The sequence below is a fragment of the Mesorhizobium kamtschaticum genome, from assembly GCF_056174585.1.
Genome location: NZ_CM149691.1, coordinates 1,635,435 through 1,690,748, shown reverse-complemented (window position 1 = coordinate 1,690,748; position 55,314 = coordinate 1,635,435). Strand labels below are relative to the sequence as shown.

At 63.0% G+C, this 55,314-nt stretch carries 55 protein-coding genes, 2 pseudogenes and 1 riboswitch (1 of these 58 cut by a window edge); of the genes and pseudogenes, 20 read left to right on the top strand and 37 right to left on the bottom strand.

The window, feature by feature from the left end:
• On the bottom strand, positions 1-82 hold the 5' end (the start) of the coding sequence (locus tag AC0V7N_RS08260; protein ID WP_027041978.1) for an amino acid ABC transporter permease. It extends 599 nt beyond the left edge of the window; the window shows 82 of its 681 coding nt (coding positions 1-82); its start codon is at positions 80-82; its stop codon lies beyond the left edge, outside the window.
• A 137-nt stretch (positions 83-219) separates the two neighbouring features.
• The gene (locus tag AC0V7N_RS08255) at positions 220-993 is read right to left on the bottom strand and encodes an amino acid ABC transporter substrate-binding protein (RefSeq protein WP_475456354.1); all 774 of its coding nucleotides are present in this window, start codon (positions 991-993) and stop codon (positions 220-222) included.
• Between the two features lie 324 nt (positions 994-1,317).
• Here AC0V7N_RS08255 and AC0V7N_RS08250 point away from each other — a divergent pair, with 324 nt between their 5' ends.
• Together AC0V7N_RS08250 and AC0V7N_RS08245 are read left to right on the top strand one after the other, a co-directional pair.
• The gene (locus AC0V7N_RS08250; protein WP_496627785.1) at positions 1,318-2,181 is read left to right on the top strand and encodes an RNA polymerase factor sigma-32; all 864 of its coding nucleotides are present in this window, start codon (positions 1,318-1,320) and stop codon (positions 2,179-2,181) included.
• A 173-nt stretch (positions 2,182-2,354) separates the two neighbouring features.
• Positions 2,355-4,301 carry a caspase family protein gene (locus AC0V7N_RS08245; protein WP_475456352.1) on the top strand — a complete coding sequence of 649 codons (1,947 nt, stop codon included), beginning with the start codon at positions 2,355-2,357 and terminating at the stop codon, positions 4,299-4,301.
• A 91-nt stretch (positions 4,302-4,392) separates the two neighbouring features.
• On the opposite strand, the gene AC0V7N_RS08240 is transcribed toward AC0V7N_RS08245, so the two are convergent.
• The 4 genes from AC0V7N_RS08240 to thiB form a co-directional block, all read right to left on the bottom strand.
• Positions 4,393-5,862, bottom strand: a complete 1,470-nt coding sequence (locus AC0V7N_RS08240) for a M48 family metalloprotease (protein WP_475456350.1) — start codon at positions 5,860-5,862, stop codon at positions 4,393-4,395.
• 259 nt (positions 5,863-6,121) lie between these two features.
• Complete coding sequence (thiQ, locus tag AC0V7N_RS08235) at positions 6,122-6,898, bottom strand: thiamine ABC transporter ATP-binding protein (RefSeq protein WP_475456348.1); 777 nt, start codon at positions 6,896-6,898, stop codon at positions 6,122-6,124.
• Positions 6,891-8,507: a thiamine/thiamine pyrophosphate ABC transporter permease gene (gene thiP / locus AC0V7N_RS08230; protein ID WP_475456346.1), complete on the bottom strand. Its 1,617-nt coding sequence runs from the start codon at positions 8,505-8,507 to the stop codon at positions 6,891-6,893. Before thiP ends, thiQ begins: the two co-directional genes overlap by 8 nt.
• 238 nt (positions 8,508-8,745) lie before the next feature.
• Positions 8,746-9,744, bottom strand: a complete 999-nt coding sequence (thiB, locus tag AC0V7N_RS08225) for a thiamine ABC transporter substrate binding subunit (RefSeq protein ID WP_475456344.1) — start codon at positions 9,742-9,744, stop codon at positions 8,746-8,748.
• 43 nt (positions 9,745-9,787) lie between these two features.
• Positions 9,788-9,902, bottom strand: a riboswitch (TPP riboswitch).
• Between the two features lie 88 nt (positions 9,903-9,990).
• On the opposite strand from thiB, the gene AC0V7N_RS08220 reads away from it, so the two are divergent.
• From AC0V7N_RS08220 to AC0V7N_RS08205, 4 genes are all read left to right on the top strand, one after another.
• Entirely contained in the window at positions 9,991-10,650 is a 660-nt protein-coding gene (locus AC0V7N_RS08220; protein ID WP_475456342.1) for a thiamine diphosphokinase, read from the top strand.
• Between the two features lies 1 nt (position 10,651).
• Entirely contained in the window at positions 10,652-12,472 is a 1,821-nt protein-coding gene (locus tag AC0V7N_RS08215; protein WP_475456340.1) for an ABC-F family ATP-binding cassette domain-containing protein, read from the top strand.
• A gap of 235 nt (positions 12,473-12,707) precedes the next feature.
• Positions 12,708-12,950, top strand: coding sequence for a type II toxin-antitoxin system CcdA family antitoxin (locus tag AC0V7N_RS08210; RefSeq protein WP_056576468.1), 243 nt, complete (start codon positions 12,708-12,710; stop codon positions 12,948-12,950).
• The gene (locus AC0V7N_RS08205; RefSeq protein WP_475456339.1) at positions 12,950-13,249 is read left to right on the top strand and encodes a CcdB family protein; all 300 of its coding nucleotides are present in this window, start codon (positions 12,950-12,952) and stop codon (positions 13,247-13,249) included. Before AC0V7N_RS08210 ends, AC0V7N_RS08205 begins: the two co-directional genes overlap by 1 nt.
• A gap of 26 nt (positions 13,250-13,275) precedes the next feature.
• On the opposite strand, the gene AC0V7N_RS08200 is transcribed toward AC0V7N_RS08205, so the two are convergent.
• Both AC0V7N_RS08200 and AC0V7N_RS08195 read right to left on the bottom strand, forming a co-directional pair.
• Positions 13,276-14,979 carry a hypothetical protein gene (locus tag AC0V7N_RS08200; protein ID WP_475456337.1) on the bottom strand — a complete coding sequence of 568 codons (1,704 nt, stop codon included), beginning with the start codon at positions 14,977-14,979 and terminating at the stop codon, positions 13,276-13,278.
• A 76-nt stretch (positions 14,980-15,055) separates the two neighbouring features.
• A pseudogene (locus AC0V7N_RS08195) lies at positions 15,056-16,353 on the bottom strand (adenylosuccinate synthase).
• A gap of 213 nt (positions 16,354-16,566) precedes the next feature.
• Between AC0V7N_RS08195 and AC0V7N_RS08190 the strand changes: the two are divergent.
• A complete protein-coding gene (locus AC0V7N_RS08190; protein ID WP_475456333.1) occupies positions 16,567-17,478 on the top strand; it encodes a DMT family transporter in 912 nt (303 codons plus the stop codon).
• 156 nt (positions 17,479-17,634) lie between these two features.
• On the opposite strand, the gene serA is transcribed toward AC0V7N_RS08190, so the two are convergent.
• The 5 genes from serA to glmM form a co-directional block, all read right to left on the bottom strand.
• Positions 17,635-19,236, bottom strand: coding sequence for a phosphoglycerate dehydrogenase (gene serA, locus AC0V7N_RS08185; protein ID WP_475456331.1), 1,602 nt, complete (start codon positions 19,234-19,236; stop codon positions 17,635-17,637).
• 61 nt (positions 19,237-19,297) lie between these two features.
• Positions 19,298-20,473 (bottom strand): phosphoserine transaminase, encoded by a 1,176-nt coding sequence (locus AC0V7N_RS08180; protein WP_475456330.1) that lies wholly within the window; start codon positions 20,471-20,473, stop codon positions 19,298-19,300.
• A gap of 201 nt (positions 20,474-20,674) precedes the next feature.
• Positions 20,675-21,457, bottom strand: coding sequence for an outer membrane protein (locus tag AC0V7N_RS08175; protein ID WP_475456329.1), 783 nt, complete (start codon positions 21,455-21,457; stop codon positions 20,675-20,677).
• 343 nt (positions 21,458-21,800) lie between these two features.
• Entirely contained in the window at positions 21,801-22,637 is an 837-nt protein-coding gene (locus tag AC0V7N_RS08170; RefSeq protein ID WP_475456327.1) for an outer membrane protein, read from the bottom strand.
• 252 nt (positions 22,638-22,889) lie between these two features.
• A complete protein-coding gene (gene glmM / locus AC0V7N_RS08165; protein WP_023777672.1) occupies positions 22,890-24,242 on the bottom strand; it encodes a phosphoglucosamine mutase in 1,353 nt (450 codons plus the stop codon).
• Positions 24,243-24,609: 367 nt separating this feature from the next.
• Here glmM and AC0V7N_RS08160 point away from each other — a divergent pair, with 367 nt between their 5' ends.
• From AC0V7N_RS08160 to AC0V7N_RS08150, 3 genes are all read left to right on the top strand, one after another.
• Positions 24,610-25,452: a hypothetical protein gene (locus AC0V7N_RS08160; RefSeq protein WP_496627784.1), complete on the top strand. Its 843-nt coding sequence runs from the start codon at positions 24,610-24,612 to the stop codon at positions 25,450-25,452.
• A 147-nt stretch (positions 25,453-25,599) separates the two neighbouring features.
• Entirely contained in the window at positions 25,600-25,758 is a 159-nt protein-coding gene (locus AC0V7N_RS08155) for a hypothetical protein (RefSeq protein WP_475456324.1), read from the top strand.
• Complete coding sequence (locus AC0V7N_RS08150) at positions 25,755-26,135, top strand: hypothetical protein (RefSeq protein WP_475456323.1); 381 nt, start codon at positions 25,755-25,757, stop codon at positions 26,133-26,135. Before AC0V7N_RS08155 ends, AC0V7N_RS08150 begins: the two co-directional genes overlap by 4 nt.
• Positions 26,136-26,501: 366 nt before the next feature.
• On the opposite strand, the pseudogene ftsH reads toward AC0V7N_RS08150, so the two are convergent.
• The 12 genes and pseudogenes from ftsH to ybgC form a co-directional block, all read right to left on the bottom strand.
• Positions 26,502-28,426 (bottom strand): annotated as a pseudogene (ftsH, locus tag AC0V7N_RS08145) (ATP-dependent zinc metalloprotease FtsH).
• 123 nt (positions 28,427-28,549) lie between these two features.
• Complete coding sequence (gene tilS / locus AC0V7N_RS08140) at positions 28,550-29,968, bottom strand: tRNA lysidine(34) synthetase TilS (RefSeq protein ID WP_475456319.1); 1,419 nt, start codon at positions 29,966-29,968, stop codon at positions 28,550-28,552.
• A complete protein-coding gene (gene ybgF / locus AC0V7N_RS08135) occupies positions 29,968-31,083 on the bottom strand; it encodes a tol-pal system protein YbgF (protein ID WP_496627783.1) in 1,116 nt (371 codons plus the stop codon). The genes tilS and ybgF overlap by 1 nt, the downstream gene beginning before the upstream one ends.
• A gap of 224 nt (positions 31,084-31,307) precedes the next feature.
• Positions 31,308-31,814 (bottom strand): peptidoglycan-associated lipoprotein Pal, encoded by a 507-nt coding sequence (gene pal, locus AC0V7N_RS08130; protein ID WP_475456317.1) that lies wholly within the window; start codon positions 31,812-31,814, stop codon positions 31,308-31,310.
• 245 nt (positions 31,815-32,059) lie between these two features.
• Entirely contained in the window at positions 32,060-32,437 is a 378-nt protein-coding gene (locus AC0V7N_RS08125; RefSeq protein WP_475456315.1) for a four helix bundle protein, read from the bottom strand.
• Between the two features lie 38 nt (positions 32,438-32,475).
• Positions 32,476-33,786: a Tol-Pal system beta propeller repeat protein TolB gene (tolB, locus tag AC0V7N_RS08120; protein WP_475456314.1), complete on the bottom strand. Its 1,311-nt coding sequence runs from the start codon at positions 33,784-33,786 to the stop codon at positions 32,476-32,478.
• 39 nt (positions 33,787-33,825) lie between these two features.
• On the bottom strand, positions 33,826-34,983 hold the full coding sequence (tolA, locus tag AC0V7N_RS08115; RefSeq protein WP_475456312.1) for a cell envelope integrity protein TolA: 1,158 nt from the start codon (positions 34,981-34,983) through the stop codon (positions 33,826-33,828).
• Positions 34,984-34,990: 7 nt separating this feature from the next.
• Positions 34,991-35,443 (bottom strand): protein TolR, encoded by a 453-nt coding sequence (gene tolR, locus AC0V7N_RS08110; RefSeq protein ID WP_475456310.1) that lies wholly within the window; start codon positions 35,441-35,443, stop codon positions 34,991-34,993.
• Positions 35,444-35,454: 11 nt separating this feature from the next.
• Positions 35,455-36,165, bottom strand: a complete 711-nt coding sequence (tolQ, locus tag AC0V7N_RS08105) for a protein TolQ (RefSeq protein WP_475456308.1) — start codon at positions 36,163-36,165, stop codon at positions 35,455-35,457.
• A 257-nt stretch (positions 36,166-36,422) separates the two neighbouring features.
• Entirely contained in the window at positions 36,423-36,734 is a 312-nt protein-coding gene (locus tag AC0V7N_RS08100) for a type II toxin-antitoxin system RelE/ParE family toxin (RefSeq protein WP_475456307.1), read from the bottom strand.
• Complete coding sequence (locus AC0V7N_RS08095) at positions 36,724-36,999, bottom strand: type II toxin-antitoxin system ParD family antitoxin (protein ID WP_475456305.1); 276 nt, start codon at positions 36,997-36,999, stop codon at positions 36,724-36,726. The genes AC0V7N_RS08100 and AC0V7N_RS08095 overlap by 11 nt, the downstream gene beginning before the upstream one ends.
• A gap of 56 nt (positions 37,000-37,055) precedes the next feature.
• On the bottom strand, positions 37,056-37,538 hold the full coding sequence (gene ybgC / locus AC0V7N_RS08090) for a tol-pal system-associated acyl-CoA thioesterase (RefSeq protein WP_475456303.1): 483 nt from the start codon (positions 37,536-37,538) through the stop codon (positions 37,056-37,058).
• 57 nt (positions 37,539-37,595) lie between these two features.
• Here ybgC and AC0V7N_RS08085 point away from each other — a divergent pair, with 57 nt between their 5' ends.
• Positions 37,596-38,846, top strand: a complete 1,251-nt coding sequence (locus AC0V7N_RS08085) for a glycoside hydrolase family 5 protein (RefSeq protein ID WP_475456301.1) — start codon at positions 37,596-37,598, stop codon at positions 38,844-38,846.
• A 15-nt stretch (positions 38,847-38,861) separates the two neighbouring features.
• On the opposite strand, the gene AC0V7N_RS08080 is transcribed toward AC0V7N_RS08085, so the two are convergent.
• The 8 genes from AC0V7N_RS08080 to AC0V7N_RS08045 all read right to left on the bottom strand — a co-directional run bounded on the left by AC0V7N_RS08080 (position 38,862) and on the right by AC0V7N_RS08045 (position 44,244).
• A complete protein-coding gene (locus AC0V7N_RS08080) occupies positions 38,862-39,758 on the bottom strand; it encodes a metallophosphoesterase (RefSeq protein WP_475456299.1) in 897 nt (298 codons plus the stop codon).
• Between the two features lie 160 nt (positions 39,759-39,918).
• Complete coding sequence (ruvB, locus tag AC0V7N_RS08075; protein WP_127261675.1) at positions 39,919-40,956, bottom strand: Holliday junction branch migration DNA helicase RuvB; 1,038 nt, start codon at positions 40,954-40,956, stop codon at positions 39,919-39,921.
• On the bottom strand, positions 40,953-41,357 hold the full coding sequence (locus AC0V7N_RS08070; RefSeq protein ID WP_475456297.1) for a type II toxin-antitoxin system VapC family toxin: 405 nt from the start codon (positions 41,355-41,357) through the stop codon (positions 40,953-40,955). The genes ruvB and AC0V7N_RS08070 overlap by 4 nt, the downstream gene beginning before the upstream one ends.
• Positions 41,354-41,638 (bottom strand): AbrB/MazE/SpoVT family DNA-binding domain-containing protein, encoded by a 285-nt coding sequence (locus tag AC0V7N_RS08065; protein WP_475456295.1) that lies wholly within the window; start codon positions 41,636-41,638, stop codon positions 41,354-41,356. Before AC0V7N_RS08065 ends, AC0V7N_RS08070 begins: the two co-directional genes overlap by 4 nt.
• 68 nt (positions 41,639-41,706) lie before the next feature.
• Positions 41,707-42,327 (bottom strand): Holliday junction branch migration protein RuvA, encoded by a 621-nt coding sequence (gene ruvA, locus AC0V7N_RS08060; RefSeq protein WP_475456293.1) that lies wholly within the window; start codon positions 42,325-42,327, stop codon positions 41,707-41,709.
• A gap of 13 nt (positions 42,328-42,340) precedes the next feature.
• Positions 42,341-42,853 (bottom strand): crossover junction endodeoxyribonuclease RuvC, encoded by a 513-nt coding sequence (gene ruvC / locus AC0V7N_RS08055; RefSeq protein ID WP_475456291.1) that lies wholly within the window; start codon positions 42,851-42,853, stop codon positions 42,341-42,343.
• A gap of 96 nt (positions 42,854-42,949) precedes the next feature.
• Positions 42,950-43,483, bottom strand: coding sequence for a protease adaptor protein RcdA (gene rcdA / locus AC0V7N_RS08050; RefSeq protein ID WP_096451211.1), 534 nt, complete (start codon positions 43,481-43,483; stop codon positions 42,950-42,952).
• 380 nt (positions 43,484-43,863) lie between these two features.
• On the bottom strand, positions 43,864-44,244 hold the full coding sequence (locus AC0V7N_RS08045; protein WP_475456289.1) for a hypothetical protein: 381 nt from the start codon (positions 44,242-44,244) through the stop codon (positions 43,864-43,866).
• A 328-nt stretch (positions 44,245-44,572) separates the two neighbouring features.
• On the opposite strand from AC0V7N_RS08045, the gene AC0V7N_RS08040 reads away from it, so the two are divergent.
• Positions 44,573-45,124 (top strand): DUF2269 family protein, encoded by a 552-nt coding sequence (locus AC0V7N_RS08040; protein WP_475456287.1) that lies wholly within the window; start codon positions 44,573-44,575, stop codon positions 45,122-45,124.
• 31 nt (positions 45,125-45,155) lie between these two features.
• Here AC0V7N_RS08040 and AC0V7N_RS08035 read toward each other — a convergent pair whose 3' ends face one another.
• The 3 genes from AC0V7N_RS08035 to AC0V7N_RS08025 all read right to left on the bottom strand — a co-directional run bounded on the left by AC0V7N_RS08035 (position 45,156) and on the right by AC0V7N_RS08025 (position 47,295).
• Positions 45,156-45,926 carry a TSUP family transporter gene (locus tag AC0V7N_RS08035; protein ID WP_496627782.1) on the bottom strand — a complete coding sequence of 257 codons (771 nt, stop codon included), beginning with the start codon at positions 45,924-45,926 and terminating at the stop codon, positions 45,156-45,158.
• A gap of 114 nt (positions 45,927-46,040) precedes the next feature.
• Complete coding sequence (locus AC0V7N_RS08030) at positions 46,041-46,769, bottom strand: class I SAM-dependent methyltransferase (RefSeq protein ID WP_475456285.1); 729 nt, start codon at positions 46,767-46,769, stop codon at positions 46,041-46,043.
• A gap of 67 nt (positions 46,770-46,836) precedes the next feature.
• A complete protein-coding gene (locus AC0V7N_RS08025) occupies positions 46,837-47,295 on the bottom strand; it encodes an Lrp/AsnC family transcriptional regulator (protein ID WP_475456283.1) in 459 nt (152 codons plus the stop codon).
• A gap of 131 nt (positions 47,296-47,426) precedes the next feature.
• Between AC0V7N_RS08025 and AC0V7N_RS08020 the strand changes: the two genes are divergently transcribed.
• From AC0V7N_RS08020 to AC0V7N_RS08005, 4 genes are all read left to right on the top strand, one after another.
• Positions 47,427-48,311 carry a DMT family transporter gene (locus AC0V7N_RS08020; RefSeq protein WP_475456281.1) on the top strand — a complete coding sequence of 295 codons (885 nt, stop codon included), beginning with the start codon at positions 47,427-47,429 and terminating at the stop codon, positions 48,309-48,311.
• Between the two features lie 135 nt (positions 48,312-48,446).
• Positions 48,447-49,028: a PH domain-containing protein gene (locus tag AC0V7N_RS08015; protein WP_475456279.1), complete on the top strand. Its 582-nt coding sequence runs from the start codon at positions 48,447-48,449 to the stop codon at positions 49,026-49,028.
• Positions 49,029-49,129: 101 nt separating this feature from the next.
• Entirely contained in the window at positions 49,130-49,777 is a 648-nt protein-coding gene (locus tag AC0V7N_RS08010) for a thiamine phosphate synthase (protein ID WP_475456277.1), read from the top strand.
• Between the two features lie 46 nt (positions 49,778-49,823).
• A complete protein-coding gene (locus AC0V7N_RS08005) occupies positions 49,824-50,819 on the top strand; it encodes a tetratricopeptide repeat protein (protein WP_475456275.1) in 996 nt (331 codons plus the stop codon).
• Positions 50,820-50,834: 15 nt separating this feature from the next.
• Here the strand turns inward: AC0V7N_RS08005 and AC0V7N_RS08000 are convergent, their stop codons facing one another.
• The gene (locus AC0V7N_RS08000; RefSeq protein ID WP_496627781.1) at positions 50,835-51,851 is read right to left on the bottom strand and encodes a zinc-binding dehydrogenase; all 1,017 of its coding nucleotides are present in this window, start codon (positions 51,849-51,851) and stop codon (positions 50,835-50,837) included.
• A 106-nt stretch (positions 51,852-51,957) separates the two neighbouring features.
• Here AC0V7N_RS08000 and AC0V7N_RS07995 point away from each other — a divergent pair, with 106 nt between their 5' ends.
• The 4 genes from AC0V7N_RS07995 to trhA all read left to right on the top strand — a co-directional run bounded on the left by AC0V7N_RS07995 (position 51,958) and on the right by trhA (position 55,211).
• On the top strand, positions 51,958-52,824 hold the full coding sequence (locus AC0V7N_RS07995) for a LysR family transcriptional regulator (RefSeq protein WP_475456269.1): 867 nt from the start codon (positions 51,958-51,960) through the stop codon (positions 52,822-52,824).
• 116 nt (positions 52,825-52,940) lie between these two features.
• A complete protein-coding gene (gene efp / locus AC0V7N_RS07990; protein WP_027031631.1) occupies positions 52,941-53,507 on the top strand; it encodes an elongation factor P in 567 nt (188 codons plus the stop codon).
• 121 nt (positions 53,508-53,628) lie between these two features.
• Positions 53,629-54,429 carry an inositol monophosphatase family protein gene (locus AC0V7N_RS07985; protein ID WP_172222784.1) on the top strand — a complete coding sequence of 267 codons (801 nt, stop codon included), beginning with the start codon at positions 53,629-53,631 and terminating at the stop codon, positions 54,427-54,429.
• Between the two features lie 98 nt (positions 54,430-54,527).
• Positions 54,528-55,211: a PAQR family membrane homeostasis protein TrhA gene (gene trhA, locus AC0V7N_RS07980; protein ID WP_496627780.1), complete on the top strand. Its 684-nt coding sequence runs from the start codon at positions 54,528-54,530 to the stop codon at positions 55,209-55,211.
• Positions 55,212-55,314: the final 103 nt, after the last annotated feature.

Below are 55,314 nucleotides of genomic sequence, written 5' to 3'. Positions count from 1 at the left end.
GCGTCAACGGCACGGTGAAGATCAGGGCGGCCCAGAGCAGCGAAGGCAGCGACTCCAGCATCAGTTGCAGCCAGTGCGGCACGAAGGACCCTCCGGAATGGTCGAGATGGCGTCATCGAAGTGCGAATGTGTCAGCCATATCACGACAGAAGCGGCGAGCCGTCAAAGACGCTCGCCGCTGAGTGCTTCGCGGGACCGTAGCCGGCCCCACTCAAAAAGTTACTTCGAAACGTCCTGGCCGAAATAGGTGTCGGCGATCTTCTTGTAGGTACCGTCGGCCTTGATATCGGCCAACGCCTTGTTGATGGCGGCAACCAGTTCCGGATCGCCCTTGCGCACGATGACGCCGGAATAGTCGGCGTTTTCCTCTTGCGCGGCGATCTTCACATTGGCGTCGGGCTTGTGCTTCTTGAAATCGAGGAACGACAGGCTGTCATTGATGGTGGCGTCGGCGCGGCCGGTCAAAAGCAGCTGGATCGACTGGTCGAAGCCGTCGGTGCCGACGAGTTCGGCGCCGTTCGTCTCGGCCAGCTTGCCGAAGTTCGAGGTCAGCGACTGCGCCGACTTCTTGCCCTTGAGGTCGGCGAAGGTCTTGATGTCGGTGTTGTCGCCGCGCACGATCAGCACCGCCTTGGAGGCGATGTAGGGGTCGGAAAAGTCGTACTTGGCCTTGCGGGCATCGGTGATTCCGACTTCGTTGATGACGGCGTCATAGCGGCTGACGTCGAGGCCGGCGATCAACCCGTCCCATTTGCCTTCGAGGAACTCGACCTTGACGCCAAGCTTGTCGCCGATCGCCTTGGCGATCTCGACATCGAAGCCGACCAGCGCACCGGAAGCGTCATGATAGGTGAAGGGTGCGTAGGTGCCCTCGGTGCCGACCTTGAGGGTGCCCGCCTGCTTGATCTGATCGAGATTCGCGCCGGCATGGCCTGATGTGACCGCAAGGGCCTGCAGCGTTCCGGCGACGATAAGCGATTTGAGCCATTTCATTTTTTTGTGATCCCGTCCTTGGCCTACGTCAGGCCTGTTGTGAGGGCTGGAAAATGACAGATGCGGGCCGAAAGAATAAGGAACCAGATTTCAAAAACTTGGAATTTCTGAAACCGAATTCTCTAAAAGGGATTCCTTGCAACGCTAGAAGCCCCGGGGAACGATTTCAAAATCGCCCGGACAGCATCCTTCGCCGCCGCGCGCCAGCGGAACCTTTCTCGCGCATGGCAGTTTTGGCTGTTCTAGGGCGCGACGCCGCGATTTCAACCGGTGCCCTGCCAAGTTCGTAACGTCAGTCATATCGCCTGAGCCAGGGAGCGCCTCATGATGGAAGACACGGCAGGACGGATCATGGTCCGCGCGGCGATGAAGGCGCCCTACCTCGAACGGGACGAGGAACACCGGCTGGCCTTACTCTGGAAGGAAGACAACGACCAGAACGCGCTGCACTGCATCACCGTCGCCCATATGCGGCTGGTTATTTCCATGGCCTCCAAATTCCGTCACTATGGCCTGCCGCTCGGCGACCTGATCCAGGAAGGCCATGTCGGCCTGCTCGAGGCCGCCGCCCGCTTCGAGCCCGAGCGCGAAGTGCGGTTTTCGACCTATGCGACGTGGTGGATCCGCGCCTCGATGCAGGATTACATCCTGCGCAACTGGTCGATCGTGCGCGGCGGCACCAGCTCGGCGCAGAAAGCCCTGTTCTTCAATCTGCGACGCTTGCGTGCGCGGCTGGCGAACGGCGCGGAGCCGCTTTCCAACGCAACCCTCTACCGCGAGGTGTCGGTTGCGCTTGGCGTCTCCGAGGCTGACGTGGCGATGATGGATTCACGGCTGTCGGCGCCTGACTCCTCACTCAACATGCCGCTTGGCGACGATGCCGGCGCCACCGAGCGGATGGACTTCCTGGTCTCGGACGACCCCCTGCCCGATGAGATTGTCGGCGACAAGATCGATGTCGCACGTCGCTCGCTGTGGCTGAAAGAGGCCCTTCACGCGCTCAACGCGCGGGAACTCAGGATCATCGAGGACCGCCGGCTGAACGACGAGGGCGCAACGCTCGAAGCGCTCGGCGAGACGCTCGGCATTTCCAAGGAACGCGTCCGCCAGATCGAGGCCCGCGCCATGGAAAAGCTCAAGGTCGCGCTGGTGAAACAGAACCCGGAATTTCTGGCGACAGCAGCTTGACGCCGATACAGAGATTCGAAACATAAAATATAAGATTTATCTAAAATAAGATGCGCCGCTATCGTGGGAGACTCTATTCTTTTTGAGCCTGCGGATTGTGATTTCTCTAACAGACCAAAGCATGGCAAAAAGCCTCTCTAGGCTACCAGACCGTAACAAGGATGGGTTTTGCCATGCTGAAACGCTACGCGTTCCTTGCTGCCTTGATCCTCATGAGCCTCTCGACATTCGACGCTCGCGCCGATCGAAGGGTTGCGCTCGTAATCGGCAATTCGCAGTACCGGGAAATCCCGGCGCTCAAGAATCCGGACAAGGATGCTGAGGACGTTTCGAACACGTTCCGGCAGGCCGGCTTCGACGTGTTCGTCGCCAAGGACGTGACCAAGCTCCAATTCGAAGAGAAGTTCCGCAACTATCTGGCCGCCGCCGACGGCGCCGATCTCGCCGTCGTCTATTATTCCGGCCACGGCTTTCAGATCGGGGGCCAGAATTTCCTGATCCCGGTCGATGCGTCGTTGAAGGATGCGGCCGACATGGAGGTCCAGACAATCAGGCTTGACGACGTACAGCAGCAATTGCGGCCGAAGTCGAAGATCCAGGTGATCATCCTCGATGCCTGCCGCAACAATCCGTTCCCGCGCAAGGACTATTGGCTGCGCGACCAATTGATCGTCTCCGACGGCACCGGGCTCGCGCAGGTAACAGGCTCGCAGAATGCGCTGATTGCCTTTGCCACCGGGCCTGGCGCTGTCGCTTATGACGGGTCCGGCGATCTTAGCCCCTTCTCATCCGCCTTTGCCCGCCGCGCATTGGCGCCGAACCAGGAAATCCGCGCCGTCATGGCCGCCGTGCGCCGGGATGTGGTCAAGGCGACCAATGGCAGGCAGGTTCCGTGGGAGAATTCCTCGCTGATCGACGATGTCGTGCTGATGCGCGCGGCGGGGCAACCGGCGCTGCCGGCGCCCGACGCCCAGCAAAACCAGCAGGTGGCGGAGCGCGGAATCCAGGTCGCCACTGCCGCCGAAGCTATCGAAAATCGCGACATCAGCGTCCCGGTCGGCGTCGGTCCGGTTGCGCTGAAGCTGGATTTTCCGGCCAAGGATGTCTCGATCAGCCTCAAACTCGCAGGCTATCCGGCAGCTGGAACGCTGTCCCTGCCGGATCGTGTTCTGTCGCCGCAGTCGAGCCTGATGGCCGCTGAAGTCGACCAATTGCGCTACGAGCCGCAGATCGGCTCGGCGGCTCCCGTTGAGATCGACTTCCAGATCCGCGCCGGCAACGCGTCGAAACGGGCGACGATGAAGCTGTCGCCGAGCGTCGACCCCTGCGACCAGGCGGCCGGCGAGCCGCTCGACCTGCAAGGCGTCGTTCCCGGCCGGTTACCGAACGAGATCGCAGACGGCGCGGTCGAGGCTTGCGAGGCGGCGGTGAAGGCCTATCCCGATGCCGCCCGTTTCCGTTACGAACTCGGGCGGGCGCTGCTGGTCGCCGGCAACATCGACGAGGCCAGGAAGGCCATCCAGGAAGCGTCCGACAAGGGACACGTCCGCGCCGTCTACGAGCTCGGCTACCTCGCCTCCTCGGGAATAGGGATGCCCGTGGATGCCACGCAAGGGAATGGTTTCTATTCGCAAGCGTCCGACAGGGGCGACCCCTACGCCATGAGCGCGTGGGGCCGCACCCTGTTCAATGGCGTCGGCGTCCAGCGCGATACCGGCAAAGGGCTTGACCTCATGCTCAAGGCAGCAGCGATGGGGCATATCAACGCCATGAATGATCTTGCGATGATCTTCAAGGAAGGCCGCAATGGCGTGCCCGCCGATGCGGCCCGTGCCTTGGCTTTCCTCAAGGCCGGCCTCGAACGGCAAGAGGCTTATTCGATGGGCATTCTCGGTCTTCCGCCCAGGCGAAGCACGCTGACGGTCGCGGCGTGCACCCCAAAGGTGGTGACGAGAGTCATCACGAAGATAAAGGTGGTCCGTATACCTGTGCCAAAAGCGCCGCCGCCGAAGATCGTTAAGCCAAGGGCCCCGACGGTGCCAGGCGAAACCGGACCAGTGCTTTGGATCGGCAATGGCGGCGACCACCCTGACCACTCCACCAGCAGTAGCGCCCAGTGACTGATGGCGGACTGCGACGCCATGGCCGCACCGTCCGAACGGGCCGTGTCGAAACTGATTATTCCGCAGCAGCCTGAACGCTGACACCGACTTACTTATCGGTGACGATCTTGACCTTGTCGCCGGCCGAAACCGCGGCACCCGGCGACAGCGCATTGAGCACACGGAACAGGTCGAGCTTGCGGTCGACGCCAACCATCTGCGCGGCCAGCGTGCCCATGGTCTGGCCCGGCTGCACGGTGAGCACGCGGATATGCAGCGGCTTCAAAGCCGCTTTTTCGGCGGGACTGAGGATACGGAACGAGCCGCTGACCGAGCGCGCCACCGTCTCCAGCGAGGTGCTCGCCGAGGGTGCTGCGGTCAGCAGCCGGTAGACCTGGCCGCCGGCGCGGATCACCGCGATGTCGAACTGCCAGCCTTCGGCACGGGCATGCGCGGTTGCGGCCTCATTGCCGTTGATGGTTTCCTGCTTGACCGTGCTGTCGTCGAGCCCAGCCACCCAGCCGCTCCTGATGTAGTCGGTCAAGGCGCGGTTCTTGTCGATCGAAACGCCGTCGAAGCGGATCGCTATGTCGCCCGGCCCGGTCGCCGTCACCGCTGCCGCCGAATTGTCGATGATGAAACCGTCCGGCACCGTGAACGACACGCCGAGGCCAGGATGCAGGAAGGTCTCGCCGCGCACATAGCCTTCCTCAGGCGTGTCGCCGTAGAGCAGGCCGTCTATGCCGGCAAGGAAGGAATCGCGGTCGCGCGTGCCGAAGCCGGGCGCGCCGAACTGGCGGGCATGGCGCTGCGCCAGATCAATGCGCTGCGGCGTGTTGGGGTGCGTCGCCAGGAAGTCGAGGCTGGCGTCGGTGGCGCCGCTGATCGAACGGAAATCGGTATAGGCCGACATCGACTGCAGGAAGCGCCCTGCAGCATAAGGATCGTAGCCGGCTTCGCCGATCGACTTGATGCCGATGGCATCTGCCTCCAGTTCTTGGTTGCGCGAGAACTGCGCCAGCCGGAGCTTGCCGCGGATCAGCGCCGCCTTGGCGGTCGGGCTGTCGCCCAGCACATCCGAAACCACCTTGGTCGCCAGGCCTTCCTCGGCCTCCAACTGCTGGCGCTGCAGGCCGTGATTGGCGGTGACGTGGCCCATCTCATGCGCGATGACGGCGGCGAGTTCGGACGAATCATTGGCCAGCGCCAGCAGGCCGCGCGTGATGTAGAGATAGCCGCCCGGCAGCGCGAAGGCGTTGACGTTGGGCGAATTGAGAATGGTGATGCGATAGGTCTGGGTCGGGTTCGCCGAAACCACGGTCAGGTTGCCGACGACCTTGGCGACCATGCGCTCGAGCTTGGGATCGGAATACTCCCCGCCATAGGTGGCCAGGATGCGCGGATGCTGCGCCTTGGCGAGCTCCGCGAGCTTGTTGTTGGCGCCGACATTGTCGACCGTAATCGGCTTGTCAGAGGGCTGGAAACCGGATTCCTGCACTTCCGGAGGCGTGAACATCTGGCAGCTGGCCAGGGCCACGGCAAAGCCGGCCAGCGCCAGAAAGCGCGCCAGCGGATTCATTTTGAGCCTGTCAACGCCGATCGCCAGAACGGCTTCCTTTCGGGTCCCGGCGCATGACGACGACGATCGGGGGCGATCTTCGAAGAGTGTCACGCGCTACTTCAAACTGCTACAGCATCCGTCGCACGTCCCCAGGGCGGACGGCGGATGCTGTAGGCAAATCACGGCGTGTGCCGGACCGGTATTGAGCGGACCTAGCCACACTACTCCAGTCATGGCAAGCAAGCGCCATATCGCCTCGAACCGGTTTGGGCGTAAATTATGTCCGCTTCCGGGCAATATCTCGTGATCCAGCCGTCTGGATGCTTGTGCCAACATAGCGCCGGAACGCCTCCGGACCAGCCCCGGTAAAGAAATCGTCCGCCGTCCCGATGGCAGCGACCGCGCCATTGTCCAGAAACACCACATTCTGGCCGATGCGGCGGGCATCCTCCGGCTGGTGCGTGACGAACAGCACCGTCATGCCGCGCTCGACATGGAGGCCGGCAACCAGATCGAGCATGTCGTCGCGCAAAGCGGGTCCGAGCGAAGCAAAGGGTTCGTCGAGCAGAAGCACCGGGCGATCACGCACTTGCACGCGCGCCAGGGCAACGCGCTGGCGCTCGCCGCCGGACAGTTCGCGCGGCAGGCGTTTTTCCTTGCCGGCAAGACCGGTGCGCGCCAGCGCCTCGGCGATGGCGATTCGATCGATCTCGGTCAGCCGCAGCGATGGCGAGCGGCCGAGGCCGACATTCTGCTCGACGGAAAGATGGGCGAAAAGGTTGTTTTCCTGGAACACCATCGACACCGGCCGCGTGGCCGGCGGCTCGGCATCGACATCGGCCCCGCCGATCAGCACGCGGCCGGACACCGGTGTCTCGAAGCCGGCAACCAGGTTGAGCAATGTCGACTTGCCCGACCCGCTCGGCCCCATGATGGCGGTGATTTCCGCTGCGGCGAAGTCGACATCAAAGACGAACGATGCCTCGCCATAGCTGAACGAGACCTTGTCCAGCCGCACCGAAATACCCTTCTTGGCCATCGCCCCGTCAGACATTGCGGACCTTTTCTCTTCCGAGCCAGTCCGCTGCCAGCACCAAGGCGAGGCAGACCAGCCCAAGCAGCAGCGCCAGGCCGGCGGCGTCCTCGGTGCGATAGCTGCCCATGCGCGAAAGCAGAAGGTAGGGCAAGGTCTGCACGGAATCACTACCGAACAGCGCGATGACGCCGAGATCGCCAAGCGAAAGCGCCATGGCGAAGGCGAAGGCGGTGGCGAGCGGACGGCGCAGAGATGGCCAGTCGACCAGCCGCAGCCTGGCCCAGCCGGAGATACCCAGTTGCGCGCAGAGCCGTTCATGACGTTCGCTCGCCGCGTCATAGGCGGGGCGGACGGCGCGCAGCGCGAACGGCATCGCCATGACCGCATTGACGGTGACGACCATGACCGGGGCGATGGCAAAGACGTCGCCGACGTGGCGCAGCAGGAGGAACCAGCCGGCGCCGATGACGATGGGCGGTACGACCAGGACAAAGCCTGCGCCGGTATCGGTGGCATGTTCGAGCAGTGTCCTTGGGCCAGCGCGGCGGCCCAACGCCAGCGCCCGGCGGGCCATGGTCAGCGCCAGCGACAGCATCACCGAAAGCAGCGCCGACAGGAAGGCCAGCACCGCACTGGTCAGTGTCGCCTGTCGCACGGCCGCCTCGCCGGCGAGCCGGCCGAGATCGGCCCCTAACCCGGCGATCACCGTGGCCGCCATCGGTCCGACAACGAACAGCAGCGCCAGCACGATGAGCGCGGCGTTGAACACGGTTTCGGTCCCAACGACCGAGAGATAGCGGCGCGGCGCCACCGGCAGATTGGTGTCGCCAACGGCATTGACGCCGAGCCGCGTCAGCGCCAGCACCACCAGAAAGGTCAAGGCGATCTGCAGCAATGTCAGCATCACCGCGCGCGCGGGATCGAGGTCGAAGCGCAGTGCCTGATAGATGCCGACCTCCAGCGTCGTTGCGGCCGGTCCGCCGCCAAGCGTCAAAACGATGGTGAAGGAGGTGATGCAGAGCATGAAAACCAGCCCGGCGACACCTGGCAGAGCGGCGCGCAGCGTCGGCCACTCAATCAGCCGGAACGCCGGCCGCGCCCCCATGCCGAGCTGGCTCGCCAGCCGCCATTGGTCGGCGGGAATGGTCTGCAGCGCCTCGAGGAACAACCGGACGCTGAGCGGCAGGTTGAAGAAGATGTGGGCGACGAGAATGCCGGACAGGCCGTAAATGCCTGGCCAGCCCTGACCGCCAACCGCGCTGAACAGGCCGGCTAAATAGCCGGCGCGGCCGTAGAGCGCCAGGATACCAAGCGCCGCGACGATCGCCGGCAGCGCCAGCGGCACCGCGAAGAGCCGCAGGATGAAGGCGCGGCCAAAAAAGCGCGGATGCCGCGACAGGGCACGCGCAACGAACAGTGCCGGACCGACCGAAAGCAGCGTCGAAAGGATTGCCTGCCAGAGCGTGAAGCGCACGACCCGCAGGAGATAGGGATCGAAGGCTGCCCAGGCGCCCGAGAGGTCATGAGCGCCTTCGACAAGCAGCCCGGCAAACGCGCCGCCGATCAGCAATGTGATCGCGGTAAGCGCCACAATGCCTGGGGTGACGCGGGGATCAGCGCGTTGCACGCTGGACCACCCAGAAGGCCTTTAGCGAGCGTCGCGTTCCTTCGCGCCCCCCTCTGTCCTGCCGGACATCTCCCCCACTTGGGGGGAGATTGGCTGCTCCAGCGCCTCGCTCATACCTGCAGTGTTGGCGATTGGCGAAATCACCGACGACATTCGATCTCCCCCCTTGTGGGGGAGATGTCCGGCAGGACAGAGGGGGGCGCCGTAGAGCAATCATCTTCGATCGGTTTGCCTCAACCTACTTGCTCATCACCGCCAGCCATTCATCCACCCAGGCCTTGCGATTGGCGGCAACCTCCTCCGGGCTGAACAGCAAGGTCTTGGTCGGCTTGACCAGTTTGTCGAAGGCCGGGTTGAGCGGCTTGTCGGTCTTGCCTGCCGGGAACATCCAATTGGTCTCCGGGATGGCGTCCTGGAATTTCGGGCCGGTCATGAAGGCGATGAACTTTGCCGCCAGCGGGTTTTTCGCTCCGGTTGTGGTGATGCCGGCGACCTCGATCTGCAGATACTCGCCTTCTTCGAAGGACGCCGCCTGGTAGCGCTCGGTATTCTCGGCGACCATGTGATAGGCCGGCGACGTGGTGTAGGACAGCACCATCGGCGCCTCACCCTTGGTGAACAGGCCGTAGGCCTCGCTCCAGCCCGGCGTCACGGTGAGCACCTTTGTCTTGAGCTTGGCCCAGGCCTCCGGCGCCTTGTCGCCATAGACCGACTTCACCCACAACAGCAGGCCGAGGCCGGGCGTCGAGGTGCGCGGATCCTGGATGACGATCTTGTCGTCGGCACTGCCTTCGACCAGATCCTTCAGGCTCTTGGGCGGCGTCTTCAGCTTCTGCGTGTCATAGACGACGGCGAAATAGCCGTAGTCGAAGGGAACAAAAGTGTCGTCGCTCCAGCCGCCCGGCACGTTGACATCGGAGACCGCGCCATGCGGGGCAAACAACCCGCTAGCCTTGGCATCGGCGGTAAGATTGGTGTCAAGGCCGAGCACGATATCGGCCTTGGTCGACGCGCCTTCGAGCTTGACGCGGTTGAGCAAGGCGACACCATCGGCGACCGAGACGAACTCGACGTCGCAGCCGCATTCGGCCTCGAATTCCTTCTTCACCACCGGGCCTGGCCCCCAGTCGGCGGTGAAGCTCTCATAGGTGTAGACGGTGAGCTTGTCCTTGGCCAAGGCCGGCCCGGACAGCGCCACGACCAGTGCTGAGACAAGTGCGTATAAAAGCGTGCGCATCGGCGCCTCCTTCGTTCGAATTGAAAGGAATTGAGGCGTCGGACTGTCCGAAACGTCTAATCCCTCCGCCGGTACAAACCGGATCAGGTTCAGCGGGTTGGCGAGATTGCCTCTCAGCCGGTCCGCGAAGATCGCAGCCGGCACCCCGTTAGAGCGTTTCGACACATAGGCCCGGCCGAGGAACCGCGCAAGTGGCAGTTTGCCGGCCTTCCGTTTCCGCTGCCGGGCTGGTACAGGCCACCAGATATGAGCACATTCACCATCCTGCTTGGCGGCGATCTCATCCGCACGCCCCGGCTCGACCGCCAGGTCGAAGGCTCGCGCGTCATCGCCGCCGACGCCGGCATCGGCCATGCCCGGCTGCTCGGCCTTGTCCCTGAACTGTGGGTGGGCGATTTCGATTCGGTTCCGGCCGATTTGCCCGCCGACCTCGCCGCTGTGCCCCGCCAGACCTTCCCGGCGGAGAAGGACAAGACCGACGGCGAACTGGCGATCGCGGCGGCACTCGAGCGCGGCGCGACCCGCCTTGTGCTGGCGGGCGCTTTCGGCGGCAAGCGCGCCGACCACGCCTTCCTGCATCTGGCGCTCGCCCTGCGGCTGGCCGAGGCCGGAACGGACGTGCTGCTGACCAGCGGCGCCCAGGAAGGTGTCCCCTTGCTGTTGGGAAAGGCCGGCTTCGACTATGCCGACGGCACGCTGTTTTCGATCCTCGGCTTTTCCGATCTCGTCGGCCTGACCGTCACCGGCGCCAAATGGCCGCTGAACCAGGTCGAGGTCGCCTTCGGCTCGTCGCTGACCATCTCCAACGAGGTCAAGTTCGACAAGACCGGGGGCCGCCTCGACATCGCGCTCGGCCACGGCCGCGCACTGCTGCTCGCTCATCCCTATCCCTTGCCCGAAAGCTGACATGGCCCCGCCCCTTCTCAATCTCGACGGGATAAAACTGACCTTCGGCGGCACGCCGCTGCTCGACGGCGCAGCCCTGACGGCTTCGGCCGGTGACAAGATCGCGCTGGTCGGCCGCAACGGGTCGGGCAAGTCGACGTTGCTCAAGATCGCCGCCGGCCTGATCGAACCGCAGGACGGCGAGGTCTTCCGCCAGCCCTCGGCGACCGTCCGCTATCTGCCTCAGATGCCCGACATGGAGGGTTTTGCCACTGTGCGCGCCTATGTCGAGGCAGGGCTGGGGCCCGCCGACGATCCCTACCGCGCCAGCTATCTGATGGAGCATCTCGGCCTCTCGGGCGAGGAGCGGCCGAACGATCTATCCGGCGGCGAGGCCAGGCGGGCCGCCCTGGCCCGAGTCATGGCGCCGGAGCCGGACATTCTGCTTCTTGATGAGCCGACTAACCATCTTGACCTGTCGGTCATCGAATGGCTGGAAGAGGAGCTCGTCCGCACCTCCTCGGCGCTCATCGTCATCTCGCACGACCGCCGCTTTCTCGAGCGCGTGTCGCGCGCCACCGTCTGGCTCGATCGCGGCCAGACCCGCAGGCTGGACAAGGGCTTTGGCCATTTCGAGGAATGGCGCGACCTCGTGCTGGAAGAAGAAGAGCGCGAGCAGCACAAGCTCGGGCGCCAGATCGTGCGTGAGGAGCACTGGCTGCGTTACGGCGTGACCGCACGACGCAAGCGCAACATGCGCCGGCTCGGCGAATTGCAGACCATGCGCAAGAATTTTCGCGGTCATCGCGGCGCCGAAGGCAACGCTACCATGGTGGCGAGCGACGCCGCCGAATCCGGCAAGCTGGTGATCGAGGCGAAAAACATCGAGAAGAGCTTTGGCGATCTCACCGTGGTCAAGGGTTTCTCGACCCGCATCCAGCGCGGCGATCGCGTCGGTCTCGTCGGCCCGAACGGCGTCGGCAAGACGACGCTGTTGAAGATGCTGACCGGCGAGATGAGGCCGGATGCCGGCTCGGTGCGGCTCGGCACCAATCTGGAGATCGCCACGCTCGACCAGAAGCGCGAGGCCGTCGACCCGCAAGAGACACTGGCGCAATATCTGACCGACGGGCGCGGTGAGAACCTCGTCATCAACGGCGAGCAACGCCATGTCGTCTCCTACATGAAGGATTTCCTGTTCAAGCCGGAACAGGCGCGCACACCGGTGCGCGAGCTGTCCGGCGGCGAGCGGGCGCGGCTGATCCTGGCGCGCGTGCTGGCGCGGCCGGCGAACCTTCTGGTGCTCGATGAGCCGACCAACGATCTCGACATGGAGACGCTGGAACTTTTGCAGGAACTGGTCGCCGGTTTTGCCGGCACCGTTATCCTGGTCAGCCACGATCGTGACTTTCTCGACCGCACGGTGACCAGCCTGATCGCGCCGGACGGCGACGGGCGCTGGATCGAATATGCCGGCGGCTATTCCGACATGCTGGCGCAGCGCGGCGGCACCCGGCTCGACGACCGAAAGGCGCGCGCCAAGACTGAGGCCGGCGATGCGCCGGCGCCGGGCAAGAGCGAGCCGGCAGCGCCAAAAGGGCCAGCGAAGAAACTGTCGTTCAAGCAGAAATTCGCGCTGGAGTCGTTGCCGAAGAAGATCGAGGCGGTGATGGCGTCGATCTCGCGGCTGGAGAACAACATCGCCGACCCGGCCTATTACGAGCGCGATCCGGCCTCGTTCCAGAAGACCATCGCCGCCCTCGACAAGGAGCGTGCGACGCTGGCCGCACTCGAGGAAGAGTGGCTGGAGTTGGAGATGCTGCGGGAAGAGATGGAAGGGTGAGGAGCGCTCGGCCGTAAGGCCAATCAATCGACAACGATTTGTCGATTGAAGCGACGAACGGTGAAAGCCCGATTCGCCTTCGGGCGAAGGGAAAGGTCCAGTGGACCTTTCTAAGGGATTGAACGCCCGAAGGCTGGGAGCCATAGCGGAGGGCCGGGCGCCTCACCCATATTCGCTCGATTATTGCTTCTGTACGAGAGTGCGCATACATTATGCGCATGTTACGGAGGCTATTATGCGTAAGATTGCCTTGAATGCGATCCGTCAGCCAGCCAATCTGTCGATCGATTCCAACCTCATGAGGGAAGCCAAGGGGCTAGACGTGAATGTCTCACGCGCCGCGGAAGCTGGCATCGCGGAAGCCGTGGCGGCTGAAAAAACGCGGCTGTGGAAGCTTGAGAACCGGGCCACGATGGATGCGTGGAACGACTATGTCGAAAAGAACGGTATTCCGCTGGAAGAATATCGGCAGTTCTGATGGCGCGCTACGACGTCTTCGCCAGTGGCATCGAAGGCAATTATCTGCTCGACGTTCAATCCGACCTGCTCGACAATTTCAAGACACGGGTGATCGTTCCGCTTCTTCCGGTCGCAGCGGTGCCGCCGCCGATGCGAAAGCTTCATCCGATTTTCGAGATCAATGGCCGGAAGCTGGTCATGGCGACACACCTGATTGCCACCGTCCCAGTGAGTGAATTGGGCGAAAGTCGGCTAAACCTCACGAAGCACCATGACGACATCGTCGCCGCGCTCGACATGCTATTCCAAGGCTTCTGAAAGAAGGCGACCGTTACGCCGCCCTATCAGCCCGCCGTCTTCGCCTGCCAGGCCTTGATCGCCTCGTCGAACACCTTCTCGCCGGGAATGCCCTTTTCCATGGTCAGCAGCGCCCGCCGGCCGGTCTTGTAGACAACCGGCACGTCGATCCAGTCCTGGCCGCGCAGCAAGGTCATGTTGGCGTCCTCGTCGGCCTTGGTGTCGTTGAGCGCGACGAGGAAGAAGCCGTCGGCGATCTTGGCCGGAATGCCGATCAGCGGGCTGCCGGCATCCTGTTCCGAGCTCTTCATGGCGACACGCAATATGTTGTCGACACCGCCGCCCTCAAAACCGTCGGGCGTCAGGAAGATCATCTCGATGATGTGGCTGGCCGGCAACGTCTGGTCGGTGTTGCGTCGGATGGTCATGCGCAACTGGATGTCCTTGCCGGGGATGGTTGCTTCGGCGCGGATCGCCGGCTCTGGCGGCAGGTCGCCGCCGGGCGATTCCTGCACCAGCGACCAGACGATGCTGCCGGGCTCGGCCGAACCCTGCGCGGTGCTGGTGCGCTCCTCATAGAAGATCGCCTTCTGGCCGACCGCCACCGAGGTCGCCGTCGCTGGAGCGGCCGCTGGCGCTGCGGGCGTGGCGGCTGCAGGCGGTGTAACGGTTGCCGGAGCGGGCGGCGGCGTGGCGGCGGCATCGGCCGGCGCCGCGGGTGCGGTTCCGTTGGCAGGCGGGGTCGCGGCGGGCGCGGTGCCTGCCGCGGGTGCGGTCGCAGCAGGTGCCGCAGCAGCAGGTGTCGCCGCGGCGGGCGCGGCTGCAGCCGGGGGCGCCGCGACCGGCGCATTCGTAGCGGTAGGCGGCGTCGTCAGCGCGGCGACGGATTCACCCTCGCCTATGCCGGTTTGTCCACCGGCAGGGCCGGGGTCGGTTTCGCCACCTTCAGGCGTCAGTCGTTGCGTGAATTTCGTCCCTTCGGCACCTGCCGCGGGCGCCGGCGGCGTCGCCGGCTTGGCCGGCGCCGGTTTCACCGGTTCGGTCTTGGCGACAACCTTGCTGCTGCCGTCTAGGCCCAGCATCTTGCTGAAGGCGTCCTTGTTCAGCCAGATGCCATAGCCACCGCCGGCAATGACCAGCAGGGCGACGACAGCGGCAATCAGCCCACCATAGCTGCGCTTGCGCTCGGCCGGACGCAGGCGTGGGAAAGCGTCAGCTTCCGCGACCGGCTCGTCGTCGTTCGGGAAGACGTCATCCTGGTCATCGTCGCGATCCGCAGGCATGCCCGGCAGCGGCTGGTCCGCCGGCTTCGGGGCAGGCTGCGCCGGTGCGGGCTGCCAGCTCGGCTCGACTTTCGCGGCGGGCGGCGGCGCGGGCCGATAGGGTTCCGGCTTGTAGGGTTCCGGCTTGGCGGCTGGCGGCGCCGGCCACGCCGGCTCCGCCTTCACCGGCTGGCGCGTGTGGCTCGGCTGGTTCTTGTTGCGGTCGATCGAGGAAAAGATGTGTTCCAGCTCGGCGAGCGGATCGGTTTCCGGCACGCTCCTGGCATAGTCGCGCTCGACGCTCGCAATGGCGTCTTCCAGGGAACGCTTCTGCTTGGCCACGACGTCGGCCGACAGCGGCGGCGAAAATTCCGCAAGCTTCTTGACCAGCGCGGAACGCGCGCCGTCATAGGTCCGCGTGCGCGTCTCGGGCGTCGGCTCGCCATACTTGTCGAGCGCCTTTTTCAGAACAGCAACAAAATCTGCCATGCTTCAGTCGACCTGTATTTTTGCTTCCGCGCCGGCCCCCGCAAATCAGCCGCGATGCCCGGAAAGGCTTCAGAAACTAGTCTTGAAACGGATCGGTCACAAGTATCGTGTCGTCCGTTCCGGGCTGGTGGAGAGGAGCGCTACCGGCGCGCCGATCAACTCTTCAATGTATCGGACATATTTGACGGCCTGGGCCGGAAGATCGTTCCAGCTGCGCGCCCCGGCAGTGGTGCCTTTCCACCCCTCCAGCGTCTCGTAGACCGGTTCGACACGGGCCTGCGCGCCCTGGCTCGCCGGCAGATAGTCGATCATCTCGCCGTCAAGGCGATAGCCGGTGCAGACCTTGATCTCGTCCAACCCGTCGAGCACGTCGAGCTTGGTCAGTGCGATGCCCTTGATGCCGTTGACGGCGACAGCCTGGCGCACCAGCACCGCATCGAACCAGCCGCAACGGCGCTTGCGCCCGGTGACGACGCCGAATTCATGGCCACGCGTGCCGAGGAATTCGCCGATCTCGTTCTTCTGTTCGGTCGGGAACGGACCTTCGCCGACGCGCGTCGTATAGGCCTTGGTGATGCCCAGGACATAGCCGATGGCGCCCGGGCCGACGCCCGAGCCGGCCGCAGCCTGCCCGGCGACCGTGTTGGACGAGGTGACGAACGGATAGGTGCCGTGGTCGATGTCGAGCAGCGTGCCTTGCGCGCCCTCGAACAGGATGCGCTCGCCGGCACGGCGCTTGTCGTCGAGGATCTTCCAGACACGGTCCATATAGGGCAGGATTTCGTCGGCGACGGAGGTCAGCTCACTCATGATCGCGTCATGCGTGACTTCGGCATGGCCAAGCCCACGGCGCAGCGCATTGTGGTGCGTCAGCAGCCTGTCGATCTTCAAGGGCAGTGTTTCCAAATCCGCCAGATCCATCACCCGCACCGCGCGCCGACCCACCTTGTCCTCATAGGCCGGACCAATGCCCCGGCGGGTCGTCCCAATCTTCGTCCCGGAATTTGAGGCGGCGTCCTCGCGGAATCCGTCCAGCTCCCGGTGCAGCGACAGGATAAGCGCTGTGTTTTCGGCTATTTTCAGGCGATCCGGCGTCACTTCGACGCCCTGCGCCTTGAGTTTCGCCACTTCCGCCACGAAAGCATGCGGGTCGAAGACCACGCCATTGCCGATGATGGACAGCTTGCCCTGCCGCACGACACCGGACGGCAACAGCGACAGCTTGTAGACCTTGCCGTCGACGACCAGCGTGTGGCCGGCATTGTGGCCGCCCTGGAAACGCACCACGACGTCGGCGCGCTCCGACAGCCAGTCGACGATCTTGCCCTTGCCTTCGTCGCCCCACTGCGAGCCGACGACCACCACATTGGCCATGTTTCTTTTCCCTTGAGACGCCGCCAAGCGGCTTGGATATGGTTCGAAACGACAGGCCTCTATAGCGTCAAGACCTCGCGAGTGCGACCTTTCTTTGCCGCCGAAAATGCCCTGAGGCACAACAATTTTCGGCTTTGACATCATTTACTTGGGCTGACGGGGGCAATAGGCCGGCAAACACCGCAACGCATCCGTCGCGGCCGGAATCCCGCGATGCACCGAAGCGCCTATTTATTCCTGCTGCTCACCACCTTGTTGTGGGGCGGCAATTCGGTGGCCGGCAAGCTTGCTGTCGATCACGTCTCGCCGATGACGCTGGTCTTCCTGCGCTGGGTGCTGGCGGTGGCGATCCTGCTGCCGATCGGCTGGCGCACGATCCAGGAGGACTGGCCCGTGTTGCGCCGGCACTGGTTCGTCCTGGCTGCACTCGGCGCCAGCGGCTTCACCCTGTTCAACACTATCTTCTACACGGCGCTTAACTACACGACCGCGATCAACGTCTCGATCGAACAGGCGGCGATGCCGATCCTGATCATGACAGCCAATTTCATCTTCTTCCGCCTGCGCGTGAACTGGGCGCAGATTGCAGGCGTCGTGCTGACCATTGCCGGCGTCATCCTGACCGCTTGCCACGGCGACCCGCGCCGGCTGTTGACGCTGGAGCTCAATTTCGGCGACGCCATCATGCTGGTGGCGGTCATCCTTTACAGTGGCTATTCGGTCGGCTTGCGGCTGAAGCCGGCGATGCATTGGCAGAGCCTGATGCTGGCCATGTCGATCGCAGCGCTCATCACCTCGCTGCCTTTCTTGCTGTGGGAGGTCGCCGCCGGCAAGATGATCGTGCCCGATGCGCGCGGCTGGACGGTCATCGTCTACACCGCAATTGGCGCCTCGGTCGTTTCGCAGATAACCTACATCAGGGGCAACGAGCTGATCGGCGCCAACCGCGCCGGCCTGTTCATCAATCTGGTGCCGATCTTCGGCACGCTGCTTTCGGTGCTGATCGTCGGCGAGACGTTCCAGCTCTATCAGGCGCTGGCACTGGTCCTCGTGCTGGGCGGCATCGCGCTCGCCGAATACAGCGGGCGCAAGAGGGCGATGCTGGACCGCTCCAGGACGCGCTGAGCAGCAAGAAGGCGCGACCAGGGCCGCGCCTTCCGATCTCTAGAGCAGTTCACCGTTTCACGGAAACGGCGAACTGCTCTAACTCTTGTTTTGACGCAATTCCGGACGGAAAACCGTTTCACACTTTTCCTGGAATTGCTCTTGGAAAGGCCGGGATCAGATCCCACCCACGTCGAACTGCAGCCGCTTGGCCGAGTCGATCGACTTGTGCGCGCGCACCTGCTCCAGCACCTTTTCCGGGAACGGTGCATCGAGATAGAGCAGCGCGATGGCGTCGCCGCCCGGCCGGTTGCGGCCAAGCTGGAAGTTGGCAATGTTGACGCCGTTCTCGCCGCACACCGTGCCGAGCAGGCCGATGATGCCGGGCGCATCGGCATTGGTGGTGTAGAGCATGTGCTGGCCGACCTCGGCGTCGAGATTGATGCCCTTGATCTGGATGAAGCGCGGCTTGCCGTCGGAGAAGCAGGTGCCGGCGATCGAGCGTGTCCTGTGCTCGGTCTTGACGGTCAGCTTGATGTAGCCGTCGAACACGCCAGACTTGTCGCGTTTGACTTCGGCGACGATGACGCCGCGCTCCTTCACCATGATCGGCGCCGACACCATGTTGACGTCGGCGACCTGCGGCCGGATCAGCCCTGCAAGTGCCGCACTGATCAGCGCGCGCGTGTTCATCGTCGCGGTCGAGCCGTCGAACAGGATCTCGACCTCCTTGATCGGATCCTCGGTGACCTGGCCGACAAAGGCGCCGAGCACTTCGGCGAGCTTGACGAAGGGCTTCAGCCGCGGCGCTTCTTCCGCCGTGATCGACGGCATGTTGATAGCGTTGGAGACGGCGCCCTTGATCAGATAGTCCGACATCTGCTCGGCGACCTGCAGCGCGACATTCTCCTGCGCTTCCGCCGTCGAGGCGCCGAGATGCGGTGTCGCCACCACGTTCTCCATGCCGAACAGCGCGTTCTGTTCGGCCGGCTCGACCTCGAACACGTCGATGCCGGCGCCCGCCACCTTGCCGCTCTTCAGCGCCGCGATCAGATCAGCCTCGACCACCAGCCCGCCGCGCGCACAATTGATGATGCGCACGCCCTTCTTCATCTTGGCGATTGCCGCTGCATCGATGATGTTGCGTGTCTTGTCGGTCAGCGGCGTGTGCAGCGTGATGAAGTCCGCGCGCGCGAACAGTTCGTCGAGTTCGACCTTGTCGACGCCTAGCTCCTCGGCGCGCTTGTCCGACAGAAACGGGTCGAAGGCGATGACATGCATCTTCAGGCCAACGCCGCGTGTGGCGACGATCGAGCCGATATTGCCGCAGCCGATGACGCCCAGCGTCTTGCCGGTGATCTCGACACCCATGAAGCGGTTCTTCTCCCATTTACCGGCATGGGTCGAGGCATTGGCCTCCGGGATCTGGCGCGCCAGCGCGAAGATCATCGCCACGGCATGTTCGGCTGTCGTGATCGAGTTGCCGAAGGGCGTGTTCATCACGATGATACCCTTGCGGCTCGCCGCCGGTATATCGACATTGTCGACGCCGATGCCGGCGCGGCCGATGACCTTGAGCTTGGTGGCGGCGCTGATCAGCTTCTCGGTGACCTTGGTCGCCGAGCGGATGGCGAGGCCGTCATACTGGCTGATCACTTCGAGCAGCTTTTCCTTGTCCTTGCCGAGGTCGGGCAGATAGTCGACCTCGACGCCGCGATCCTTGAATATCTGCACGGCGGTGGGAGAGAGTTTGTCAGAAACGAGAACGCGGGGCGCCATGGCGGCCTCCTTGAAAATGGGATTGTCGGGGAAATGGCGGCCCGCAGGCCGCCATGAAATCTCAGGCTGCCGCTTTCAGCGACGCCTTCTGCGCGGCGAAGGCCCAGTCGAGCCAGGGCAGCAGCGCTTCGATATCTGAGGTCTCGACCGTCGCACCACACCAGATCCGCAGGCCGGGAGGCGCGTCGCGATAAGAGCCGATGTCATAGGCGACGCCTTCCTTGTCGAGCGCCGAAACCAGCCCCTTGGCGAAAGCCGCCTGTCCGTCAGCGTCGAGCGCCGCGATATCCGGATCGGTGAAGGACAGGCATACGGAGGTGTTCGACCGCGTCGCAGGCTCGACGGCAAGATGGCCGAGCCATGATGATTTGCCGACAAAGCCATCGAGGGCAGCCGCATTGGCATCCGCCCTGGCAACCAGCGCATCGAGGCCGCCGATCGACTTCGCCCAGAGGAGCGCGTCGAGATAGTCCTCGACGCACAGCATCGACGGCGTGTTGATGGTCTCGCCCTTGAAGATGCCCTCGATCAGCTTGCCGCCCGAAGTCAGGCGGAAGATTTTCGGCAGCGGCCATGCAGGCTTGTAGCTCTCCAGCCGCGCGACGGCGCGGGGCGACAGGATCAGCATGCCATGCGCACCCTCGCCGCCCAGCACTTTCTGCCAGGAGAAGGTGACGACATCGAGCTTTTCGAAATCAAGCCTTTGCGCGAAGGCGGCTGAAGTCGCGTCGCAAATGGTCAGGCCCTTGCGGTCGGCGGGGATGAAATCGCCGTTCGGCACACGCACGCCCGACGTCGTGCCGTTCCAGGTGAAGACGACGTCGCGGTCGAAATCGATCTTGGCCAGGTCCGGCAGATCGCCATAGCCGGCCTCGAGCTTGCGAACATCGGCGAGCTTCAACTGCTTGACCACGTCGGTGACCCAGCCGGAGCCGAAGCTTTCCCAGGCGACCATGTCGACACCGCGCTCGCCGAGCAGCGACCACAGCGCCATCTCGACAGCACCTGTATCCGACGCCGGCACGATGCCGATGCGGTAGTCTGCCGGGACCTGCAGGACCTCGCGCGTCAGCTCGATCGCCTGTTCGAGCTTGGTCTTGCCGATCTTGGCGCGATGGGAACGGCCGAGCGCGGCATTCTTCAGCGCCTCGACCGACCAGCCGGGACGTTTTGCGCAGGGACCTGAGGAGAAATGGGGGTTTGCCGGACGGAGTCCGGGCTTCGTATGCGTCGTCATCGTGGTCTATCCTTCCAGATAGTGGCCCCTCGTTGGGGAGGGGTGGCCCACTGACGGCGATATGCGTTCAGGCTTCGGGCGTCAAGAGGAAAGTTTATGTCGCTGCCGGGATACCGGCGATCCGCGATCAGGATCGCGTGATTTCAAACGCAAACGACGGACCGCAGGGATCCGCCGCCAAAATGCTGATCTATCCCGGGCCTACCAGAGATCGTAGCGCAGCCCGACCTTGACCTGGTGATTGCTGATTCCCTTTTTGACCGGAAAGGACGTCAGGCTTTCGGCCGTCACATACTCCGCGCTCGGGGCGGAAAAATACTGATAGCCCAGGTCGACGGAAACATTCTTCGTCACCTGGTAGGCAAGGCCCGCATTCAGCGTATAGGCGAGGGAGTATTGTGTCGCGTTGTCCTGCAGGCTGAAACTGTTGGCGGGGACATTGTTGTCGGTGTAAGTCGCCGAAAGCTTCCGCGAACTGCGGACAAAACCGATGCCGGCGCCAACATAAGGCGTGATTCCGACATATGTGCCGAGATCGACATAGCCATTGAGTATCCCCGAGAAGGCATAGTTCTTCAGCGATCCAGATCCCTGGGTCGGCAATGTCGGCAGTGCTACGACCGCTGAATCGTCATAGCCGAAGCTGGCCTTGTTACCCGGCAAATAGCCGAGGTTGAGATCGGCACGGAGGTAATCGTTGAAATGATAGCCGAAACCGATGCTCGCGAAGGCCGCGTTGTCGCTCTCGCTAAAGTTTTCGTTGTTGATCGCCGACGGGAAGGTAAAATCCCCATTTTTGAAGCTCTTCTGCACCAGATAGGAGACGTCGCCGCGCAGATACCAGCCCGAGCCGACCTCGACCGGCACATAGTCGGGCGCCTGGTCGGCATAGACCGGCGGATCGTAGTCGGCGGCGAATGCGGGGGCCAGCGGCAAGACGCCAAGTCCGGCAAGCGCCAGCACAATACGCGATGTGAGTGTCATGGTCCCGACTCCCGAATTTGGCGACACCTGCAATGAACGCGGCAGCCATCGTTTCAGGGAGCATTGTTAACCATAGTGGTTAAGTCGCAGTTAAGGCTAACAGAGCGTTAGCGAATTCATTTCAGCTAATCCATGGAGCCCTGAATTGACCTTCCTTTCTAATGCATGTCGCCCAAAAGTGACCTCGGTTTTGGGAAAACGACATGCATAAAAACAAAGACCTGAAGCACGTCGCATGAATCCGTTTCCACGCGACGCGCTTTAGGCACCTCATTGGCACAGCTCAAACGAAAACCGCCCGGTCAAGCCGGGCGGTTCGCGTATATTCTGGGCAGTGAAGTTCTTACTTGGTGTAGACCGGCTCAGGTTCGGGCTGGTAGGCAACCACCGGTGCACTGCACCCATTGTTGCCGCCGAACTGATAGCGCAGGCCGCCGCGCACCTCGTGGGTGTTGATGCCACGGTCGAAGCCAGGACCGGCGCTGCTCGCATCCCATTCGAACATGCGACCGCCCTGGATATGGGAGAAGCGATAGCCCGCATCGAGGATGATCTTGTCGGTCAGGCAGTAGGAGGCACCGGCCATCAAAGCGTAAGCGAAGCGCCAGTTGGATGCTCCCGGGTTGGTCTCGGCGGTGTTCGGATCGTAGACGGTATCCCACTTCACCCGCGCGCCACCGATACCGGCGCCGACATAAGGCGTGATGCCATGCCAGGTGCCGATATCGACATAGGCGTTGGCGAGCAGCAACAGGGCGCTCATCTTCGACACTTCGGTCGAGGTCGAGACGAGATCCGAGGTACCGCCGTTGAAGTTCGACTTGAACCAGTAGTCGGCGGTCACGTCAGCGCGCAGATGATCGCTGATCTTGTAGCCGACGCCGCCGCCGAGCGAGAAGCCGCCCTTGAGCTTGGCATAATCGAAGCTTTTGCCACCAACCAGGATATTACCGCAGTTGCAGGGATCGAGGCTGTAGGTCGAATAGTCGATGCCGCGAACATCGGACTTGTGGTAATCGATGTCGCCACGGATATACCAGCCACCGATGTCAGCCGGCTGCTCGTAAACCGGCGGCGGTGCCTCTTCGACCTGCGGCTCGGGCAGGTCGGCTGCGAAAACTGGCCAGGCCAAGCCCGCGAACAGCAACGCGAACAGGGCCTTTCTTGCTGTATTGAACATGCTTGTCACCCCTAGGAACCCTCGGAACGGCGATCGTGTCCGAATGAGATTGGCTTTCAGGCGTGGATAATGAATTGGAAAAGTTAAAAGGCGTTTAACCCTGTCGATTAACCACGAATCTCTAAAATTCGAAGGATTCGGGGATGATTTCGACAGTTAAGGGCCGGTTCCCGGTCAACAAAAAGCCCGCCGGAAGGGCGGGCTTGGATGCAACCGGGGCGGCGGCGTGACGCCTTTTGGGCGCGCCGGAGATCAGGCGGCGCTGCGGGTCTCCGAGATGACCTCGACGATGTCGTTGACGACGGCCTCGACCAGCTGCGGATCGTCGCCCTCGGCCATGACACGGATCAGCGGCTCGGTGCCCGAAGGACGGATGACCAGCCGCCCGGCCTTTCCCAGACGGTGGCGTGCATCCTCGATGGCGGCCTTGACCGGCGCTTCCTCGAGCGGCTTGCCGCCGGCTATACGGACGTTCTTCAGGAGCTGCGGCACCGGCTCGAACTTCTTCGACAGTTCGCTGACAGGCCGGCCCTGCCGTTTGATGCAGGCCAGCACCTGCAGCGCTGACACCAGACCATCGCCGGTGGTCGAGAAATCCGACAGCACGATGTGGCCCGACTGTTCGCCGCCTACATTGAGACCATGCGCGCGCATATGCTCCACGACATAGCGGTCGCCGACCTTGGTGCGGTGCAATTGCAGCTTCATGTCGCCGAGGAAGCGTTCGAGGCCGAGATTCGACATGACCGTGGAAACCACGCCGCCGCCGGCAAGCCGGCCGCTCTGGTGCCAGGACTCGGCGATCAACGCCATGATCTGGTCGCCATCGACGATCGCGCCATTCTCGTCGACGATGACGACGCGGTCGGCATCGCCATCGAGCGCGATGCCGATATCGGCGCGCACTTCGTGCACTTTCTTCTGCAGGCCGGCCGGATGGGTCGAGCCGCATTCCTTGTTGATGTTGAAGCCGTTGGGCTCGACATTGATGGCCACGACTTCGGCGCCGAGCTCCCACAGCGCCTCGGGCGCCACCTTGTAGGCCGCGCCATTGGCGCAATCGACGACGATCCTGAGGCCCGAGAGCGACATCGAGCGCGGCAAGGTGCGCTTGGCGAATTCGATGTAGCGGTCATGCACGCCGTCGACGCGCTTGGCACGGCCAAGCCCGTCGGAATCGGCGAGCGCCAGTTCGATATCCTTGTCGAGCATGCTCTCGATGCGCTCTTCGATCTCGTCGGAGAGCTTGTAGCCGTCCGGACCGAACAGCTTGATGCCATTGTCGTAATAGGGGTTGTGCGAAGCCGAGATCATGACGCCGATATCGGCGCGCAATGAACGCACCAGCATGGCAACGGCCGGCGTCGGGATCGGCCCGAGCAGGAACACATCCATGCCGGCGGCGCAAAGACCGGCCACCATCGCATTCTCGATCATGTAGCCGGAAAGCCTGGTGTCCTTGCCGAGAACGACACGATGGCGGTGGCTGCCACGCTGGAACGAAAGCCCTGCGGCCATACCGACCCGCATAGCGATTTCAGCGGTCATCGGAAACTTGTTGGCGCGCCCGCGGATGCCGTCGGTGCCGAAGTAATTTCCTGCCATGCTAGTTAGAGTCCCTGACGGTTCTTTGCCGGCATCTCATGCCACAATTGGCCGGTGCGCCATGATCACATTGTGTGATTATATGTTACCAATCCTTAGAAAATCATTGTTGTGCACCGCACACGACAAAGCCGCACTCCAACATGACGGCATGTGGCACTGCAATATACCAGTTCTGCGAGCTATTCGGCGCAGATGCACGCGGAAAATCTTGTTTTTAACCCAGTAAGGGACAATGATTTCATCACCTTATCGGGAGGATCGAGCTTCCGGCGATATATACCTCACTTAGCATCTGGCGCAACCGACCGTTGAGCGTTATTGATTCGCAGGGACGTACAATGGGCTGCTGCAACGGAGAAACGCTATGCTCATCCACCGACTTGCCACTTTGACCGGCCTTGCCGTAGCGACGTCGTTCCTGGCCGCGCCAGCCAACGCGTTGACGATGGCCGAGTGCAGCACGAAGTATAACGCCGCCAAGGACGCGGGGACACTTGCCGGGGCGACCTGGAACCAGTTCCGCAAGGCACAGTGCGGCACCGATGCCGCTGCCACCACGGACACCAAACCGGCCGACACGAAGAAGGCTGCCGAGACCAAGCCTGCCAAGACCACCAAGCCTGCGGCCGCTGCGGCTGGCACCACGGCCAAGGGCCTGACGGCCAAGGAATGCAGCGCCAAGTACCAGGCGGCCAAGGCCGCCGGCACGCTGAACGGCATGAAGTGGAACGACTTCCGCAAGGCCGAATGCGCCGCCGGCGCGTCCGCCGCCGCCGACACCACCAAGCCGGCAACCACCAAGGCCGCCGCGGCTGCTGCCGATGGCGGCAAGGGTCTGACCATGGCCGAGTGCAGCGCCAAGTACCAGGCGGCCAAGACGGCCAACACGCTGAAGGGCCAGAAGTGGAACGACTTCCGCAAGGCCGAATGCGGCGCCGCTGCCTCGGATGACGACAGCGTGCCTGCTCCGAGCGAAGCAAGCTACACCAAGGAGCCGGCGAAGCCGACGACGGTTGCGCCCAAGGGCGTCACCTTCCCGTCCGCGATCTCGGCGAAATATGCCAGCGAGACCCCCGGAAAGGGCCGCATGCACACCTGCCTCGACCAGTACTATGTCCTCAAGGACGCCAACGCGCTTGGCGGCCTGAAGTGGATCCAGAAGGGCGGCGGCTTCTACAGCCTGTGCAATGCCAAGCTGAAGGGCTGACAGCATTTGAAAGCAGAAAGCCCGCGAGCCGCAAGGTTCGCGGGCTTTTCGTTGCGTTGAAAAGCTCAATGGTCCTGCTTCCGCTACCGCGAAAGCCGATAGCGTGGTCGCCCCACGCCCGGCAGCCGGGTGCGGGAGGTCTTCTAGGTGAGGCAGAAGATTCTAGTTGAACATAAGAAGAACAAAACGTATACAAAAGATGTTCAATCTGTACTCGATATGGAGGGTTTGATGTCTGGCTTGAAATTGACGGCGCTGGCTGCAACGACTTTTATTGCCTGGGTGCCATCCCGGGAAACGCAATGACGATGAAGGAGTGCGGCGAGACCTATCGGACCGCCAAGGAAAGCGGTGCCCTGAACGGCATGGACTGGAACGCTTTCCGCAAGGATAAATGCGCAACGTCCGCTACGGGAAGTGCCGAGGCGAACACGGCCAAAGCGACACAACAGCCGAAGAAGGAAGCCAGCGCGGCGACCGCACCAACCGTAGCGCCGGCTGGCGTGACGTTCCCGACCACGCTCGCGGCCGAATTTCAGGCCGAAAAACCCGCCAAGGCGCGAATGAAGACCTGCCTCCAAGGCTACCATAGCAACAAGGATGCCGGAACGTTGAGCGGCCTCAAGTGGATCCAGAAGGGTGGCGGCTATTACAGCCTGTGCAATGCCAAGCTGAAGACCTGATCGGCAGCAATAGCTCAACGAAGAAAGGCCCACGAGCCGGTTCGCGGCTTTCTTTGCCGAGCGATCTACACGCGTTTGCGCTGCCCCTCACCTGCCTGCCGGCATCCTCTCCCCGTATAGTGACGGGGAGAGGGGCGCTCTCATCTATAGTTTCGCCAATCACTAACGTCGCAAAAAAAGCGCCGACGTTGCGGTAAGCTACTTTCTCCCGTCACTATACGGGAGAAATGCCCGGCAGGGCAATGAGTGGCGGCGCCGACTTCAACAATTGGCCGGCCCTTGGCTGGGCGAACCACCTGCGATGCCGCCACAAACAAAAACGCTGCGGACAAAGCCGCAGCGTTTGTTGCACTCTATCATGTCTGCTCAGCTTGACGGCTGAGGCTCCATGCCGCCTTCGGGCTCGGGGCCCTTCTTGCGCCGTCCGGACTTCGGCACGGCCGAGCCGCGGCTCGGCGGTGTGTCGTCGCCGAGGTCGCGCGAGGGCTTGTTGCCCGCGATCAGCTGCTTGATCTCTTCACCCGACAGCGTCTCGTATTCGAGCAGGCCTTGCGCCAGCGTGATCCATTCCTTCTTCTTCTTGGTCAGGATGGATTTGGCCGAGACATAGGCCTCGTCGATCAGGCGGCGCACTTCGGCGTCGATGATCTGCGCGGTCTCTTCCGAGATGTTCTGCGTGCGCGCCACCGAATGGCCAAGGAACACCTCTTCCTGATTGTCGCCATAGGCGACATGGCCGAGCTTGTCGGAGAAGCCCCAGCGCGTGACCATGGCGCGCGCCAGCTTGGTCGCCTGCTCGATGTCGGAGGAAGCACCCGAGGTGATGTTCTCCTTGCCGAACTTGAATTCCTCGGCGACGCGGCCTCCCATCATGATGGCGAGGCGCGAGATCATGTATTTGTAGCTCATCGAATAGCGGTCGCCTTCCGGCAACTGCATGACCATGCCGAGCGCGCGGCCACGCGGGATGATGGTGGCCTTGTGCAGCGGATCCGCCGACGGCACGTTGAGCGCCAGGATGGCGTGGCCGGCCTCGTGATAGGCGGTCAGCTCCTTCTCGGCCTGGGTCATCGCCGACGAGCGGCGCTCGGCGCCCATCATGATCTTGTCCTTGGCGTCCTCGAACTCGGCCATGGTGACGAGGCGCTTGTTGCGCCGCGCCGCCATCAGCGCCGATTCGTTGACCAGGTTCATCAGGTCGGCGCCGGAAAAGCCCGGCGTGCCGCGTGCAACGACCTTGAGATCGACATTGGGCGCCAGCGGCACGTTGCGCACATGCACCTTGAGGATCTTCTCGCGGCCGACGATGTCGGGGTTCGGCACCACCACCTGGCGGTCGAACCGGCCGGACGCAACAGCGCCGGGTCGAGCACGTCGGGACGGTTGGTGGCGGCGATCAGGATGATGCTTTCGTTGGATTCGAAGCCATCCATCTCGACCAGCAGCTGGTTCAGCGTCTGCTCGCGCTCGTCATTGCCGCCGCCGAGGCCGGCGCCGCGATGGCGGCCGACGGCGTCGATTTCGTCGATGAAGATGATGCAGGGCGCATTCTTCTTGGCCTGGTCGAACATGTCACGCACACGGGACGCGCCGACGCCGACGAACATCTCGACGAAGTCCGAACCAGAAATGGTGAAGAACGGCACGTTGGCTTCGCCGGCGACCGAGCGGGCGAGCAGCGTCTTGCCGGTGCCGGGAGGGCCGACCAGCAGCACGCCGCGCGGAATCTTGCCGCCGAGGCGCTGGAACTTCTGCGGGTCGCGCAGGAACTCGACGATCTCTTCCAGGTCTTCCTTGGCCTCATCGACGCCGGCGACGTCCTGGAAGGTGACGCGGCCATGCGCCTCCGTCAGAAGCTTGGCCTTCGACTTGCCGAAACCCATGGCGCGCCCAGACCCGGACTGCATCTGGCGCATGAAGAATATCCAGACGCCGAGGATGAGGATCATCGGCAGCCACGAGATCAGGTAGCCGAACAGCGAATTGGAACCGTCGGTTTCAGGCCGCGCATTGATGGTGACGTTCTTGTCCTGCAGCCGCGAGACCAGCTGGGGATCGCCGGGCGAATAGGTCTGGAAGCCGGTGGAATTGTCGGTGTAGGTGCCGGTGATGCGGGCACCCGCTATGGTCACCGTCTTGACCCGACCGCCCGCGACTTCCTGCAGGAACTGCGAATAAGGCACATCGCTCGAGGCCCCACGCGTCTGCGGCGTCTGGAACAGATTGAAAAGAGCGATGAGCAGGACCGCTATGATCGCCCAGAGCGCGAGGTTGCGATAGTTCGGATTCATCAATTGTCCCGTTGGCGTCCGCGGACGGACAGCATCATGAGAGGAAACTTGGGCCTAACATAGGGAGAGCGCCTCCCCTTGCCAAGCAGAACAGCGCGTCTGGGTTAAGCTTTCGACCAACCATCAATCGGCACTGTGGCCGCGCAATGGCGGAGGGGGAAGCGGCGACGCGCCGATCACCCCCCCGACGGCCCGCGCCGGCGCCAGATCGAAGGACGGCAGGAAGCGGGCAAAAGGCGACACGACCGGCCGCACCACGAACCCTGGCGACCCTGGCTCGCCCTGCGGCGAACCAGGGTTTTCAAAAGCCTGCTGGGGTGTCGGTTCCGCAGCCAATGCGGCACGTGTCAGGCTTGCCGGGGTTTCTCCGTCATCGATCGCCAGGCGCCTCGCTGCGTTCGCACCCAGCGGGGCGATCAACAATGCGTCTGAGCTGTCGTTCAATGTGATGTGGCGACGGCCATCCCAGATGGTGTTGTCGACAGCAGCAGTGGCGAGCGGCAAACCCCGTGCCTCGCGGCGCAGGAAGATGCCGGCGCGCCGGAAATCAACCACGGTCCGCGACAATGTGGCGCAAAGAAATCCGCCCTTCAGCCGATCGAACAATGCCTCGCTGCGCGCCTGGTCCGGAAGAAAGGCAGCGCCTCCGGCGGTGGCCAGCAAAATACGCAACGCGTAGATGGCCGCCTGATCGTCGCCGGCCGAAAGCAGGCGCGGGTCGAGGCGGATGAGACCCGTGGTCGGCTGGCTGGCGAAACGATGGATCAGATCGGCGGCGGCGGCGCCAAGCAGCCTGCGCTCCACCGCGGCCTGACCGGCGAGCAGCAGCGTGCGCTCCATGGACTCGACGCTCTCGCCGGCAAGCGCGGCGCGCATGCGCGGCCGCTCGAAGGCCAGGTCGATATTGGTCGGATCATCGGCCCAGCGGACATTTTCACGCCGCAGGAAATCGCGAAGTGCTGCGCGCCGCGTACCCAGAAGCGGGCGAGCAATCCACTCGCGCCAATCATAGAGGGTGGCCGGTGCCATGCCGGCAAGCCCGCGGCCTGCCATTTCGGCAAGCCCGCGGCTTGCCATTTCGGCAAACTCTCGGCCCTCATCCCGCGCCTGCCGCATCAGCACCGTCTCGGCCTGATCGTCGGCGGTATGGCCGGTGACGATGAGGCCGATGCCTTCCGCGCGCGCCGCTTCGGCCAGCAGCCGGTAGCGCGCTTCCCGCGCCGCCGCCGCCAGTCCGGTCGATGGCTTGCTTCCGGCCCAGGCCAGGGTGCGGTGGGCAATGCCGCGCTCAGCGCAAAGCTTCGCCACGGTCCGCGCCTCGGCCGCCGAACCTTGCCGCAGGCGATGGTCAACCGTCACGGCCAGCAGCTTCGCTGACGGCGCGGTTCGGTCGAGATGCAGTTTGAGAAGGAGAAGCAGGGCGGTCGAGTCGCTGCCGCCGGACACGGCCGCAACGGCGCCGTGGGTAAAATCGATATGCGAAAAAATACTCTTCGTATGCGAAAGAAGGTTGGTCGAAAGATCCGGCTCAGTCGCGAGCATCAGCAGGCAGCCAGAGCCTTCTCCTGCTTGACGCGTTCCTTGAGTGCATTGGAGATATCGGGGTAGCGCTTGCCGACCTCGCTGAAGGTGGCGCAGGCGACATCGTGTTGCTTGAGGCCTACCAGTGACACGCCAAGCTTCAAGAGCATGTCGGGTGCCTTCTTGGCCTTCGGGTAGTCCTTGCTGGCGGCGAGGAAGACTTCGGCCGCGTCGCGGTATTTCTGCTGGCCAAGCAGCGATTCACCCAGCCAGTAGTGCGCATCCGCCGTCTTGGCATCTTTGGGGAAGCGCGAGATATGATCGCGAAAACCCTGTTCGGCGGTGCTGTAATCGCCCGACAGGATGAACTGATAGGAATTGCGGTAAAGTTCTTCCGGATCCTTGGTGGAAGGCAGCGCCGCGACGATCGTGCCATTGGACTTGCCGGCCTTGGCCGGAGCGCCGGTGGCCGGGGCAGCGTCTTGCGCCGGCGCGGTTGCCTGGGTGTTGCCGTTGGCATCGATCACATTGCCGTTCTTGTCGACGGTGATCGAGCCAAAGGTCTTTTCCGGCGCTCCCGTGCCGGGGATCACCTTGCCGGGATCGCCATCGGGTGATTCGACGATGACATCCTCAACCGTCTTGCCGCCGCTCGACTGATCGCTGCCGGTAGCGGCGCCGGCATCAGCCGGCGCCTGGGTTGCCGGGGCCGCGGCCACGTCGGTGTTGGTATCGGTGGTTGCGTCGGACTTCTTCTTCGGTGCCGCCGGTGCCTGTCCGCCCTGCGAGCCGCCTTCCAGCTGCTGGAAGCGGAACTCGTTGTCTTCCTGCTGCTTGCGGATCTGCTCCTGCATCTGCAGGACCTGGAAATTGAGTTCCTCGATCTTGCCGTTCATCTGCCGCAGCTGGTCTTCCAGGCTGGTGACGGCAGTCGGATCGGACTGCACCATCTGGACCTGATCCGGCTTCTTCTTTTCACCGAAAAGGCTGGGCAGCTCGATGCTGGGGAGATGGAAGGAAAAGCCGCTGTCGGTTGATTGCCCTGTGCCGCTGGCCCCCAAGCCACTAGCCGGGGCGGTGACGCCTGATAGGAGCAGCAGCGCAAGCGTGCCGCTCAGAACCGATCTCAAATGCATGTGCCTCTCGCCGTGTGTCGTTAGTCTGTTTCGCGCCTTCCAACCAGAGTGGGACCAGCCAAGCGCCCTCGGCTCATAGCAGGGCGCGAGACTTCGGCCAAATTTTGTTTCAGGTGTCCGGATATGAAAAAGGCGGCCCGAGGGCCGCCTTTCGCAAAGCTGTGTTGCATTTCTGCCGCTACACCGCCACGCCTTTTTCCAACGCGTCGGGCAGCCTGAGGTGCTCAGGAACCTGCGCCGCTGAGCGTGGTGACAGCGCGGCGGTTCTGCGACCAGCAGGAGATGTCGTCGCAGACCGCGACCGGACGCTCCTTGCCGTAGGAAATGGTCTTCAGGCGGCTGGAAGCGACGCCCTTGGAGACCAGGAAGTCGCGGGTAGCAGCGGCGCGGCGGGCGCCAAGCGCCAGATTGTATTCGCGCGTGCCGCGCTCGTCGGCATGGCCTTCGACGACGATGGCATACTGCTTGTACTGGTTCAGCCATTGCGCCTGGCGCGCAAGCGTCTGCTGTGCGTCAGCCCGGATCGAAGTAGAGTCCGTATCGAAGAAGATGCGGTCGCCGATATTGACGGTGAAGTCCTGCGCCGAGCCGGGCGTAGCAGCACCGGCACCATTGAGGCCAAGGTCAGCGGCGTTGTTCGGCGTCTTCTTCGAGGCGCAACCGGTGATGGCGAGCATCGCCACCAGCGCGATCATGACCGGGTTTCTGGTAAGTGCTGCGATACGGCCCATGCCGCCTCTCCTTCGTATTTCGAGTGATCGTATTCGAGTGATTTCGTTGATCACCCAGTAACCACGTTTGGGTTAACCCGCATTCAAGAAACACGGTTAATATTTGGTTTAGCTGCCCGTCCGCAGCTGTTAGGCTTGAGGCCACAGTTGGCGCGGACCCTAGGCGGAAATGCGGCCAAAACGCGACCAATGCGTGGAAAATGAGGAATTGAAGAGCTGGCGAATTGAAGAATTGAAGGGTCAAATCACTTCAGCTTCTCTCTCAGATTCACCAGCATCCCGTAGATTTGGGCATAGGATTGCAGCCATTCATCCAGCTGCGCCTGTGGGATGTACCCAAGGTCAAATGCGTAGGAAATCCACGTCTCGACCTCGCTGCATGACCCCAGGGCCATCGAAATGAACCGCGCGAATTCGGCTTTGGAGTGGGTCTGCTTGGCAAAGCCCTCCGCCAAATTGGCGCAGATACCCTTGCTGGAGCGACGCAGTTGGTCGGCTAGAGCGTATTGCTCCATTTTCGGAAAAGTAAGTGTGGCTCTGTGGACCTCAAGAGAAACCGCATAAGCACGCTTGTAGACCTCTAAATCCCTCGCGCGCCTAATGTAGCTGCCTGCCTTCTCCATTCTTCAGTTCTTCAATTCCCCAGTTCCCCAATTCCCTCTCATTCCAACAACGGCGACCAAGCCGGGTCCGAGGCGAAGTTCGCGGTCGGGATCGGCTGCTCGTTGCGGCCAGTAAGGTCGACCGACACAAGCTTGGGTCCGCCAGCCGAATCGCGGAAGAACATCAGCACACGGCCGTTCGGCGCCCAGGTCGGACCTTCCTGCTGGAAGCCGGACGACAGGATCCGCTCGCCCGAGCCGTCGGTCTTCATGACGCCGATCTGGAATTCGCCGCCGGTCTGCTTGGTGAAGGCAATGAGATCGCCGCGCGGCGACCACACCGGCGTCGAATAGACGCCGTCGCCGAAGGAGATGCGGGTCTGGCCCGAGCCGTCGGCGCCCATGACATAGATCTGCGCACGGCCGCCGCGGTCGGAGGTGAACACCACCTTGCTGCCGTCGGGCGAATAGGAGGGCGAGGTGTCGATGGCGGTCGAGTTGGTCAGCCGCGTCGTCGAGCGGCTGCGCAGGTCCATGGCAAAGATGTTGGAATTGCCGTCGTCGCGCAGCAGGCTCATGATGACCTTCTGGCCGTCGGGCGAGAAGCGCGGCGCAAACGTCATGCCGGGGAAATTGCCGACCAGTTCGCGCTGCCCGGTCTCGATCTGCAAGAGATAGACGCGCGGCTGGCCGCTTTCATAGGACATGTAGGTGATTTCCTGCCGGTTCGGCGAGAAACGCGGCGTCAGCACGATCGACTTGCCGTCCGAGAGATAGCGGACGTTGGCGCCGTCCTGGTCCATGATGGCGAGCCGCTTCTTACGCGCGTTCTTGGCGCCGGACTCGTCGATGAACACGACACGCGTGTCGAAATAGCCCTTCTCGCCGGTCAACCGCTCATAGATCGCGTCGGCGATGATGTGGGCAACGCGGCGCTGATTGGCGTCGTTGGCGAAGAACTGCTCGCCCGCCATCTGCTGTCCGGCGAAAGTATCCCAAAGCCGGTACTGCGCGCGGATGCGCCCATCGGCCTCCTTGCTGACGCTGCCGGTGACCAGCGCCTGGGCATTGATCACCTTCCAGTCATCGAAGCGAGGGGCGGCGTCCGGGTTCGTTATCTTTTCGATGAAGGCGCTCTTGTCGATCGGCGCGAACAGCCCGGAGCGCTTCAGATCAGCGGTGACGATCTGGGAAATCTGGGCGCCAAGCGCATCGCCGCCCTGGAAATCCGTGATGGCGATCGGCAGTGGCTCGACATTGCCCTTGTTGACGTTGAGCTCGACGAGCGCCAGCGCCGGCAGCGTGCCGGCAGCGGTCATGCCCATCGCCATGGCTGCGATCATCAGGAGCGGCTTGAGGATTGATTTCATGTCTTCTCGCTTCTCATACTGATTTTCGGATGTCAGGACCTAGAGGCCCAGCATCTCCCTTGGATCGAAGGTGACCCGGATGTCGTTCCAGATGTCCTGCTTGCCGGCAGGAACCTGCAGGCCGGCCACATCGCATTTCTGAACCGCGCGCACCGCGCTTTCATCGAACTGCCTGTTGCCGCTCGACTTTTCGACGGACGGGCGACCATCGAGCTTGCCGGAGTTGTCCAGGTTGAAGCGCACGACGACGACGAAATTCTCTGAACCTTCCAGCCCGACCGGCAAGGTCCAGCAACCGCCCAACTGGCTCTCCAGCGCGCCCTGCTCCGACTTCGAAAGCTTCTGGCCCTGGTCCTTGTCGCCACCAAGCGAGGCCTGCTGCGTCGAGCGCTTGGCGCCGCCGCCGGATGGCTTCTGCTTGTCGAGGAGAGCGGAAATCTCGTTGGCATTGAACTGCTTGTCGTCGGACTTCGGCTTCGACGAAGCGTCCTTGACCGGCTTGTCGGCATCCTTGCGTTCCGGCGCCTTGGCGCTTTCGGCCGGTGCCGGCTGCGGCTTCGGCCGCGCTTCAGGTGCTGGCGCCGAACTCGGCAACTGGGTCTCTTCGGTCGGCGGATCCTTCGCTATCGCCTCGGCGACGGCATCCGGCTTGACCTCGGGCGTCGGATCAATGGCGGCGGTCTTGTCCTGCGGTGGCGGGGTCGGCGCCGGCTTGGCCGGCGTCGGCTTGGGCTCGGTCTGCTTGACCGGCTCGGGCTTGACCTCTTCCTTGGGCGTCGGCGCCGGCGCCACTTCCGTCGCCGGAATGGGCTTGGGCTTTTCCTGCGGCTTCGGCACGTCCTCGGGCTTCGGTGTCTCTTTGGGGGTCGGGGCGGGCGGCGGAGCCGATGTGGTGTCGACCGGCTTCGGCTTGGCTTCAGGCGTTATCGGCTTGTCGGTGTCGACGCTGTTTTCGCCGACCTTCTGCGCAACCGGCACGATATCGGGACGCTGCGTCGGCAGCGGCGCCGGCTTCTCATGCATCACCGCCTTCTTGTCGCCCTGCAGCGTCTGCGCAATGGCTTCCATCGGTACGATATCGACCGACACCGATTCCACATCGGCGGCCTGCATGGCAGGCGGCGACGACAGCGTGAACAACCCGAAGGCCAACGCCACCGTATGCAAGATCACCGATGAGGTAAGACCGGTGCGCATTTGGCCTCTATTGATCCTGTTCCTGCAGCGAGATCAGGCCGATATTCTTGTAGCCGGCAGCCTGGATCAGGCCCATCACCTTCAGCGCAGTGCCATAATTGGTCGCTTTGTCGCCGCGGATGTAGATGCGCTCGTCATAGCCGGTCTTGGAAATCGCCTGCAACTTGGCGACCAACTCCTCCTCTGGGATTTCGGTCTCCTGCAGGTGAATCTTGCCAGCGGCGTCGATCGAGATTTGGATCGGCTGCGTATCGGCATTCATCGCCTTGGCCTTCGTCTCCGGCAGATCGATCGGCACGCCGACCGTCAGCATCGGCGCCGCGACCATGAAGATGATCAACAGCACGAGCATCACGTCGACCATCGGCGTGACGTTGATTTCCGACATCAATGCATGGTGACGGCCGCGCCGCCGGTGGCCGCGCCCGCCGCGTCCTCCCATGCCTACGGACATACCCATCTCGTTACTCCTCAGGCCTTAGGCGCGACTTTTTCATCGATTTGGCGCGAGAGTATGGCGGAGAACTCGTCGGAGAACCCTTCCATGCGCACAGCGATCTTGCTCGCATCCGATGACAGCTTGTTATAGGCGATGACGGCCGGGATGGCGGCGAGCAGGCCGATGGCCGTCGCCAGCAGCGCTTCGGCGATGCCGGGCGCAACCACAGCAAGGCTGGTGTTCTTGGAGCCGGCAATGGCCTGGAACGAGGTCATGATGCCGATGACCGTGCCAAACAGGCCGATGAAGGGGGCGGCCGAGCCGGTGGTGGCGAGGAAGCCGAGGCGCCCCTCCAGCTTCTCCATCTCGCGGGTCAACGCCAGGTCCATCGCCTTGTCGATGCGGGTCTGCAGCCCGAGCGGCGTCTTGGCGCCCTTCTCGAAGCTCTTCTTCCACTCGCGCATGGCGGCGACGAAAATGGCGCCCATGCCTGACGTCTTGCGGTCGGCGAGCGTGCGGTAGAGTTCCTCCAGCGACTGCCCTGACCAGAAGACCTGCTCGAAGCGGTTCAGCGCCAGCCGCATGCGGCCATAGGCGACCAGCTTGTCGATGATGATCGCCCAGGTCCAGACCGAGGCGCAGAGCAGGCCGATCATGACCAGCTTGACCACCCAGCTGGCCTGCATGAACAGCGCCCAAATCGACAATTGCGCGCCCGGGTCGGCGAGTGCGATATTTTCCATCGTTACGTCCTTAAGATTTCCGGGCGAAGCTGGCGGCTGGCCCCTGGCATCCCTTGTGGTCGGTTCGCACGAAGCTACCGGACACCCCAAACCGTGCCGTTAGCGGCCTTTTCAGGGCAAATATTGGTGAAAGGAAGGCGTTGGATAGCGCCAATCTTCACCAATCTCTTCATGAACCGTTATGGTTAAGGATGGGTTAGTGAATATGGCGCGGCGCATTGCCGCGCCCAGTGGCGGGACTGACGCGCTTCCACAGGCTAGGAGTCCGTCTCGTCCACGTGTTGGGGGTAGTCCTGCCCGCCATAGAGGACACGCAGGATGAGCACCTGCTCTGCGTCGACCCGGAACAGGATCGACGCGCGCCGTTCAAAGCCGACGACCCGGATTCCGGATCCGATGGCGTCGCGAACGATGCCACGTTCCGGAAACGTGGACAGCGCCATGCACGCCGCCTCAATGCGGTCGATATAGCCACCGGCACGCGCTGCACCGCTTTCCTTTTCGATGAAGTTGTAAATAGCAAAGAGGTCGGACCGCGCCGAGGGTCTGAAGACGACCTTATGCGTCACGCTTGGCGGCCTTCGTGCGGTCCGCATGGTGCTCGCGCAATGCCTTGAACACGTCTTCGGCCGGGATGTCCGGGCGCGGATCGTCGAGAGCTTCCTGCACCTTGGCCCGCATGATGGCGGTGATGACCTGCTCCTCGCGGTCAAGGGCGCGAAGCGCGGCACGCATGACTTCGCTCGCGGATTCGTACGCTCCCGACGCCAGGCGGGCGTCGACGCTGCTCTGCTGGCGTCCGAGCGTCACGCTTATGGGCTTGCTGGTTCTCATGGCGATTGTTTCCTTGTCCTCCCCAGTAGCACAATGTATGACACTGTCATACTATTTCAATCAGCTGAAGCACGAGACTTAGGCATAAAGGCTGCCACCCATTCCTTGGGAAAGCGTCTCGGCCGGCCATTCTCGCCGATGATTGCCGCCTCGACCTTGGCCTCGACCAGCACCTCGTCGCCGCGTTTGAGCTGCTGCGCCATGAAGATGCGCGCGCCGGAAATGCTGTCGGTGCGGGTGTCGACGGTCAGAATGTCGTCGATGCGGGCAGGGATGCGGAAGTCGATCTCCATGCGGCGCACCACCCACACGATCTTCTCGCCATGCTTGCCGTCGGCAAGTTCCGTGTGATGCACGCCGGTGAGCCTGAGATAGTCGGAGCGGCCGCGTTCGAGGAATTCGAGATAGCGCGCGTGGTAGACGACGCCCGAGAAATCGGTGTCGGCATAATAGACCCGCGCCATCAGCCGGTGGCCGAACGTCGTCAGCGCGCCGGAAAGCCCGGCGAGCAGCGTCGCCGATTCACCATGATCGTCCATTGCGCTTCCTTTTTCGGTCTCGACGAGGCACCAGTTCCGCGCGTGACATGACATCGGATGGCACTGTTGACGGCGATGATCAAGAGTTTGATGGCGGCGCTGCTGGTGCTGGTGGCCCTGGCGCTGCCCGGCCAGGCGGCGACTTTTACGATGAAGCGCGGCCTCAATCTCGACCAATGGGTCACCTGGCCGGGCCAGGATCAGTGGGGCGACGCCAAGACCATGCTGCCCTATCCGGAATGGCGAAAGTTCCTCAAGGAGGACGATCTCAAGGCACTCAAGGAAGCGGGGTTCGATTTCCTGCGCATGCCTGTCGACCCCTCGCCCTTCCTGTCCGACCAGACCGAGGCCCTGCGCGACGATCTCTACGCCAGTGTGCTGGACTCGGCGCGCATCATCAACCGCGCCGGCCTGAAGGTGATCGTCGACATGCATCTGATCCCGGCCGGCGGCAGCCGCAAGATCGGCATGTCGCAAGTGATGGACGACCCGCAAACCCTCGAGCGCTACGTCGACATGGTGCGCAAAATGGGCCGCACTTTGGCCGGTGAGGACCCCAAAAAAGTCGCGTTCGAATTGATGAACGAACCGATCGTCGATTGCGACAGCGACGGCACCAGCCTGTGGCCGGACCGCCAGCAGAAATTGTTCGCCGCGGCGCGTTCCTCGGCGACAAAACTGACGCTGGTGCTGACCGGCGCCTGCTATTCCGCCGCCTCGTCGCTGGAAAAGATCGATCCCAAGGCGATCCCCGACGACAATGTCATCTGGACCTTTCACTCCTACGATCCGTTCCTGCTGACCCACCAGGGCGCGACCTGGGCCGGCGACTTTATCCCCTATGTGACCGGCCTGCCCTATCCGCTGACCGCAGTGCCGAAGGCTGAGCTCGACGTGACGCTCGACACGATCCGCGCCCGGATCAAGGCCGAGGCGCCCTGGACACGGCAGAGCGGCCTGCTTGCCTATCTCGATGAACAGGTCGCCAGCATGGACAGCCCCGACAAGCTGCTTGGCCTGATGGATGCGCCGTTCACGAAAGTTGACGCATGGGCGAAGGCCAACGGGATCAAGCCGGAGAACATCACGCTTGGCGAGTTCGGCATGATCCGCCAGGAATACGGCAATGCCTATGTGATGCCGGCCGAATACCGCGCCGCCTATGTCAAGGATATGGCCGCCCGCGCCGAGGCACACGGCTTCTCATGGTCGGTGTGGAGCTATGGCGGCGCCTTCGGCATCGTCGACGCCTTCAATGGCGACAAGGCCGAGTCTGATGTGATGAACGTGATCCGGTCACTTCACTGAGAGCTATTCTTCAGATCAGCCGAGGTCGATCTGCAGGATTTCGGGTCGCATCCCAAAACGAACCGGCATGATGCTGAAGCCAAGGCCGCCCGAGACGATAAGATTGCGATCGTTCTCGACGACATGGCCATAGGCATAGCGATCGCCGAAACGCGACGGCACGACCGGCGAATAGCCGAACAGTCGCACCTGCCCGCCATGGGTGTGGCCCGACAGGGTCAGCGAAACCCGCCACGGCACGGTGGCAAAAATGTCAGGCTCATGGGCGAGCAGGATGACAGGCGCAGTGTCGCTGACCTTGGCCAGTGTGCCGTCGAGATCGTCCAGCCCTGTCAATCCGGGGCGCTCCTCGGTCGGCAACAAGGCTTGCTGGTCAGCCAGCCCGGCGATCCACACGCCGTGCCCATCCTTTTCCAGGCGCACGACATCGTTCTCCAGCACCGGGATGCCGACCTTCTCCAATGCCTTGCGCGCTATGGTTGGGCCGGCTCCGGCCCGCTGCGCGAAGCCGTCGTGCCACCAGTCATGGTTGCCAAGGATCGACAGCACGCCGAGCGGCGCCTTGAGGCCCGACAGAGCGGACGCCCACTGCGACGGCGTCACCCCGCCTGTCACCAGGCGCATGCCGGCGATATAGTCGCCAAGCAGAACGATCACATCCGGCTGCAGGGCATTGGCATCCTGGACAAGTGAGGCGATCCGTTCCGGTGTCATCCACGGCCGGCAGGCATGGATGTCGGCGAGCGCGACGACCCGCAGCTTCAAGCCATCAGGCCAATGCGGCGGCGTCAGTGCATAGCGCTTCACATGCGTCAGCAGCATCGGCTCGATGCCGACCGCATAGGCGCCGAGCGCGGCGGCCGTCACGAGCGACCCGCCGATGAAGCGCAGGAACCCGCGTCTGGTTATCATTCTATGGCTCCGGCACGTGGATCGCGGCGGCATGCCGCGAGACAGCGCCGATAAAATCCACGATTGCGCCGGCAAATCGACAAAGACGAGCAGATTCTGCGCAAGACGTTCACGGATGCTTGATCACTGGTCTGGGAACCCCCGCCTGATCGCTTGGCGGCTATTCTTCCTGGAACAGGTTGATCTGCTGCTGCGCCAGGTCCTTCGGCGCGTCGAGGCCGAGATGGCGCCAGGCATTGGCCGTCAGCATGCGGCCGCGCGGCGTGCGCTGGATGAAACCCTGCTGGATCAGATAGGGCTCGATGATGTCCTCGATGGCGTCGCGCGGCTCGGACAGGCCGGCGGCGATCGTCTCGATGCCGACCGGACCGCCGCCGAAATTGCGCGCGATCATCGAGAGATAGCGGCGGTCGAGCGCGTCCAGGCCGAGCGCGTCGACCTCGAGCCGGGTCAGCGCCTCATCGGCGATCTTACGGTCGACATGGCCGTCGCCGGCGACCGAGGCGAAATCGCGCACGCGACGCAACAACCGCCCGGCAATGCGTGGCGTGCCGCGCGCGCGCCGCGCGATCTCCAGAGCGCCGTCGTCGCCGAGCGGCATTTGCAGGATGCGCGCGCCGCGCCGCACGATCTGTTCCAGTTCCTCGACCGTGTAGAAGTTGAGCCGCACTGGAATGCCGAACCGATCGCGCAGCGGGTTGGTGAGCAGGCCAAGCCGCGTGGTGGCGGCGACAAGCGTGAAACGGGCAAGGTCGATCTTGACCGAGCGCGCCGCCGGTCCTTCGCCGATGATCAGGTCGAGCTGGAAATCCTCCATCGCCGGATAGAGGATTTCCTCTACCGCCGGGCTCAGCCGGTGGATCTCGTCGATGAACAGCACGTCGCCTTCTTCGAGATTGGTGAGCAAGGCGGCGAGATCGCCGGCCTTGGCGATGACCGGACCTGAGGTCGAGCGGAAATTTACGCCGAGTTCGCGCGCCATGATCTGCGCCAGCGTCGTCTTGCCCAGCCCCGGCGGCCCGACGAACAGCACATGGTCAAGCGCCTCGTTGCGGCCCTTCGCAGCCTCGATGAACACTTTGAGATTGGCCCGCACCGCAGCCTGGCCGACAAAATCGTCAAGCGTCTGCGGCCGCAAGGTCTGCTCGGCATCCTCGCCGCGTTTTTCGGGAGTGATCAGGCGGGGCGACAGGCTCACGCGAGCAGTTCCATACTGGCAATGGATTTGGCGGCGCGCTGATCGAACGTAACTGTATGCGAGCAACCCAGATTTCGATTGTGCTCGGCGATCAGCGCATCGGCAAAATCCACCTGTGGTAAGTTCGATCTTTCGAGCGCGACCACGATGGCATCGAAATCTTCGAACACCAGCGTCCTGATCTTCAGCAGTCTCTGGATTGCCGCCTGCACCTGCTCTTTCGACAGCCTGTAGCGCGAAATCAACGACCAGCTGAATTCGACCAGCACGATCAAGCTGACGAAGCCGGGAGTGCCTTCACTGAGGCCTCTGCCGAATGCGAGAGCTTTTGCTCGTTGCTCCGCATCGTCATTAAGCACCATTCGAAGCAGAACATTTGTATCAATGCCGATGGACGTCACCCGCCGCCCTCTCTTCCGCCTTGCGACTTGTCTCCGACAACATGCCTACCGACGGCATCCTGCACCGCGAGGTCGATTTCCTCCAGTGAGGCTGGGCCACCGAGCGGATCACCCAAAAACCCTGCGAGGTCGGCAAAGTCGAGATTGCGCGGCGTTCCGACAAGATAGCCATCCACGACCGTCCAGGCGATCATGTCACCGGTCTTCAGCGACAGCGCGTCCCGGACATCCTTTGGAATTGTAAGCTGGCCCTTCGAGGTCAGACTGGCAAACGCACCCATTTTCTTACTTTCTTAGAAATTTCTTACTAATTATATGATAGTCGGAATTTCCCTTTCCAACAACCATGTCACCGTGCCAGTTCCTTCAGCCCGAAGCGGATCAGCTTCGGTGCGTCGGCATCCTCGCCCGCTGTCTTCAGTGCCGCCGCTATCGCGTTGGCGGCAGTGTCGCGCGAATAGCCAAGATTGACCAAAGCCGAGACAGCGTCGGTGATCGGCGCAGGCGCCACGCCTTCGCCGAGTTCCTGCTTGAGCCCGATGGTGCCGGAGGCAGTGCCCGCATAGGCCGGCGCCTTGTTCTTCAACTCGGTGACGATGCGCTCGGCCACCTTCTTGCCGACGCCGGGTGCGCGGGAAACCATGGCGATGTCGCGCAACGCAATCGCATTGGCGAGGTCGGCCGGCGCCAGCGTCGACAGAATGGCCAGCGCCACCTTGGCGCCGACACCCGGCACGTTGTTCATCAGCAACCGAAACCATTCGCGCTCGAGCTGCGACTGGAAGCCGTAGAGCCGCAGCATGTCCTCGCGCACATAGGTCTCGATGAACAGCACCACCGCCTCGCCGGGCGAAGGCAGCGCCGCCAACGTGCGCGCCGAGCAATAAGCGACGTAGCCGACGCCGTGGATATCGATCAGGCAATGGTCTTCATCGATCTCGTCGAGCGTGCCCTTGAGCTTGCCGATCATTCCCAACAGCCTCTCATGATGCCAATGCCGCCATCCGATAGGCCACGCTCTGCCGGTGATGAGCGTGGCAAATCGCAATGGCCAGCGCGTCGGCCGCATGTTCGGTGTCGAAGATCGCTTTGGGCAGCAGCACCTTCACCATCATGTGGATCTGCTTCTTGTCGCCATGGCCGACGCCGATGACAGCCTTCTTCACCGCATTGGGCGCATATTCGGCGACGACCAGGCCAGCCCGCGCCGGCACCAGCATGGCGATGCCGCGTGCCTGGCCGAGCTTCAGCGTCGCCACGGCATCCTTGTTGACGAAGGTTTGTTCGACGGCTGCCTCATGCGGCATGGCTTGATGCAGGACTTCGGCAAGCCCGTCATGCAATTGGCAGAGCCGCGTCGCCAGCGCCGCCTTGTCCTCGGAGCGCACGGTGCCGGACGCGACGAAGCGCAAGGAATTGCCGAGGCTCTCGACGATGCCCCAGCCGGTGCGCCTGAGCCCCGGATCGATGCCGATGATGCGAATCGCGTCCCCCATCCGGTCACTTTACCTCCGGCGGACAGCGATGCCAGCGAAATGTGAACAAACCGGAAACAACAGCCCCGGCGGGCGGGCAGAATCTGTTGAAATTGCCTAGTTGCGGGCGAAAGCGGTGTTGAGCAGGCTGATCTGGTCGGAAACCGGATTGGGCCGGCGGCCCATCGGCTGCATATCGACCACGGCGCCGGCGCCGTAGATCTCGTCGTCCATGCGACGCACCAGCGCCTGCAGGCGAAGCGAGCGGTTGACGAGGTCGAGGAAATCCTCGGGCAGTTCGGCCCAGCCGGCGGCTTCGTCATGGGCGGAAGCGGTGTCGAGGCGCACCTTGGACTTTTCCGACGCCACCTGGTCGCGGGTCATCTCGCCGGAATTGGCGGCGCGCTGCAAAAGCAGCCAGGAGGCAACCTGCATCAGCCTGGTCGTCAGCCGCATCGATTCGGCCGCGTAGAGCGTGGCCGCCAGCCGCGACAGTTTCTTGGCCTCGGCCCGGCCCTTTCCGTCGAGATACTCAGCCGCCTGTTCGACCAGCCCCATGCCTTCCTGATAGAGCGGTTTGAAGGAGTGCGAAAAAACCCGACGCTCCGCCAGCTTCACGGTTTTCGCACTGCCCTTCGAAGGCTCGTTCATTGCTACGCCCCTGCACTTGCAACCGGCCGATTCGGCTCACTGCCGATACACCCGGGACCCTATATGACTGAAGCTTGAAAATGCGCTTCGCCGGGGGTGAAGGCAAGCACATGTTTAACAGAAGGTTAACAGCCATCCATCGCGCAGGTTGCCGCCGGAATGCGGACAAAAAAAGAGCCGCGGATAAGGCGGCTCTCAGGAGTTTAACAGGGAGGCGTCAAACAAAGTGGCTCCAACCACTCGGTAAGAATCCAGATCACTGGATGCGCATAGTAAACGCCTGTAAAGCTTAATGAACCTTTAACGGCACCGATGTTTTTCGACCGAACGCCCGATTCCTGTGCCGTAACAGCACAGTCTCGAGCCCTCGGCTGATCAGTTCAGGCCTTTTTCCAGACCACCGGCAGCGCGATGAAGGCAAACAGCAGCATGCCTGCATAGAAGCCGATCGAGGCGATTCCCAGCAGCGGTTCGATTGCCGGCGTGCCGGCAAGCAGAATGAAGAGGCCGATCATGAGCCCGATTCCGCTGATCGCGGTCAGCCAGAAGTGAACGACGGCGATCGTCTTCTGCCCGACGGCCGGAAACAGGTGATAGAAGAAGGCGAAGACCGCCGACATCAGCCAGCCCGCGACCATGATGTGGGCGTGGGTTGGCATCTGGCCATGGTCTTCGCTGATCGCCATGTGGATGCCGAGCGCCATGCCGCACAACGCATAGATGATCGCCAGTGTGAAGAAATTCCGTGCTACCCCTTGCATGCTTGTCCCCTCGAATTGCCTTTTCCCGTTTTTCGGGAATGGGTTGATCGTCAGGCGATTGTGATCGCCACCGGGCTCCCGGCGTCGGCGCACTAGCATCGGCAGTGTTTCCAGACGATGTCGCGCTCCCCCTGACGCATTCGACAATAGCAGAAAATGAAACCGCGCATCGGTTTGCTGTCGAGAATCGCGCCGTGAAACCGCCGAAACAGAGCCAGTTTTTCGCGACATCGTTCCGAAACACCCGCCACGCTAAACGCCCGCTCTCTGACGGTCGGCGCAAATCCGCGCCACCGCAAACCCAACACAAATATCCCAGGAGCGACTGATGGACTGGTATTCGATCGTCAAATTTCTCCACATCGTCTCAGCCACTTTGTGGGTTGGAGGCGGCTTCGTGCTGTTCCTGCTCGGCGTGCTTGCCGAACGCGCCGGCAACATCGAGGACAAGCTCCAGGCGATGCGCGCCAGCGGGCAGTTGGGCGGGCGTTTCTTCGCGCCGATGTCGATGCTCACCTTGCTCTTCGGCCTCATCATGTGCAGCTTCTGGGTCGGGTTCTCCGACCTGTGGATCATCATCGGCCTGGTCGGCTACGCCACGACCTTCTCGATCGGCATGTTCATCTTCAAGCCGACCGGCGAGCGCATGGGCGCGATGATCGCCAAGGAGGGGGTGACGCCTTCCGTGCTAGCCATTGGCCAGCGCATGACGAGCGCGGCACGCTTCGACTATGCGGTTATGCTGGTGATCGTCGCCCACATGGTGCTCAAGCCGACCACACATGACATCGGCATCCTCGCCGGCATGACGCTGGTCCTGGTGGCGGGCGCCACGTTGGCGTTCGGCGGAAGCCGCCGGCTGGTGGAAAGCGCCGCCTGAGCATCGTGCGGCAGCAAAGTCGCCTCGCCTGTCACAGCAGGCCGGCGATCCCATCCCACAAAAGCTTCAGCGCCACGACCGCCACGGTCGCGTAGGTGAACGGATAGAAAATCTCGGGCCGCATGCGCCGCACCAGCCAGGCGCCGGCGATGGTCGACAGCGGCGCCAGCGGCATCAGCACCGCGGACGCCGTCAGATTGGCGGTGTCGAACTGGCCGAGCGCGAAATAGGGGATGAGCTTCAATGCATTGGTCGCGGCAAAGAAGATCGCGGCCGTGCCCGACAGCACCTTGGGATCGAGCCGGATCGGCAAGGCATAGACCTGGAAGGGCGGGCCGCCGACATGGGCGACGAAGCTGGTGAAGCCGGCGACCGTGCCCCAAATCGCGGCAGCCGCGCGGTTGGGTTCGGCGGCATGGTCGGAACCGTGGCGGAACTGCAGATAAAGCCAGCGCAGCACGAAGATGATGGCGACGGCGCCGACGATCAGCCGCACCGCCTCCTCGGTGACCAGTGCCGCGGTCAGCCAGCCGAGGCCGATGCCGATGACGGCGCCCGGCATCATGTCGACCAGCATCTTGCGGTCATACACGCCCCACCATGTCCACACCGAGACGATGTCCATCAGGCACAGGATCGGCAGCAGGATGGCTGCCGCCTGCACCGGCGGTATGGTCAGCGCCATCAGCGGCACGCCGACGAAACCGACAGCGCCGCCAAACCCGCCCTTGGACAGGCCGACCAAGATGACCGCCGGGATGGCGGCCGCGTAGAACCACGGATCGAGAAGCAGGCCTGACATGGGAGGGACTGGTCTGGAGGGAAGGCGTCAACGCCTGAATAACCCAGAATTGCGCTTCGGGCGACTGTAAATCCGGACCGGTTGCCGAACACCCGCCAATGTCCGGCTCGTGCCCTAGCGCCGGGCCGAGACCAGCAGGAACATTGGACGCTCGAGTTCTTCCACCAGTTCCGGCCTGGCCGCGATCTGTTCGGCTGTCGGACAGAATTCCTCGACATGCTCGATCGCGAAGCCGGACAGGATCAGCGCGTTGAGCGTGGTGCCGATGGTGCGGTGGTGTTTCACCACGCCCTTGGCCAGCCAGTCGGTCTTGCGCGGGCCTTCCACCAGATACCGGTCGACAGGCCACGTCTTGCGGCCTTCGGCATCGACCGCCCAGCCGGGTCTGGTCGGGGCCATGTAGATCGGATGTTCCGTCGAGAAGACGAAATGCCCGCCGGGCGACAGGGCTTGATGCACCGTCCTGAACAGGCGCGCGACGTCCTCGACATAGTGCAGGGCAAGCGAGCTGTAGGCGAGATCGAAGCCGCCATGCGGCAGGCTGAGCTCGTCGAGGTCGGCGCGCTCATAGGAGATGCCTATATCCGGGCGGACGGCCCTCGCATGGGCCAGCATCTTCTCCGACAGGTCCAGGCCAAGGACTTGGCTCGCCCCGTGCTCATGTGCCCAGCGGCAGAACCAGCCGAAGCCGCAGCCGAGATCGACAATTCGCAAGCCGCCGACATCGGGCAGCATCGCGCGCAGCGCCGGCCATTCGGCAGCACCTTCCAAACCTTCGACCGACCGGCCTAGCTGGCTGTAGCCGGCGAAGAAATCCGGCTGGTCGTAGATATTCTGCGCCATGTCTTCCTCGTCTCTCAGCCCATCATCTATGGGACCTGCAGCGCATTTCCACCGCGGCCATGCGGAGTCAAGACGATGATGAAGATGGTGCTCCAAGCGGCGGCGGCCGCCGCCGGATCGGCTGCGCCTTGATGATGGCGGTGCTGGTCTCGGCCTTGTCGGCAATGCGGTCGAGAATGCCGTCGAGGTCGCCGATCGAGCGCACGAACAGCCGGGCGACAAAACAGTCGTCACCCGTCACCTTGTCGCATTCTGCGAATTCGGCAATCTCCTCGATCAGCTTCTGGACGATGTGCAGCTTGCCCGGCAAAGGCTTGATGCGCACGATTGCCTGCAGCGTATAGCCGAGCGCCAGCGGATCGATCTCGACGGTGAACGCCCGGATGACGCCGCGCTCCTCGAGCCGCCGGAGCCGCTCCGAGACGCTCGGCGACGACAGCCCGACCTGGGCGGCCAGGTCCTTCAGCGAGGTCCGTGCGTCCCTCACCAGGATTTCGAGGAGATTTCGGTCGAGATCGTCAAGCATTTCATATTTCTCACGAATTCGCAGCAGTTTCCTAAAATAATTAGGCCATCTCCTCATACAGCCTTTTCTGCGAGATGGAAAGCACCCACGCCGCATGAGATTATGCCGCCTCAACGGTTCAGAGGTCTATCATGAACGATACAGTGCGCGGCACGATCGAAATGTCTGCTGCAATGGCGATCCTGGGCACGATCGGATGGTTCGTCGTCATGTCCGGGCAACCGATCATGGATGTGGTGTTCTGGCGCTGCGCATTCGGCGCGGTGACGCTGCTCGTCATCTGCGCCTCGCTCGGATTGTTGCGCAACAAACTGTCTTTGCGCATCATCGGCCTCGCCGCGCTTGGCGGCGCCGCCATCGTCATCAACTGGCTGCTCCTGTTCAGCGCTTTCTCACGCGCCTCGATCTCGATCGCCACCGCCGTCTACAACACCCAGCCCTTCATGCTGGTCGGTTTCGGCGCACTCTTCTTCGCCGAGCGGCTGACGCTGACCAAGCTGACATGGCTGGCAATAGCCTTCGCCGGCATGGTGCTGATCGTCGAGGCCGCGCCTGACGCCGGCGATGTCGGCACCAACTATTTTGCGGGCATCCTCATGACGCTGGCCGCGGCCTTCTTCTGGGCCGTCGCGGCCATCGTCACCAAGAAGCTCAAGGGCACGCCGCCGCATCTGATAGCGCTCATCCAGGTCTGCGTCGGCGTCGTCATGCTGGCGCCCTTCGCCAATCTCTCGCATCTTCCGGCCGACCCATGGAGCTGGGCCATGCTGGCGACGCTCGGCGTCGTCCACACCGGTCTGATGTACATATTGATGTACGGCGCCATCCAGAAGCTGCCGACGCATCTGCAGGGATCGCTGTCCTTCATCTATCCGGTCGTCGCCATCCTGGTCGATGTCACAGCCTTCGGCCATCGGCTGCATCTCAGCCAGATCGTCGGTGCCGTTTTGATCCTGACGGCGGCGGCCGGCATGAATCTCGGCTGGTCGCTGTGGAAGTCGAAAGTGCCGGCATAGAGCTCGCTAATGTTGGATAGCAGCTACGATACTTTCGAAAACGCATGATCTCGCGGCGGATAACGCGTTGCTGATTTGCGCGGCGATCGTCGTCCGTGCGATGTGGATGCGGGCACAAAGCAACGGGGCAAAGGCGTGGCGATCGGATCTTTTCAGGGGCGGCTATTGCCCCGCGAACACATCCTGTGGAGCGGCCTTCCCACGCAAGGCCTATTCTTCACTAGCCAGGATATGTTTCTCATTCCGTTCAGCCTTGTCTGGTGCGGGTTTGCAATCTTCTGGACCTATACCGCGACAAAGCAAGGCGCGCCGCTTTTCTTCGACGCATGGGGAGCAATGTTCATCTGCATTGGTCTCTTCTTCGTCTTTGGCCGGTTTGCAGTCGATGCGTGGTTGAGACGGCGGATCTCTTATGCGGTCACGGACAAGCGCATTCTCATCATGCGCACCGCTCCATTTGCCAACTTCACATCGATCGATCTGGAGCGTCTTCCCGACATCCAGCTAACCGGCGAGGGCGAAAAGCGTGGCAGTTTGCGCTTCGGCGCGGCGACATCGTTGTTCGGAAATCCGGGCGGCTGGCCTCAGTCGCGCTATCGAAGTTTTGCCAGTTGGTCGCCGGCTCTCGACCCGGTGCCGCAATTCCTTGGCATAGAAGATCCGTCGAAAGTGTTCGACATCGTCACGAAAGCCCGCAATGGTCTTCGTCCCGCCTGATGCCGCCTGACGGCTGACGCCTGTTCAATCCCGGCAGTTTGTTCTATGCCGCAATCCAACCATCTTCGCCCGGCATAGGCGAAACCCGGGATCGAAGAACCATGAACGACGCCACACCCCCAAATCGCTGCCGCATCGTGCTGATCGCGCCGTCCGGCGTGCCGGCCGCCCGCATCGCCGCCGCATTCGACGGCGGTGACGTCGCCTCGCTGATCCTGCCCGAGAACGGCATGGACGAGGCCTCCTTCCAGGCCTTCGCCGAACAGATCGTGCCGGCGGCTCAGGCCGCGGGCGTTGCCGTCATCATCGCCGGCGACACCCGCATAGCGGGCCGCGTCCAGGCCGACGGCATTCATGTCGAGGTTTCCAAGGCCGAGCTCGCCGAGACGATCGGACATTTTCAGGCGAAAATGATGGTCGGCGCCGGCGGCGCCAAGACGCGTGACGACGCGCTTGAGCTTGGCGAGACGCGGCCCGACTACATTTTCTTCGGCCGCTTCGGCTACGACAACAAGCCCGAGCCGCACCCGCGCAACCTGTCGCTGGGGCGATGGTGGGCCGACATGATCCAGATCCCCTGCATCGTCATGGCCGGATCCGATCTGGCTTCCATCGAGGAAGTGGCCGCCACCGGCGCCGAATTCGTCGCGCTGTCGAGCGCGGTGTTTGCCGACGGCGTCGATCCGCAAGCGGCGATTGCCCGGGCCAACGCGCTGCTCGACGAAACCGCGCCGCGCTTCGAGGACTGATGTGGCTCCGGTAAGGCTTCCCCTTCAGGCCTTGCTTGCAGCGGTCATGATCCAGGCCGCCGCCGCCGAAACCATACCCTTGCCGCAGCCCAAGCCCGAAACCGGCGTGCACACCGACAAGCCGATCGAAAAGCAGCTGCCGCAACCCGCCACCACGGCGGAGCCCGCACCGCTGCCCTCGGTCGACAGCATCAACCCCGACCGCTTCGGGGCCAAGCCGGTGGACGCGGCCTATGGCGCCTTCCAGCGCGGGCTCTACAAGACGGCCTACAATCTCGCGCTGGTGCGTGCCCAGAACGGCGACCCGGCGGCGCAGACATTGGTGGCAGAGATCCTGTCGCGCGGGCTCGGCGTGCCGTTGAACGCGGCGGAAGCCTCGAAATGGTACGCGCTTGCCGCCGAGCAAGGCGTGCCGGAAGCGCAGTTCCAGTACGCGCTGATGCTGCTCGACGGCCGCTACGTCAAGAAAGACACGAAAGAAGCCTACGCGCTGATGCAGGCCGCCGCCGAAGCCGGCAACCAGTTGGCGCAGTTCAATTTCGCGCAGATGCTGGTCCAGCAGGATCCCGGCGACGCGGGTCTGACCAAGGCTGCCACCTACTATGAGCGCGCCGCCGCGACCGGCCTCGCCGACGCGCAGTACGCCATGTCCCAGATCTACGCCAACGGCGTCGGCGGCAAGCCGCGCGACGACGCGCAGGCGAGGCGCCTGCTGGCGCAGGCCGCACGACAGAACTACGATACCGCGCAGATCGATCTCGCCGCCTGGATGATAGAGGGCCGCGGTGGCGCCCGCGACCTGAAATCGGCTTTCGGCTGGACGAAGCAGGCCGCCGAGGGCGGCAATGTCGCCGCCGAGAACCGCCTGGCAAAACTCTACATGCAAGGCATCGGCACCGATCCGGACCTGGTGCTCGCCGGCGCCTGGTACATCGTTGCCCGCCGCGCCGGGCTCATCGATCCCGACATGGACGATTTCCTGCAGGGGTTGAGCGACGACCAGACCAAGCAAGCCCTGCAGAAGGCGAACCGCCTGCCCTGACGGCGGTTGGCGGAATCATTGCGTGTGGTCGAGGACGACCTTGCCGAAAGGTGAGCCGTGTTCGAGGTGGTGAAAAGCCGCCGCTGCTTCTGTCCAGGGGAAGACGCGATCGATCATCGGCCGCAGCCGGTTAACGGCGAGCGCCCGGTTCATCGCCTCGAAGGATTCGCGTGAGCCGACCGGTATGCCGCGCGTCCGGACCTGGCGTCGGAAGATATCGAGCGGATTGATCGTCCCTTCGCTGCCGCCGAGATAGCCGATGACGTTGATCTGGGCTCCACGCGCCGACGCCTTCAGCGACTGGGCGAAGCTTTGCGGCCCGCCGACTTCGATAATGTGGTCGGCGCCTTGTCCACCGGTCAGCGCCAGCACGACTGACGACCAATCGGGATTATCGCGATAGTTGATGCCGTCATGCGCGCCAAGCGCCTTTGCCCGCGCGAGCTTGTCGTCGCTGCTCGACGTGACGATGACGCGCGCGCCGGCTGCCGCGGCCAACTGCACCGCAAACAGCGAGACGCCGCCAGTGCCCAGGCTGAGCACCGTCTCGCCCGGCTTCAACTGGCCTTCGGTGAACAGCGCGTGCCAGGCCGTGACCGCGGCGCAAGGCAATGTCGCCGCTTCGACATCGCTGAGATGTGGCGGCGCAAGCACGGCTGCCTGTTCGTCCAGCCGCGCGAACTCGCTGAGCAAACCATCGATGGGACCGCCGCGCTGATAGGAGGGTTCGGCCATGGCGAAGCTGCCGCCGACCCAGCGCTGCCAGAACGTGCCGCAGACGCGGTCGCCGACCTTGAAGCGGGTCACTTCGGCGCCAACCGCGACCACTTCGCCGACGCCGTCCGAGAGCGGCACCAGCGGCAGCGCAAAGGCGGTGTGGTAGCTGCCACGGGCGATCTCCACGTCGCGGTAGTTGAGTGCGGTTGCCCTGACCTTGATGATCATCTCCTGGCGGCCCGGTTCCGGCATCGGCCGCTCGACCCGTCTGAGATTGTCGATGCCGCCGGGGGCCTGCAATTCAATCGCTTGCATTGTCTTCCCTTTCCTTTTGGAACTCCGTTGAAAGGAAAATCGCTTGCCGGCGCCATGATTTCAAATTCATAATAATCAGAATGATTATGCATCTGGAGTATTCGAAATGCTGGAGGAATTGCGCACGCTTGTTCTCTTCGCCGAGGAAGGTTCGATCCAGAATGTGGCCCGCCGCCTGCCTCTGACGCAGCCTGCCGTCACGCGGCAGATGCAGCGACTGGAGGAGATGCTCGGGACAACGCTTCTCGATCGCCGGCAGAAGCCGCCGCGCCTGACCGCGGCAGGATTGGAGGTGCTGGCGCGTGCAAAGGACATACTGGCTTCGGTCGAGGCTCTGAAAGCGTTCGCCGCTGACGCCGAGCCGCGGGGCGTGCTGCGTGTCGGCCTGGCGCATGGTTTGTCCGATGCGAGCATTGCCAGCGCCATCGCCGGCGCGTCCGCCGCGTTTCCAAAAGTATCGTTGCGGCTCAAGACTGGCTGGAGCGCGGAGCTCATCGAGCAGTTCGAACGCGGTCAACTCGATATGGCGATCGTTCTGCGACCTGCCGATCATCAAGGCTCGGACGCGCTCGGCACCGAACGTCTCTGCATCATAGGGCGGGCTGGCGGCACCGAATCCCATCTCACCGACGCGCGAACTGACATGCCTTGGGTTCTCAGCCCCGCGCCCTGCGACGCGCGTCAGAGGCTCCTCTCCAGTTTGGGCGGTGAACGGCACCGGCTCGTTGTGGCGGCGGAAATTCAGGACCCGGCGATGCAGATGGAATGGGTCCGTCGGGGACACGGCCTTGGCCTCATGCCGTTGCGGCTCGCGGCGCGAGGACTTCCCGACGGCCTCGCGCTCGTCGATGTCGAAGATGTCGACCTTTCATTGCAGGTCGTGGCACTGCGCTCTCCGCACCTCAACCGGCTGGCGAAGGCCGTGGAGGCCATTGCAAAGGCCGTCGGCGAAGCCATCAAGATCAAGGCCTGATGCTGGCCAGGCGGCTGGAGCCGATCCGGCGTCCCTTGCCTCTCCGGGCGATTTGTGGTCTTGGGAGCCGCTAAATCGCTTGTCCCGGCGAAAATCTCATTCCGGATCCCATCATCATGGCCAAGATCAATGGCAACGAAATCCGTCCCGGCTACGTCATCGAGCACGATGGCGGCCTCTGGGTGGCGGTCAGGACCAACACCGTCAAGCCCGGCAAGGGCGGCGCCTACAACCAGGTCGAACTGAAGAACCTCATCAACGGCACCAAGCTCAACGAGCGCTTCCGCTCGGCCGAGACGGTCGAACAGATCCGCCTCGACCTGAAGGATTTTTCGTTCCTCTACGCGCAGGAAGACGCGCTGGTGTTCATGGACACCCAGAGCTACGAACAGCTCGAACTGAACAAGGATTTCGTCGGCGACCGCGCCGCCTTCCTGCAGGACGGCATGATGGTGACGGTTCAGCTCTATGAGGAAAGGCCGATCGGCATCTCGCTGCCTGACTATGTGACCCTGACCATCACCGAGGCCGACCCGGTGGTGAAGGGCCAGACGGCGGCATCCTCCTACAAGCCGGCGGTGCTGGAGAACGGCATTCGCGTGCTGGTGCCGCCCTTCATCGGTGCTGGCGAACGCATCATCGTCGACACCAACGAAATCACTTACGTGCGCCGCGCCGACTAGAGCATGATCCCGAAAAGTTGCAGACTTTTCGGACAAGATCATGCGTGCAAAGACAAGCAGATGAAGCGGGGTCGCGATCCAATTTGAGTTGATCGCCCCAGGCTTTTGGAGTTTCAACGATATGGCACGCTCAGCCCTTCTCAACGTCATGGTCCAGGCCGCAATGAAGGCCGGCCGCTCGCTGTCGCGCGACTTCGGCGAGGTCCAGAACCTGCAGGTCTCGCTGAAGGGCCCGGGCGACTATGTCAGCCAGGCCGACCGCAAGGCCGAGGACATTCTGTTTGCCGAGCTGTCGAAGGCGCGCCCGGGCTATAGCTTCCTGATGGAAGAGCGCGGCGTGGTGGAAGGCGATGACAGCCAGCACCGCTGGATCGTCGACCCGCTCGACGGCACCACCAATTTCCTGCACGGCATCCCGCTGTTCGCCGTCTCGATCGCGCTGGAGCGCCAGGGCCAGATCGTTGCCGGCGTCATCTACAATCCGGCCATGGACGAGCTCTATACGACCGAGCGCGGCGGCGGCGCCTTCATGAACGACCGCCGGCTGCGCGTCGCCGGCCGCATCAAGCTGGTCGACACGGTGATCGGCTGCGGCATGCCGCATCTGGGACGCGGCCACCACGGCAATTTCCTCGTCGAGCTGCGCAACGTCATGGCCGAGGTCTCGGGCGTGCGCCGTCTCGGTTCCGCCGCGCTCGATCTTGCCTATGTCGCCGCCGGCCGCATGGACGGCTTCTGGGAAACCGGCCTGTCGGCCTGGGACATCGCTGCCGGCCTGCTCCTGATCCGCGAGGCCGGTGGGTTCGTTTCGGACATGGATGGCGGGCAGGACATGCTGGACAACGGCTCCGTCGTCGCCGGCAACGAGGTCATCCAGCGCGCTTTGCTGAAGGCCGTGAAGAAGCCTCTCTCGGCACGCTGACAGGCACGGCGCGCTGAAGGGCCGCAGTCGCAAAACCGCAACCAAAGCTTGAAATACTGTCCGGCGGTTACCCAGATAGGGGTGACGCAGGACGTGAGATGACGAACACACCGCCGCAACTTGAAATCCCCTTTATCGGGCGCTGGCACTACTCCCGCGCGGAGATGATCGCCGACGGCATCGTCCATGCTGTCGGTATCGTGCTGGCGATCGCGGCCGGCTCGGCGCTGCTGGCGCTGGCGGCGTTTCGCGTCGGGCCAGGCGAATACATCGCCGCCGCCTTCTACGTCGTTTCACTGCTCACCGTGCTGTCGGTATCGATGACCTACAATCTCTGGCCGGTGACGTCGCCGGCGAAATGGGTCTTGCGGCGCTTCGACCACGCCGCGATCTATCTCCTGATCGCCGCCACCTACACGCCCTTTCTTGCCCAGCTCGATGGCTCGCCATTGGCCAGCTGGATGATTGTCCTGGTGTGGGCAGCGGCCGCCGCGGGCGTCGCCATAAAAGTCTTTCCCGGCCGCCTCGACCGGCTGGCTGTTGTCTTCTACCTCGCCATCGGCTGGAGCGGCATCATTCTGGCAAAGCCGCTTGTCCAGACCCTGCCGACGACATCGCTTGCGCTCATCATCGCCGGTGGCGTCGTCTATTCCTGCGGTGTCATTTTCTTCGCCTGGAAGGGACTGCGCTTCCACAATGCGCTGTGGCATGGCTTCGTCGTCACCGGCGCCGGCCTGCATCTGGCGGCCATGGTCGACTGTCTGGTCATCAATCGTCTCTGATCATGGAAACCGATTTCGGTTTCCATCTCGGATCGGACGGGTTGCATACTAGCCCCACGGCAATATTGCCAAGCGCCATTCAATTTGGTCACAATTCCGTTTA

What these genes read in the sequence shown, in the direction of transcription:
- AC0V7N_RS08255 (WP_475456354.1), bottom strand. Translation starts at nt 993, where the DNA reads ATGAAATGGCTCAAATCGCTTATCGTCGCCGGAACGCTGCAGGCCCTT.
- AC0V7N_RS08250 (WP_496627785.1), top strand. Translation starts at nt 1,318, where the DNA reads ATGATGGAAGACACGGCAGGACGGATCATGGTCCGCGCGGCGATGAAG.
- AC0V7N_RS08245 (WP_475456352.1), top strand. Translation starts at nt 2,355, where the DNA reads ATGCTGAAACGCTACGCGTTCCTTGCTGCCTTGATCCTCATGAGCCTC.
- AC0V7N_RS08240 (WP_475456350.1), bottom strand. Translation starts at nt 5,862, where the DNA reads ATGAATCCGCTGGCGCGCTTTCTGGCGCTGGCCGGCTTTGCCGTGGCC.
- thiQ (WP_475456348.1), bottom strand. Translation starts at nt 6,898, where the DNA reads ATGTCTGACGGGGCGATGGCCAAGAAGGGTATTTCGGTGCGGCTGGAC.
- thiB (WP_475456344.1), bottom strand. Translation starts at nt 9,744, where the DNA reads ATGCGCACGCTTTTATACGCACTTGTCTCAGCACTGGTCGTGGCGCTG.
- AC0V7N_RS08220 (WP_475456342.1), top strand. Translation starts at nt 9,991, where the DNA reads ATGAGCACATTCACCATCCTGCTTGGCGGCGATCTCATCCGCACGCCC.
- AC0V7N_RS08215 (WP_475456340.1), top strand. Translation starts at nt 10,652, where the DNA reads ATGGCCCCGCCCCTTCTCAATCTCGACGGGATAAAACTGACCTTCGGC.
- AC0V7N_RS08210 (WP_056576468.1), top strand. Translation starts at nt 12,708, where the DNA reads ATGCGTAAGATTGCCTTGAATGCGATCCGTCAGCCAGCCAATCTGTCG.
- AC0V7N_RS08205 (WP_475456339.1), top strand. Translation starts at nt 12,950, where the DNA reads ATGGCGCGCTACGACGTCTTCGCCAGTGGCATCGAAGGCAATTATCTG.
- AC0V7N_RS08200 (WP_475456337.1), bottom strand. Translation starts at nt 14,979, where the DNA reads ATGGCAGATTTTGTTGCTGTTCTGAAAAAGGCGCTCGACAAGTATGGC.
- AC0V7N_RS08190 (WP_475456333.1), top strand. Translation starts at nt 16,567, where the DNA reads ATGCACCGAAGCGCCTATTTATTCCTGCTGCTCACCACCTTGTTGTGG.
- serA (WP_475456331.1), bottom strand. Translation starts at nt 19,236, where the DNA reads ATGGCGCCCCGCGTTCTCGTTTCTGACAAACTCTCTCCCACCGCCGTG.
- AC0V7N_RS08180 (WP_475456330.1), bottom strand. Translation starts at nt 20,473, where the DNA reads ATGACGACGCATACGAAGCCCGGACTCCGTCCGGCAAACCCCCATTTC.
- AC0V7N_RS08175 (WP_475456329.1), bottom strand. Translation starts at nt 21,457, where the DNA reads ATGACACTCACATCGCGTATTGTGCTGGCGCTTGCCGGACTTGGCGTC.
- AC0V7N_RS08170 (WP_475456327.1), bottom strand. Translation starts at nt 22,637, where the DNA reads ATGTTCAATACAGCAAGAAAGGCCCTGTTCGCGTTGCTGTTCGCGGGC.
- glmM (WP_023777672.1), bottom strand. Translation starts at nt 24,242, where the DNA reads ATGGCAGGAAATTACTTCGGCACCGACGGCATCCGCGGGCGCGCCAAC.
- AC0V7N_RS08160 (WP_496627784.1), top strand. Translation starts at nt 24,610, where the DNA reads ATGCTCATCCACCGACTTGCCACTTTGACCGGCCTTGCCGTAGCGACG.
- AC0V7N_RS08150 (WP_475456323.1), top strand. Translation starts at nt 25,755, where the DNA reads ATGACGATGAAGGAGTGCGGCGAGACCTATCGGACCGCCAAGGAAAGC.
- tilS (WP_475456319.1), bottom strand. Translation starts at nt 29,968, where the DNA reads ATGCTCGCGACTGAGCCGGATCTTTCGACCAACCTTCTTTCGCATACG.
- ybgF (WP_496627783.1), bottom strand. Translation starts at nt 31,083, where the DNA reads ATGCATTTGAGATCGGTTCTGAGCGGCACGCTTGCGCTGCTGCTCCTA.
- pal (WP_475456317.1), bottom strand. Translation starts at nt 31,814, where the DNA reads ATGGGCCGTATCGCAGCACTTACCAGAAACCCGGTCATGATCGCGCTG.
- AC0V7N_RS08125 (WP_475456315.1), bottom strand. Translation starts at nt 32,437, where the DNA reads ATGGAGAAGGCAGGCAGCTACATTAGGCGCGCGAGGGATTTAGAGGTC.
- tolB (WP_475456314.1), bottom strand. Translation starts at nt 33,786, where the DNA reads ATGAAATCAATCCTCAAGCCGCTCCTGATGATCGCAGCCATGGCGATG.
- tolA (WP_475456312.1), bottom strand. Translation starts at nt 34,983, where the DNA reads ATGCGCACCGGTCTTACCTCATCGGTGATCTTGCATACGGTGGCGTTG.
- tolR (WP_475456310.1), bottom strand. Translation starts at nt 35,443, where the DNA reads ATGGGTATGTCCGTAGGCATGGGAGGACGCGGCGGGCGCGGCCACCGG.
- tolQ (WP_475456308.1), bottom strand. Translation starts at nt 36,165, where the DNA reads ATGGAAAATATCGCACTCGCCGACCCGGGCGCGCAATTGTCGATTTGG.
- AC0V7N_RS08095 (WP_475456305.1), bottom strand. Translation starts at nt 36,999, where the DNA reads ATGAGAACCAGCAAGCCCATAAGCGTGACGCTCGGACGCCAGCAGAGC.
- ybgC (WP_475456303.1), bottom strand. Translation starts at nt 37,538, where the DNA reads ATGGACGATCATGGTGAATCGGCGACGCTGCTCGCCGGGCTTTCCGGC.
- AC0V7N_RS08085 (WP_475456301.1), top strand. Translation starts at nt 37,596, where the DNA reads ATGGCACTGTTGACGGCGATGATCAAGAGTTTGATGGCGGCGCTGCTG.
- AC0V7N_RS08080 (WP_475456299.1), bottom strand. Translation starts at nt 39,758, where the DNA reads ATGATAACCAGACGCGGGTTCCTGCGCTTCATCGGCGGGTCGCTCGTG.
- AC0V7N_RS08065 (WP_475456295.1), bottom strand. Translation starts at nt 41,638, where the DNA reads ATGGGTGCGTTTGCCAGTCTGACCTCGAAGGGCCAGCTTACAATTCCA.
- ruvA (WP_475456293.1), bottom strand. Translation starts at nt 42,327, where the DNA reads ATGATCGGCAAGCTCAAGGGCACGCTCGACGAGATCGATGAAGACCAT.
- ruvC (WP_475456291.1), bottom strand. Translation starts at nt 42,853, where the DNA reads ATGGGGGACGCGATTCGCATCATCGGCATCGATCCGGGGCTCAGGCGC.
- rcdA (WP_096451211.1), bottom strand. Translation starts at nt 43,483, where the DNA reads ATGAACGAGCCTTCGAAGGGCAGTGCGAAAACCGTGAAGCTGGCGGAG.
- AC0V7N_RS08045 (WP_475456289.1), bottom strand. Translation starts at nt 44,244, where the DNA reads ATGCAAGGGGTAGCACGGAATTTCTTCACACTGGCGATCATCTATGCG.
- AC0V7N_RS08040 (WP_475456287.1), top strand. Translation starts at nt 44,573, where the DNA reads ATGGACTGGTATTCGATCGTCAAATTTCTCCACATCGTCTCAGCCACT.
- AC0V7N_RS08035 (WP_496627782.1), bottom strand. Translation starts at nt 45,926, where the DNA reads ATGTCAGGCCTGCTTCTCGATCCGTGGTTCTACGCGGCCGCCATCCCG.
- AC0V7N_RS08030 (WP_475456285.1), bottom strand. Translation starts at nt 46,769, where the DNA reads ATGGCGCAGAATATCTACGACCAGCCGGATTTCTTCGCCGGCTACAGC.
- AC0V7N_RS08025 (WP_475456283.1), bottom strand. Translation starts at nt 47,295, where the DNA reads ATGCTTGACGATCTCGACCGAAATCTCCTCGAAATCCTGGTGAGGGAC.
- AC0V7N_RS08020 (WP_475456281.1), top strand. Translation starts at nt 47,427, where the DNA reads ATGAACGATACAGTGCGCGGCACGATCGAAATGTCTGCTGCAATGGCG.
- AC0V7N_RS08010 (WP_475456277.1), top strand. Translation starts at nt 49,130, where the DNA reads ATGAACGACGCCACACCCCCAAATCGCTGCCGCATCGTGCTGATCGCG.
- AC0V7N_RS08005 (WP_475456275.1), top strand. Translation starts at nt 49,824, where the DNA reads ATGATCCAGGCCGCCGCCGCCGAAACCATACCCTTGCCGCAGCCCAAG.
- AC0V7N_RS08000 (WP_496627781.1), bottom strand. Translation starts at nt 51,851, where the DNA reads ATGCAAGCGATTGAATTGCAGGCCCCCGGCGGCATCGACAATCTCAGA.
- AC0V7N_RS07995 (WP_475456269.1), top strand. Translation starts at nt 51,958, where the DNA reads ATGCTGGAGGAATTGCGCACGCTTGTTCTCTTCGCCGAGGAAGGTTCG.
- efp (WP_027031631.1), top strand. Translation starts at nt 52,941, where the DNA reads ATGGCCAAGATCAATGGCAACGAAATCCGTCCCGGCTACGTCATCGAG.
- AC0V7N_RS07985 (WP_172222784.1), top strand. Translation starts at nt 53,629, where the DNA reads ATGGCACGCTCAGCCCTTCTCAACGTCATGGTCCAGGCCGCAATGAAG.
- trhA (WP_496627780.1), top strand. Translation starts at nt 54,528, where the DNA reads ATGACGAACACACCGCCGCAACTTGAAATCCCCTTTATCGGGCGCTGG.